Origin of the sequence: Kutzneria sp. 744 (assembly GCF_000568255.1) — a bacterium.
In the GTDB taxonomy this organism is placed as follows: Bacteria; Actinomycetota; Actinomycetes; order Mycobacteriales; family Pseudonocardiaceae; genus Kutzneria.
Genome location: NZ_KK037166.1, coordinates 8723891 through 8779759, shown reverse-complemented (window position 1 = coordinate 8779759; position 55869 = coordinate 8723891). Strand labels below are relative to the sequence as shown.

The following is a 55869-nucleotide window of genomic DNA, read 5'->3' as shown; positions in this document are numbered from 1 at the left end:
ACGAGCTGCGGTTCGGCGACCTGGACGTGCGGGCCAGCCTGACGCTGAGCTACCGGGAGCTGGCCGAGCCGCAGCAGCGGGCGTTCCGGCTGCTGGCCCGGCTGGACACGCCCGACTTCCCGGCCTGGGTGGCCGGGCCGCTGCTCGGCGTCGACCCGGACACCGCCGAGGACCACGTCGAGGCGCTGGTCGACGCCAGGCTGGTGGACACCCTCGGCTGGGACGCCCTCGGGCAGACCCGCTACCGCCTGCACGACCTGCTCCGGGTGTTCGGCCGCGACCTCGGCGACGCCGACGACGCCGCGCTGGTCGCGCTGATGGACCAGTGGGTGGCGCTGGCCGAGTGCGCCGACCACAAGATCGCCCAGCGCGGCCCGCGGCTGGCCGTCAGCGACGCCGGTGTGCTGGGTGAGCGGCTGCTGGCCGACCCGACCGGCTGGTTCGACGCCGAGTGGATGACGCTGGGCGGGGTGATCGCCCAGTGCGCCGCCATGGGCCTGGCCGAGCAGACGGCCCGGCTGGCCATCGCCGGCGCCGCGGCCTGCGACTTGCGCGCCCGGTTCGACGACTGGGAGATGTCGAACGGGCTCGGCCTGGCCGCCGCCGTCGGCGCGACACCGGCCGAGGCGATCCTCGTGCAGCAGCGTGGCCTGCTGAACAGCCGTCAGCACCGTTTCGCCGACGCCCAGCGCGACTTCACCCGGGCCAAGGACGTCTTCGAGTACCTGGCGGACGCCGACGGCGCCGGCTACGCCTGGCACGGCGTCGGCTGGATGCACGAGTGGCTCGGCCGGCAGGCCGAGGCCAGGGCGTGCCACGAGATGGCAATGCGGCGCTTCGAGACCGCCCGCAACCGGCACGGGCAGGTCGACGTGCTGTGCTCGCTGGGCGCGATCGAGCGGCGGGCCGGCCGGAACTCCGCGGCCGAGGCGTACCTGCGCCGGGCCCTCGAGACGGCGACCGAGCTGGACGACCGGATGGGCATGCTGTCGGCGGCGCTGGAGCTGGGCCGGGTGCTGCACGCCCGCGGCGAGCTGGCCGGGGCCGTCGAGCACATCCACGCCAGCCTGACCGACGCGCACCAGCTCGGCGACCCGGACCTGGTGGCCAACCTGCGGCTGACACTGGCCGAGACGTACCTGCGGATGGGCGCGAAGGACACCGCGCGCACCGAGGCGCAGCAGGCGCTGGTGTTCTTCGACGAGCACGACGACATGGCCGGCAAGGCGTGGGCGTGGCGGCTGCTGAGCTGGGTCGGGCTGCTGACCAACTCGCCGGAGTCGGCGCTGGCGCTGGCCGAGCGGGCCGTCGCCACGACCGAGGGCCTGGAGCTGCGGCAGGAACACGCCCGTGCGCTGCGGCAGCTCGGCCACGTGCTGCATGCGGCCGGCAAGCCGGCGGACGCCGGACTGTGTTGGCGGCAGGCGGAAACCCTGTTGGACGACGCCGGTTTCCACGCCGAGGCGGCCGAGATCCGGGCTCACTCCGGGACGGTCGAGACCGGCTCCAACGTGTAGACCCGGTAGGCGGCCTGGATCACCGGCTGGGCCACGTTCCGCACCCGCACCCCGCCGGCGGTGGTGCCGGCCTCGCTGCCGTAGTGGGCATGCCCGTGCACGGCCAGGTCGACGGAGCTGTCGTCGATGGCCTCGGCCAGCAGGTACGAGCCCAGGAACGGGAAGATCTCCGGCGGCTCGCCGCGCAGCGTGTCGGCCGACGGCGAGTAGTGCGTCAAGGCCACCCGAACGTCGGCGCTCAGCCCCAGCAGCGCCGTCCGCAGCTGCTCGGCGACGTCCTCGGTGTGATGGATGAACGCCTTCATCTCGCGCTCCCCGAAGGCATGCCCGCACTTCCCGGCGAACCCGCCGCCGAAGCCCTTGGCGCCGGCGATGCCGATCCGCGTGCCGTCGACGTCGATCACCGTTCCGCTGCCCTCCAGCACGGTGATGCCCCGGTCGGCCAGCAGCGCGGCGATCTTGTCCTCGGCGTCGGACTGGTGGTCGTGATTGCCCAGCACCGCCACGACCGGCACGTCCAGCTCGGCGAACTCGTCGGCGACGACCTCACCTTCGGCCACGGTGCCGAGCCGGGTCAGATCACCGGCCAGCAGCAGCAGATCCGCGTGCTCGGCGATGCTTTCGTAGGACGGGCGCAGGGTTCCCCTCGTGTCGACGCCGAGATGCACGTCGCCGACGGCGGCGACCCGGATCATCGCAGATCCTCCTGTTCGGTCGGCGGCTCCGCCCGCACGATGTGCACCTCGTTGTGCAGCACCATTCCGTCCGTGTGCTCGGTGACGACCTCGGCGATCGCCGCCCGGCGCTGCTCGCACGCCACGTCCCCGGACAGGAACAGCTGGTCGCCGCGGATGCGCACGTGCACCCCCAGCTCCGCGGTCCGCGGGTCCTCGGCGAGCGCACGCCGCAGCGCGGCCACGTCGTACTGGGGCACGTTCACGGCACGACCTCCTCGATGTCCAATCGCTTGAGCAGCAACAGAAACGCCTCCGCGTACGGTGATTCGGCGGTGCGGTCCCACACCTGCTTCCAGTCGACCTGCTCGCGCAGCGCCCGCGCGATCGGCAGCACCTCGGTGAAGTCGCAGCGGTGCGGTCCGAACACCTTCAGCTTGTCCGTCATCAGGTCGGTCGCGGTGGCCACCGGCATCTCCGCCGGCCCCACCCGCATCCACTCCGCCCGCTTGAGGACCTCCTCGGTCACGGGCTCCCGATTGGGATGGTGCAACAGATCCACCAGCCGGTCGCCGTCATACACCTTGGCCAGCCAGTCAAGCGGGGTGTCGGCGGCGCGCATTCCCTGCGCCACCAATGCACTCACCGCTCGCGGCGCGTCCTCTTCCCGTACGAGGACGTCCACATCGTGCGTGGTGGGCGGGCCACCACGCGCATACACGGCGCATCCGCCGGTCAGCGCGAACGGCACGTCGGCGGCGTGCAGCGTGTTCGCGACCTTGGCCAGCGAGCGCAGCAGCTCTTTCTGCTCCACTCTGATCGAATACCCGCTGCGCGCACGGCTAATCCGGCCAGCTGTTCGGGCCGGCGAGTCGGGCAGCTAGTCGGGACAGCGCACCTCCTCCGGCCGGCGGTCCGGCCGCAGTCCGCGCCACGAGGAATGCCTCAGCACGCGATCCGCCGTGAACTTGCGGTATTCCACCTCGCCCACCCGCTCCGGCCGCAGCCAGTGCACCCGTCTGGCCCGTTCCCTCGGCACCGCGTTGACGAACGGAGGATCCTTGCGCGCCAACGGTTCCAGCTCGCGTTGCAGGTCACGTAGCGCCTGATCGGTGAAGCCCGTGCCGACGTCACCGATGTACCGCAGGCCGCTGTCGTCGTACGCGCCGAGCAGCAGCGCCCCGATCGTGCCGTCCCGGCGGCCCTGCCCCGGCCGCCAGCCGCCCAGCACCACCTCCTGGGTATGGACGAACGGGTGCTTCAGCCATTCCGTGCTGCGGCGGCCCGGGTGGTAGCGGGAGTTCGTGACCTTGGCGATCAGCCCCTCCAGCCGCGAGGCCGCCGCGATGCGCAGCAGCTCGTTCGGGTCGACGTCCCGGTGGTCGTAGTACGGCGTGATCGAGATCCTCGGGCTGGTCGCCCCCAGCTCCGCCAGCAGCTCCCGGCGCCGGCCGTAGGGCTCGTCCGTCAGGTCCGTGTCCCCGAGGCGCAGCAGGTCGAAGGCGAAATACCGCACCTTCACCGCCCGGTTCTGCAGCAGGCCGAAGTCCGGCACCCCGTCCCGGTCCAGCGCCACGATCTCCCCGTCCAGCACCGCCTCGGTGGGCAGCCCCGGCTCCGTCAGCTCCGCGTACCTGACGGTTAAATCGTTGAGGTTCCTGCTGTTGAGCCGCGTCGTGCCGTCCTCGGCCACCCGCATGACCGCCCGGTAGCCGTCCCACTTGAACTCGTACGACCACCCGTCGCCGTCCGGCAGCTCTCCCCCGTCGGAGCTCGCCAGCATCGGCTCCACCGGCTCCGGCACCGCCGACCGTCCCGCCACCACCACACCGTAGCCCGGATGGAGTAGTCAGGCCACCGGGCTCAGTGGCGCCTGGACCAGAGTCCTCGTAGCAAGGGCAGCACGAGTACGGATACCGCTCCGCTGAAAAAGAAGATCACGCTGACGTGCCCCTGCCCGCTCGGCACGACGGCCGTGAGGGGAAGGATCAGCCCACCGCCCATGACGAAGATCCAGATCCGCCTGCGCAGGCGGGTCAGGAGTCGACGGCGGGTGAGCAGCGCGAAGACCAGGCCCCACATCGCACCAATCGGCACGAACCACGGAACCAGAAGCAGCCAGGGCAGGCGCGCGGCGAAGACTTGGCCCGTCACCACGTTGAACAGTCCTGGTATCGCGGCGGCGGCCACGCCGCCACTCGCCATGATCTGGAGACCCCAGAGGGCATCGAGCGGACTGCCCTTCCGCTGGCGGTCGACGTACACGGTCTGGTACACGATCCGCGACTGGTCGAAGTGAACCCCGCCGCGAATCGAGCCGGCTTGAACCGCCGTTCCCTTGACACGTCCGCGGATGGTGTTCTCGACGTGCGGATTGTGACCGTCGTCAGCCGCACTCCCCATGATCCTCGCCTCCCCAGGGAGGAACATGATGCCGCATCGACGAGCCCGACGTCAGGTCACCGGGACGATCTCGGCCTTCAGCAGCTGCCCTTCGGCCACGGTGAGCAGGCCGATCGTGCCGTGCGGCTGGCGGCGGCGGTCGGTCGGCGAGCCCGGGTTGAAGATCCGCACGCCGGCCTCGGTGACGTCCATCGGGATGTGCGAGTGGCCGAACACCACGAGGTCGGCGCGTGGAAAGCGGCGTTGCATGCGAGCGGCCCGGCCGTCCTTGTGGCCGCTGTCGTGGATCATCGCCACCCGCAGGCCGTCGATGTCCAGCTCCAGCGTCTCCGGCGCGCCCCAGGCGGCGACGTCGGGACCGTCGTTGTTGCCGAGCACCACCTGTACTGGCGCGTACACCGCGAGCTCGTCCAGCACGGACGGCACGCACACGTCGCCCGCGTGCAGGATGAGGTCGGCGTCCCGCAGATGCTCGGCCACCCTCGGCGGGCAGGCCTTCCACCGGCGCGGCGCGTGAGTGTCGGACAACACCACTACTCGCACCGCACCAGCATGCCCGCTCGGCGGAACGATCGCCGTTCCACCGAGCGGCACACGAGTCACCAGCCGACGGCGACCTCCAGCCACTGGGGGTTGCCGTGGGAGACGAAGGAGGACTGGCCGGCCACGTCGTCGTACGGGAAGCCGTAGGCGAGGTGGTTGATGCTGTGGTCGTGCCAGAACTTGGCGTAGTAGTTGCCGGGCGCGGCCTTGTAGAACTGCGACGGGTCCTGCTGCTGGGAGGAGGGCAGCTGGGCGGTGTGGCGGTTCAGGGCGGCGCACATGGTGGGGTTGCCGGCCATGGAGTTGGCGCAGCCGAAGATGAACTGCGTGGTCTCGTTGACGCCGACGGACTGGGCGTAGGAGGTGAAGTAGTTGGCGTACTGGCCGCCGGGCTGGAAGGCCGCGACGCTGCCGGGAGCGGGGATCCGATACGGGGACTGGACCTGCGCGAGCTGCTTGAACTCGGCGGGCACCTCGTTGACGAACTTCTGGAAGGTCGCGCTGCGATCCTCCTGGAAGGTCTGGTAGTCCTCGCCGACCTGGACGTCGTAGCCGTCGTGCGCGTGCAGGCGCATGGCCAGCTTGAGCCCGAAGGCGTCGACCCGGGTGGTGTTGCCGTTGAACACCGCGGCCCCGACCGTGAACTCGATGAAGTCGAAGTACTGGCTGGTGGGCGAGCCGAGGTAGAAGTACATGCGGCCGGCGGAGTTGGCCGGCATGTCGAGGTAGGGCTGCTCGGCGATGGAGTGAGTCTGGCCGTTGAAGCTCCAGTACACCTGGCTGTCCGGGTACTTGCCGTTGGTGCGGTTGAGGATCTTCACCTCGACCACGTTGTTGGCGGCGGGAATGGTGCTGGTGTCGCCCCAGAAGGAGTCGGGCGGGGCGCCGGTGCCGCCGCCTCCCGGGTTGGAGCCGCCGCCGGTGCCGAAGACCTGGAACTCGAACAGCGAGTAGCCGTACGGAGTGCCGCGCTGCGTGCCGTACATGCGCACGTAGCGTCCGGATCCGGTCACGTTCAGCGTTTGCGTGCCGCCGGCACCGGTGGTGGTGCTGTAGATGTCCTTCCAACTGGCGTTGTCGTCGGAGACCTGGATCTGGAAGGCCTTGCCGTAGGCGGCCTCCCAGTTCAGCACGACCTGGTTGATCGTGGCGGCGCCGCCGAGGTCGATCTCGATCCACTGCGGGTCGCTGAAGGCCGATGACCAGCGGGTGCCGGTGTTGCCGTCGACCGCGTTGGCCGCGCCGAAACTGGCGTTCTCTGTGGACGATGACGTGGCGGCCTTGCCTTGCGAGATCAGCGTTCCCGCGGCGTGCGCGGGAACGGCGCCGAACAGGGTGGCCGTCATGGCGGCGACGGCGAGCAGCAGCGATCCGCGAAGTCGTCGTCGCGGTGCGGTGGTGGACATGGTCTCTCCTGAGCCGACAGGGGGCATGGGGAGAGCGCTCTCAACGGGCAGGTTCATACGATTACGGCCAGATGTCAAGGATGTTGACGCGTCTGGCGGCACACCCCTTGACGTCAACGGAATCGAGGGAGATGCTTCCTCGTGAGAGCGCTCTCGCAATGCTCCCTGTTACCTACGTCGGTGACGCCTCCCGCCAGATGCGGTCGCCCTGCCCGCCCGCAAGGAGTGCCCATGTCGATCAGGGACAAGTGTGCGCGCCTGGTCCGCTCGCCCGGACGGCTCGCCACCGGCCTGCTCGCGTTGACCCTGACAGCCACCAGCGCGGTCGCCATGACCGCGCCGACGATCGTGGAGGCCGCCGTCGCGCAGCCCTCCGCCGTGCCCGCCCCACCGGCGGGCTTCACCACCACCTGGAGCGACGACTTCACCGGCGCCGCGAACACCGGCCTTGACACCGGAACCTGGCGCTACGACGCCGGTCCCGGCTCCAGCTTCGGCACCGGCGAGATCGAGACGACCACCACCAGCACCGACAACGTCTACCACGACGGCAACGGCCACCTGGTGCTCAAGGCCCTGCATTCCGGCGGTGACCCGAATTCCGGCTGGACGTCCGGTCGTGTCGAGACACAGGCCGACGGCTTCGGCGCCCAGCCCGGCGGCGTGGTGCGGATCCAGGCCTCCATCCAGCAGCCCGACCTGTCCACCGCCAACGGCGCCGGCTACTGGCCGGCGTTCTGGATGCTGGGCGCGCCGCTGCGCATCGGCCAGGTGTGGCCCGGTTCCGGCGAGGTCGACATCCTCGAGGACATCAACGGCCGCAGCTCCCTGTTCGGCACGCTGCACTGCGGCGTCAGCCCCGGCGGCCCGTGCAACGAGGGCACCGGCCTCGGCAGCGGTGAACGGGCCTGCGGCGGCTGCCAGACCGGCTACCACACCTACGCCGTCGAGCTCGACCGCTCCACCTCGCCCGAGCAGATCCGCTGGTACCTCGACGGGACGCAGTACTTCTCGTTGAGCTCCAACCAGGTCGACGCCACCACCTGGGCCAACGCCGTCGACCACAGCTACTTCATCATCTTCGACCTGGCCATCGGCGGCGCCTTCCCGGCCGCGTTCGGCGGCGGCCCCAACGCCGCCACCGCGTCCGGCGGGTCGTTGAACGTCGACTACGTGGCCGTGTACAACAAGTCGCCCAACTACGGGACCAACATCGCCCAGGGCAAGCCCACCACCGCGTCGTCGGCCGAGAGCGCGCAGTTCCCGGCGTCCAACGCCACCGACGGCGACATCACCACGCGGTGGTCCTCCGCCTTCAGCGATCCCCAGTGGCTGCAGGTCGACCTCGGGCAGAACTACAACCTCAACCACGCCACCCTGACCTGGGAGGCCGCCACCGCGTCGGCGTACCAGCTACAGACCTCCACCGACGGCGCCAACTGGGCAACGGCCTACACCAACAACAACTCCCCACAGGACATACAGTCCACACCGCTGTCAGCCACCGCCCGCTACGTGCGGGTCCTGGCCACCAGCCGGGCTTCCCAGTGGGGCGATTCCCTCTACGAGCTGGCGTTGTACGGTTCGCCGACCTCCGGTGGCGGCACCGGTTCCCTGCTGTCGCAGGGAAAGACCGCCACCTCCTCGTCGTCCGAGAACGCCAGTTTCACCGCTGCCAACGCCGTTGACGGCAACACCGGCACCCGCTGGTCGTCCGCCTTCAGCGACCCCCAGTGGCTCCAGGTCGACCTCGGCGCCACCCACGCCATCAGCCGCGTCGACCTGAGCTGGGAAGCCGCCTACGCCAAGGCCTTCCAGATCCAGACGTCCAATGACGGCAGCACGTGGTCGAACATCTACAGCACCACCACCGGCACCGGCGGCAACCAGTCGCTGCCCGTGTCCGGCTCCGGCCGCTACGTCCGCGTCAACGGCACGGCCCGGGCCACCCAGTACGGCTACTCGCTGTGGGAGTTCCAGGTCTTCGGCAGCTGAACTGAACGGTTCACGTCAACGGGTGGTGTGCGCGCCCCCGTTGACGTGAACCGTCTGCCCCGTGATGTGCCGTGCCCCCGTCGACGCCAGGAATTCCACCGTTGCCGCGATGTCCTCCGGGTTGCCGGCGCGTCCCGTGTGGGTGGCGGCGATCAGGGCCTCGCGGCGCTGATCGGTGAGCCGGCCGTGGAAGAAGTCGGTTTCCTCGATATAGCCCGGCGACACCAGGTTGGCCGTCAGTCCCTGCGGCCCGATCGCGGCCGACAGCCCGGCCGTCCACGCATGCAACGCCGCCTTCGCTGCGCCGTAGCCGCTGGCGGCGTACTCCGCGCCGATCGAGCCCACGTTGATCACCGTGCCGCCGGGGCGCAGCTTGTCGAGCACCGCCGTGGTGGTGAGGACGGCACTGAGCAGGTTGGCATCCAGGTTCGCCCGCCAGGACGCCGCCACGTCAGCCAGGTCGGTCGCCGACGGCCGACCGATATCCGTGTTGCCTCCGGCCATGTTGACCACCACGTCCAGCTCCGGCCCGATCGCCTCGGCCAGTTCCCGCACCTGGCGCGGATCGGCCGCGTCGCAGGCGATCGGCTCGGCATCGATCTCCTTCGCGGTCGCCGCCAGCCGCGCCCCGTCCCGCCCGGTGATCACCACCGTGTCCCCGGCCCGGCGAAACCGGGCCGCGACCGCTTTGCCGATGCCGCCGCTACCACCCGTGACCAGCACCTTGCGCGTCATGACCAGCCCCCCTCGCTGCTATGTTTAGCACTAAACGTAGCCAGGAGGTGGGGCGTTGTCCAACTATCCGCTCGACGATCCGGTGTCGTCCTGGCCTGTCGCGGACATCGTGGAGGCGTGGGGGCGCGAGCTGCCGGGGGCGGCCACCGAGTCGATCGGGGTGATCACGCCGCTCTGGCGCACGGCCAAGGCATTGGCCGACGATCGGCGGCGGACGCTGGCGGCGCTGGGGGTCGATCCGTCGACGCTGGATCTGCTCAGTGTGATCCGGCGCGCGGGAGAGCCGTACGAGCTGACGACACGGGAGATCACGCGCCGCACGCTGGTCACGGCGGGGGCGATCTCGCAGCGGATCGGCCGCGCCGAGGAAGCCGGTCTGGTGGAACGGGCACCGTCGACGGCGTCGCGGCGGGCCGTGGCAGTGAGGCTCACGGATGCCGGACACCGTCTCATCGAGCAGACCGTGCGGCAGCTGCTGGAACATGAGGCCGGGCTGGTCGAATCGCTCAGCGCGAAGGAGAGGCACGTGCTGGCCGGGTGCCTGGCGAAGATCGATGCGGCCCTGGGGTGACGTGCGCTATACATGGGGCTGTCCGAATTCTGAGGGGAATCCATGGGCGGCCTGTCGACGCGGGACTACGAGCGCATGCTGGACCTGGCGGCCGCGGTGATGGACACGGCGGCGCCGGAGTCCCCGTGGCCGCTGGTGGCGGAGGAGCTGGCGCGGGCGCTGGGCGGCACGATGGTGCTGCTGTCGGACGTGAACGGCCCGGCGGGGACGGCGAGGGTGGAGGCCTGGGCGCCGGAGTGGGTGGGCTCGCTGCCGCTGGATCGGTTGCTGCGCAAGGGACTTGACGGCGGCCATCCGCTGCCGGAGCACTACGCCCGCACGGGGGATCAACGCCCGCTGGCGGTGACCGACGTGGCGGAGATGAGCGTGTGGCGGCGAACGGAGGCGTACGCGACGCTGCACGAGACGGTGGGAGTGGTGCGGCACATCGCGATTCCCTTGCCGGCCAAGGCGAAGGGGCAGTTCCGGACGTTCGTGGTGCATCGCGACGGCGGCGATTTCGACGACCGGGAGCGGAGTTACGTGCGCCGGATGCAGCCGCTGCTGGTGAGTGTCGACCGCTTCGTACGCCAGCTGACAGAGTGGGCCGAGTCCGTGCAACAACAAGAGCAGCCCCTGGAGTCGGCGGCCGAGACGAAGCTGACGCCACGCGAGATCGCCGTGCTCAGCCTCCTGGCCGACGGCATGACGGCCGAGGCCATCGGCCGCCGGTTGGGCATCTCCAACCGGACGGTCCACAAGCACACCGAGAACCTCTACCGGAAGCTCTCCGCCACCGACCGTCTGATGGCCGTCCTCCGCGCCCAGGGCATGGGCCTGTTGCCGACGCGCTGACCTACTTGGCGATCCGGTCCGTCCGGTCGCCGTCCGACGTGAACGCGACGCCACGGGCGCGAGGCACGGTGGGCAGCCCGCCGATGGGGTAGTCCAGCGCCTGCAGGATGTCGTCGGGCAGGGATTCGGCCGGCACGCCCACGCGGAGCAGGAGCTCCCGGACCTGGACGGACTCGGAGCGGGTGAGGATGTCGATGACGCCGGCCCGCAGCAGGCTGAGCCGCCGGGCGAAGCGCTGGATGTCGACGGGCCGGCCGCCACGCAGGTCGAGCCACTCGGCCTGGTGCTTGCGGGCCATCTCGGTCAGCCGCACGTAGTCGAGCAGGCTGGTGCCGGAGCCCGAGCGGGGCACGTCGGTGAACTCGGAGCCGTCGATGACCGGCTGCGGCCACTGGCGGTGGTAGTCGGCGGCGGACGAGGCGCGATAGGCCCACAGGAATACGCCACCGCCCTCCGTTGTTTCCACCAGCAGACACCGGTCCGGCAGGCCGTAGACCGACGCGATCCGAGCGGCGGCAGCCGCCGCGAGCTGCGGAGTCGTCCCGCCGACATGACCGCACCAGCCGTGCGGCGTGGGCATCGGGTCCAGGACGGCGCCGGGCAGCGGACCATCCGAAGACGCGACGTCACGCGTCCACACCGCCACGATCTCGCCACGCTGCATGCGAAAACGATAGCGCCCCGGATGATCATGCTACGGAGCGCGCCGCCGGGAACACACTTGCGCGGCCCGGGCCGAGTGCCCTACGATCCGGATTGTCTACCTCAAGTGGGTGCGGATCACTCCCCCATCAGAGGAACTCACCACCGAGATCCATCACCGCGGCCTTCTGCGGGAGATCTCTGTCCGCGGCCTGTCTGCCGCATCCATCGAAGCAAGGAACACAAACCCATGAACACCAACGACAACACCGAGTTCGAGGATGTCGGCGGCATCCTCGACATCGTCGGCAACCGAGCCTTCCTCAGGGTCGACGGCTACCTGCCCGGCCCCGACGACGTGCAGGTCACCACGACACAGGTCCGCGACAGCGGGCTGCGCCGGGGCGACTCCGTCACCGGAAAGGCCACCGCCGCAGGGAAACTGGTCAGCGTGGACACGGTCAACGGCCAGCGGCCGGGCTATCGCCGTCCGCAGTTCGAGAACCTGACCCCGTTGTACCCCAACGAAAGGCTCCGTCTGGAGACCGAGCCGCACCTGCTCACGACCCGGGTCGCCGACCTGGTGACGCCGGTCGGCAAGGGCCAGCGCGCCCTGGTCGTCGCCCCGCCGAAGGCGGGCAAGACCTCTGTGCTGCAAGCGATCGCGCACGGCATCAGCAAGAACCACCCGGAGTGCCACCTCATGCTGGTGCTCGTGGGCGAACGCCCGGAGGAGGTCACGGACCTGGCCCGATCGGTGCCGGGCGAGGTGATCGCGGCGACGTTCGACCAGCCCTCCAGGGAGCACACGGCCATCGCCGAGCTGGCCATCGAGCGGGCCAAGCGCCTGGTCGAGATGGGCCGGGACGTGGTGGTGCTGCTGGACTCCCTGACCCGCCTGGGTCGCGCCTACAACCTGTCGGCCCCGAACTCGGGCCGCATCCTGTCCGGCGGCATCGACGCCGGCGCGCTGGCCCCGCCGAAGAAGTTCCTGGCGGCGGCCCGCAACATCGAGGACGGCGGCTCGCTGACCATCTTCGCCACGGCGCTGGTCGACACCGGCTCGCTGGGCGACAACCTGATCTTCGAGGAGTTCAAGGCCACCAGCAACGCCGAGCTGCGCCTGGACCGCAAGATCGCGGCCAAGCGGGTGTTCCCGGCCGTGGACGTGACCGGCTCCGGCACCCGCCACGAGGAGCTGCTGATGACGCCGGCCGAGCTCGCCGCCACCCGCCGCATGCGCCGCGCCCTGGAGGGCCGGGACGTGGACGTGCTGCTGGACGGCCTGCGCAAGACCAGCACCAACGCCGACTTCCTGGTGCAGATCACGCAGACCACACCGCCGGCCCGCTGAACGTAAGCTGCCTGTGCTCGTATCCTGGATGGGTGCGGACTCGACCGACCCTGACCTGGACCGATCCCGGTGCGGAGCTGCCGCGCACCACCAGCTTGACCGAGGTTGTCGACGTTGTCGGGCGCGGCCGGGTCGCGGTGCTCAGCGGCGCGGGCATCTCCACCGAGTCGGGCATCCCCGACTACCGCGGCGACGGCGGCAGCCTGCGTCGGCACACCCCGATGACCTACGACGACTTCGTGGCCACCGAGCACGGCCGCCGGCGGTACTGGGCCCGTAGCCACGTCGGCTGGCGCACCATCGCCCGCGCGGCCCCGAACGACGGCCATCGCGCCGTCGCCGAGCTGCAGAAACGCGGCCTGCTGACCGGCGTCATCACGCAGAACGTGGACGGCCTGCACCAGGCCGGCGGGGCCACCGACGTGATCGAGCTGCACGGCAGCCTGGACCGCGTGATCTGCCTCGGCTGCCGCGAGACCTCGGCCCGCGACGAGCTGGACCGGCGCCTGCACGCCGTGAATCCCGACTTCGGTGGCGTCGCCACCCGCATCAACCCGGACGGCGACGTCGAGCTGGACGAGCAGGTGGTGGCCGGGTTCTCCCTGGTCGACTGCGGCGGGTGCGAGCAGGGCGTGCTCAAGCCGGACGTCGTGTTCTTCGGCGAGAACGTGCCGCGCCCACGGGTCGAGCAGTGCTACCAGCTGGTCGACGACTCCGACGCCCTGCTGGTGCTGGGTTCTTCCCTGACCGTCATGTCCGGCCTGCGTTTCGTGCGGCACGCCGCCCGCGCCGGCAAGCCGGTGCTGATCATCAACAAGGGCCGGACCCGAGGCGACAAGGAGGCCACGGTGCGGGTCGACCGCCCGCTCGGCCAGGCCCTGACCGAACTCGTCGGCTCGGTCTGACGACGGGGCGCCCCGGCGACGGATCCCGCCGCCGGAGGCCCGAAGCCCTCAGTGCTCGGTGATGGCCGGCGGTGAGGGCAGCTGGTAGCCGGAGGCGCCGAGATTGGCCTGCGCCGACGTCCGCCACGCCCCGCTGGTGATCATCTTCTGCAGCGCGGCGTCCACTTTGGCCATGCCGTCGGGGTCGCCCTTGCGCAGGCCGATGCCGTAGGCGTCGTTGGTGAAGGGCTTGCCGACAATGCGGAGCAGCTCGGGGTTCTGCGCCGCGTAACCGGCCAGGATCACGTCGCCGGTGGTGACGGCGTCGACGATGCCGGCCAGCAGGGCCGTGATGCAGTCGGTGTACCGCGGGTACTCGACCAGGGCGACCTCGTGCGCGAACTTGTCCTTCACGGCCTGGGCCGACGTCGTGTTGGGCACCGTGCAGAGCTTCTTGCCGTTCAACGACTGCGGCCCGGTGATCGAGGGGTCGTCCAGCCGCACCAACAGGTCCTGCCCGAGCGTGAAGTACGGGCCGGCGAAGTCGACCAGCTTCTTACGCTCGTCACTGATCGTGTACGCGGCGACCACCATGTCGACCTTGGCGCTGGTCAGCAGCGTCTCCCGGTAGGTGGGCTGAGCCTCCTTCCAGGTGATGTTCTCCGGGCTGACGCCCAGCTCATTGGCCACATACTTGGCCACGTCCACGTCGAAGCCCTTGAACTCGCCGTTGAGCGTGCGCTCACCCAGCCCGGGCTGATCGAACCGGATGCCGATGGTCAGGTGGCCCTGACCGGCGTCCGCGCTGAGCGATCCGGCCGGCCCCTTCGATCCGCAGGAAGCGACAAATGTCAGGGCTGCCAGCGCAGCAGTAATCCGCACTAAACCACGGCGGCGCATGGTCATGTCTCCTCAAGTTCGCATTGCACGGCAAAACAAACCTCAGGCAGGCAGACCTGAACTTCATCCACATCTTAACTTATGAACTGGATCACAGACCAGGTCGCAATAGCGGTCACCCCTGTCCGAATCTCCGCATCCATGCACGTGAACCGCCATGTCCGCGGGATATTCGGGCCACGACGACCCCTATACACGAATGGACCACACGATGGTCCCGTCATAGGATGACTACGGTATACAAATCGCCGCCGCGTGACCCTATTGGCACCCACGGTATTCATGACGGCCTTCGTTGACGCGTCGCAACCACCGGCGACGCTCACGATAAATGTGCGAAATACGTCCATACCCACGCTGGACAACGAGTCGCCGTGCCCAAATCGAACCGCATCGACACCGGCCCTAAGTGCGCGGCAGCCGGCCCGGTTCCTTGTGCAGATCGGCCAGCAGGTCGCCGTGCTTGTCCAGGCGGGCCAACACGTCCGGCGCGGTGAAGGTGACGTCGGCCGGCTTGCGGCAGCGCTCGACCTCACGCCACGTGAGCGGCGTGGACACGGTCGGCATGTCCCGAGCCCGCAGCGAGTACGGCGCGATGGTGGTCTTGGCCGGGTTGTTCTGGCTCCAGTCGACAAAAACGCGGCCACCACGGCGGGCCTTGGCCATCACGGCGACGTACCGGTCGGGATGGGCGGACGCGAGGCGCTGGGCCACGGCCTTGGCGTACTCGGAGGTGCGCTCCGGGTCGCGGACCTGAACCGGGACGTACATCTGAAGACCCTTGGAGCCGCTGGTCTTGGGGAAGCCGGTCAAGCCGTCCTCGGCCAGGATCTCCCGGATCAGCAGGGCGGCCTGGCAGCACTCGACGACGGTGGTGTCGGGGCCCGGATCGAGGTCGAAGACCAGCAGATCGGGCGGCCGCACGCCGCCGCGCGGGCCGACGGTCCACTGTGGAACGTGCAGCTCCAGCGCCGCCAGGTTGGCCGCCCACACCAGGCCCGGCAGGTCGTCGATCATGGCGAAGTCGAGGGTCTCGGCCCCGCGCGAGCTGCCCGGCGTCGGCAAGGTCATGGTGCGCAACCACTCCGGCGCGTGACGGGAGACGTTCTTCTCGAAGAAGGACTGCGAGTCCACGCCGTCGGGAAAGCGCTTCAGCGTCACCGGCCGCTCGGCCAGGTGCGCCAGCAGCATCGGCGCGACCTGGCGGTAATAGTCGATGACGTGCGCCTTGGTGAAGCCGTCGGCCGGATAGAGGATCTTCTCCAGGTTGGTCAGCTTCAGCCGCCGCCCCTCGACCTCGACCATGGTCGAGGTGTTGATCCGCTTGCCACGCTTGCGGACCAGCCAGTCCTTGTCCTCCTTGTGGATGAACACATAGCGCCCGTCGAGCTGGGTTCCGTGGAAGGTCACGTCGATCTCGTAGTCGGTCCACTTGTGCGTCTCATACGTGCCACGGTCCCAGATGGACACGTGACCGCCGCCGTACTCCCCCTTGGGAATGTCGCCCTCGAACGAGGCGTACTCCATGGGGTGGTCCTCGGTGTGCACGGCCAGCCGCACCGCGCCGGGATTCATCACCAGGCCCTTGGGCACGGCCCACGACACCAAGACGCCATCTCGTTCGAACCGCACGTCGTAGTGCAGCCGGGTGGCGTGATGCTCCTGCACCACAAAGACGTCGTCGTCGCCGACGGGCAGCGGACCGTCCGCGGGCACCGGCTCGGGAGTGCGCCGGGCATCCCGTTTCCGCCGGTACTCGTGAAGATCGGCCATGAAAGCCAGGCTACCGCCGATCGTGCGCGTGCACCGATCGCTCGACGTCCGGCCCGATGTAGGTGCCGAGCCGCTCGCCGCCGCAGATCGCCGCCATCACGCCCGTGCGCTCGATGTCGAACACGTGCATCGGCAGCTTGTGGTCGCGGGCCAGGATGAACGCGGACTGGTCCATCACGCCCAGCTCGTTGTCCAGCACGTGGGCGTAGGTCAGCCGGGCGAAGCGCAGCGCCTCCGGATGCTTGTTCGGGTCGCTGTCGTAGACGCCGTCGACGCCGTGCTTGGCCACCAGCAACGCGTCGGCGCCGATCTCGATGGCCCGCTGCACGCTGGGATAGTCGGTGGTCAGAAACGGCTGGCCGATCCCGCCGGCCAGGATGACCACGGACCCCTTCTCCAGATGGTGCACCGCCCGCAGCCGGATGTACGGCTCGGCCACGGCGTCGATCGGCACGGCGGTCATCACCCGCACGTCGTGCTCGCCCAGCGCGGTGAGCCGCCCGCGCAGCAGCAGGCTGTTGATGACCGTGCCGAGCATGCCGATGTTGTCCGCTTCGACCCGGTCGATGCCCCACGCGTCGGATCTGTTGCCCCGAAAGACATTGCCACCGCCGACGACCACCGCCACCTGGATGCCCAGCCGCCGCACGGAGACCACTTCGGACGCCAGGTGGTCCAGCGCGGCGGCGCTGAATCCGTACTCGTCGGGCCCGGCGATGGCCCGGCCGCTCAGCTTCACCACGATGCGTCGCACGACACGGAGCCTAGATCCCGGCAACGTCCGCGCGCGATGGAACGATGTACCGGTCATGGAGCAGCCGGTCACCACCACCTGGCGTCGCAAGCTGGCCGTGGTCGTGGTGTTGGTGCTGGTGGTGTTCGGCGTGGCCACGGTGCGCCTGTTCGTGCTGCCGGACCTGAATCCGCTGCCCGCGCACGCCGACGCGATCATCGAGCTGGCCGGTCCGGGCAATCGGGACGCGACGACCATGGCGCTGGTGCGCTCCGGCCGGGCTCCGGTGGTCGCGCAGTCGACGGTGCCGGTCGAGGCCGGCACGCACCGGTGCCTGCCGGCGGTCGAGGGCGTCGAGGTGCTGTGCTTCAACCCCGACCCCGGCACCACCCGCGGCGAGGCCCGCTACATCGGCGAGATGGCGGCGCAGCGGCACTGGCAGTCGGTCATCATCGTCACCACGCCCGATCACGCCCTGCGCGCGCAGCTGCGGATCAGCCGGTGCTTCCCAGGCACGATCTCCGTGGCGACCTCGCCGCTGCCCTGGTGGGACTGGTTCCGGCAGATCCCGTACCAGTGGGCGGCCAGCGCCAAGGCCCTGGTGTTCCAGACCGACTGCTGACCTGCCGGAACCCGTATTTCGGTGTGTTCGAGAGCGTGACTCGCGGGGGTTTTGGAGTTGACACTCCAGAATCGAGGGAGTGAAATGGAGTAAACACTCCACTATGAAGGCTGGGGATCGTGACGATCGCGGAGCAGGTCGAACAGATGCAGGCCGGTATGGCGAGCCAGCTGCCGGCGGAGGTGGCGCGGCCGTTCACCGAGGAGCAGCAGGGACTGGACGCGGCGGGGACGCCGTCGGGGGTGGCCGAGCCGGGCAGCCCGATGCCGGACGGTGAGCTGCTGGACGCCCACGGACAGCCGACCACGCTGGCCGAGGTCACGCGGGGCAAGCCGGCGGTGGTGGTCTTCTACCGCGGCGCCTGGTGCCCGTACTGCAACGTCGCGCTGCGGACGTACGAAGCGGAACTGGTGCCGGAGCTGACCGCGCGTGGCGCAACGCTGGTTGCCCTCAGCCCGCAGAAGCCGGACGGCTCGCTGAGCATGCGGGAGACCAACGCCCTCACATACGCCGTGGTGTCGGACCCGGGCAACCAGATCGCCGGCAAGCTGGGCATCCTCACCGCGCCGACCGACGAGGCCGTCGGTGCCCAGAAGGCGCTGGGAATGGACCTGACCAGCATCAACGCGGACGGCACGGTCGCGCTGCCGATGCCGACGACCGTCGTGCTGGACGCGGACGGCGTGATCCGCTGGATCGACGTGCACCCGAACTACACCACCCGCACCGAGGCGTCGGAGATCCTCGCGGCGCTGGACGAGATCAGGCCGTGAACGACTCGATGTAGTCGATCACCTGCGTCAGCGAGACCTCCAGCATCACGGTGTCGCGCCGCAGCTGGGTCAGCGCCAGGCCGCCCTGCAAGGTGGTCAGCAGGGTGATCGCCAGCCGGTCCGGGTCGGCCTCGCGGCGCAGCTCGCCGCGGTCGCGCATGGCGTGCAGGCCGTCCCGGATCGCCCGCTCCCAGCGGTTGAAGCCCAGCACGACGTCGGCCCGGGCGTCGGCGTCGTGCTCGGCGATCTCCGAGCCGAGCGAGCCGATCGGGCAGCCGCCCCGGCACTCCAGCTCGCGCTGCAGGGCCACGATGGCGTCGGCCCAGGCCCGCAGCGACGCCACCGAGTCCAGCCGGGCCAGCATCTGCTCCTGGTGGCCCACGACGGCCTCGGTCTGGTGCGCGATCACCGCCCGTACCAGGGCCTTCTTGTCGCGGAAGTAGTGGTAGACCTGCGACGTGCTGACCTCGGCCGCGGTCTGCACGTCCTCGGTGCTGGTGCCGGCCACGCCGTGCTCGAACATCAGCAGCGCGGCGGCCGAGACGATCCGCTCACGGGTCGCCCGCCCCTTGGCAGTCAGGCGCTCGGACATGACCCCAGTTTACGGACCGTCCACTCCAGAATTCCTTGGCGCGGCCCGGACGTGCATGCGCTCCCCCTGCGGGCCGAACAGGCTCAGGACCTCCACCGGGCGGTCGTCGCCGTTGCCGAACCAGTGCGGCACGTGCGTGTCGAACTCCGCCACCTCCCCCGCCTTCAGCACGATGTCGTGCTCGCCCAGGACCAGCCGCAGCCGCCCGGTCAGCACGTACAGCCACTCGTAGCCCTCGTGCGTCTTGAGGTCCGGTTCGAGGCGGACGCCGGCCGGGATGATGTGCTTGAACGCCCGCAGGCCGCCCGGCTGGCGGTTGAGCGGGATCATCGTCTCGTCGCCGCGGCGGAACGGCTTCAGGTGCACCCTCGGGTCGCCGGTCGGCGGCGCGCCCACCAGCTCGTCGAGGGGCACCTGATAGGCCTTGGCCAGCGGCAGCAGCAGCTCCAGGCTCGGTCGACGGCCGCCCGACTCCAGGCGGGACAGCGTGCTCCCGAGATGCCGGTCGCCTTGGACAGCGCCGCCAGCGTGATGTTGCACTGCTCCCGCAGGGCCCCAGCCGCGGCCCCACCTCCGTCAGCACCTGCTCCAGCTCGTCACCCACCACCCCATCGCAGTTTCAGCAACCGAGTTTGTCAATTCGGCACCCCTAACGTCAGGAAGGGCCCCTTACTGACGTTGAACGCCAGGATCGGTCCCTTGATCTTGGCCACGGCGTCAGGAAGGGGTCCTTCCTGACGTTCAACGAGAGGATCGGTCCCTTGATCTTGTGCATCAGGCGGAGGCGGCGGTGAGGGCGTCGAGGTGGGGCTGGGTGAGGTGGAGGGAGGGGGCGGCCAGGAGGGCGGGGAGCTGGTCGAGCTTGCGGGCGCTGGCGATGGGGGCGGCGACCTGCTTGCGCGAGCCGAGCCAGGCCAGGGCGATGGTCGCGAGCTCGGCTCCGGTGGCGGCGGCGATGGCGTCCAGGGCGGCGAGCACCTTGCGTCCACGGTCGGAGTCGACGTACTGGGCCACGCCGCCGGCGCGCACGGAGTCGGCGGTCACGCCGGGGCGGTGCTTGCCGGTGAGGAAGCCCATGGCCAGCGAGAAGTACGGGAAGACGGCCAGGTCGAACTTCTCGGCCACGGCGGCCAGCGGCCCCTCGTAGGTGTCGCGGGACATCAGGCTGTAGTGCGGCTGCAGCGCGACGTAGGCGGCCTTGCCGTTGCTGGCGGAGTACTCCAGGGACTCGGTCAGGCGCTCGGGCGACAGGTTGGAGGCGGCGATCTCCCGCACCTTGCCCGCCCGGACCAGCTCGTCGAGGGTGTCGATGATCTCGGGGACGGTCACCGTCTCGTCGTCGTGGTGGGTGTAGAGCAGGTCGATCCGGTCGGTCCCGAGCCGCTGCAGGCAGCCGTCGACGGCGGCCCGCATGGTCGCCGGCTGGAGACCCGGGTGGTTCGCGTCGTCGGGCCAGCCGATCTTGGTCGCGATCACCACGCCGTCCCGCTTGCCCCACTGCCCGATGTAGCTCTCGGACAGGGTGCCGCCGTACAGCGCGGCGGTGTCCACGTGGTCGCCGCCGCCGTCGACGAAGGCGTCGAGGATCCGAGCCGCGCCGGCCGCGTCCACGGAGCGCCCGAAGACGTTGGTGCCCAGGCAGCGCGGGCCGACGGTGAGGGAGCCGATCGTTGTGGTCATACAACCGACCCTAGGCGGTGAAGGTCACCGGCGCTCGGGGGGTGTTGTCCACGGTGAGGTGGAAGATGTCGAAGCGGTTGTAGTGGCCGATGATGTCGTGCATCTGCTTGGGCTGGATGCAGCGGGCGAGGTCGATCTCGGCGTAGACGATGCCCTCCTCGTCGATGAGGGGGTCGACGAGGGGACGGCCGTCGGGGCCGAAGATGCCGGACAGGGCGCTGCGCTTGCGGCGCATGCGTTCGGCGATCACGGCGTTGTCGCCGGCGGCGATCTCGATCATCTCCTCGGTGATGGTCGAGCAGGCGACGAGGGAGAACAGCTTGCCCTCGAAGCAGTGCGCGGCGGTGCGGATGGCGATGGCCTCGGACATGTCGTAGTCGGTCGGCGCGACCGGCAGCGAGATGTAGCCGGCCACGTGCACGAGTTCGCCCTGAGCCAGCAGGGCGAAGCGGGCCAGGGTGTTGGTGTTCTCGCCGCACGCCAACACACCGAGCGGGCCGATGGGCGTCTGGTGCACACGGAGGGAGCTGGCGTCGCCGTTGGTCCAGGTGAGCTTCTCGGCCCAGGTGGGCACCAGTTTCCGGTGCACGCCGAGGAGAGTGCCGTCGTGGCCGATAGTCAGCACGCTGTTGTAGAGCACGCCCAGGCTGTGCGGGCCGCGTTCGTTGACGCCGATGACCACGGTGCATCCAGCGGCCTTGGCGGCGGCGCACAGGGTCTCGGCATGGGGCCCGGGGACATCGATGGCGGAGCGGTAAAGCCGTTCGTACCAAGGGGAACCGTCGACCGGGTTCATGGTCCAGTTCCAGTACGGGTACCCAGGCACGAAAACCTCGGGGAACGCCACGAGGGTGGCGCCGTTGGCGGCGGCCTCGTGGATCAGGGACACGGCCTTGTCGACGGTCGCGGCGGCGTCCAGGTAGACGGGCGCGGCCTGGACGGCGGCGGCGGTGAACCGCGGGAACTCATCCATTGGCCCTCCAGCGTCGGTGCACGAGATCCTCGGTGGGGCGCAGGGAAAGCTGCGGGCGGGGCCGGCCGGCGGACAGGGGTCGTCGGCTACCGGCCCGGTGCATGGCCGGCCAGAACGCGCCCTCGCCGGCATAGCCGAGAGAAGCGGCGGCGTGCAGCGGCCAGGACGGGTCGTGCAGCTGGGCCTGACCGATGGCGACGAGGTCGGCACGGCCGGCCAACACGATGGAATTCGCGTCGTCGTAGGAGGAGATGCCGCCAACGGCGATGGTCGGGGCGCCGACATCGGCGCGGATCCGTTCGGCGAACGGGGTTTGGTAGCTGCGTCCGTACGCCGGCTTCTCGTGGGCCACGACTTCGCCGCTGGAGACGTCGATCGCCACGGCGCCGTGGGCCATGAACGCCGCCGCGGTCTCGACGGCGTCCTCGATGGTGGTTCCACCGGGCGCCCAGTCGACGGCCGAGATCCGCACGATCACCGGCAGCTCGCCGAGGACGGAATCCAGCACCCGCAACGGGAACGACCGGTCAAGCCCCGGGTTGGTCAGCGGGGACAGGTGCACGGACAGCAGATTCCCGTGCCCGGCCTGGAGTTCGATGATGTCGAAGCCGGCCTCGACGGCCCGCCGCGCGGCCTCCGTGAACTGGTCCTCCACTCGCAGCGAGAGATCGCGGGAGGCATGGCTGAGTTGCACGCCGATCAGCGAACCGGTCTGCGAGTGGACGAAGTCGGTGATCCGCCGCCAGGCGCGGACGTGTTCGTCGGTGTAAAGACCGGTGCAGGCCGGAGTTTTCCGCCCTTCCACGCTGACGGCGGTCCGGCCGGTGAGCACGAGCCCGGAGCCGCCGAGCGCCTTGCCGACCAGGTGCGCGAACTCCACGTCCCCGGGCACGCCGTCGACGGCGGCGTCGAGGGTGATCGGCGCGCTGACGATCCGGTTGCGCAGGCTCAGATTTCCCAGCTCGTACGGCTGGAACAGCGGCGGGTTGCCGTCGCCGAACCAACCGTCCAAACGCGACAGATAGGCGGGGTCCCGCTGCCGAAGGTTGTCGTAGGTGACGCGGCGGCTGCGGGTGAGCAGGTTGAACGCGAACTGCTCGGGCGCCTTGCCCACGGCGTGCTCGATCGTCTCGAACCACTCCAGGCTCGCCTGGGCGGCCCGCTGCGTGGACTGCACGACCGGCCGCCGGTCGGCCTCGTACCGTTCCAATGCCGTGGGAATGTCTTGGTGGCGCTGGATGTTCGCGACCAGCGCGAGGGCGTCCTCCATGGCCAGCTTGGTGCCGGAGCCGATGGAGAAGTGGGCCGTGTGCGCGGCGTCGCCTAGCAGCACGATGTTGCCGTGCCGCCAGGTCTTGTTGCGCACGGTGGTGAAGCGCAGCCACTTGGAGTTGTTGGTGATCAGCTTGTGGCCGCCCAGGTGGTCGCCGAGCAGCTCGGCCAGACGCATCGGCCCGCACTCGTCGGTCAGGTCGGCAGCCTGCCAGGTGCGCTCGGTCATCTCCACGATGAAGGTGCTGCGGTCACCGCTGAACGGGTAGGCGTGCACCTGCATCGGCCCGTGCGGCGTCTCGGCGATGATGAACGTGAACGCCTCGAACACCCGATCGGTGCCCAGCCACATGTACCGGCAGTTGCGAACGTCCAGCGAGGGCTGGAAAACCTCGGCGTGGGCGGCGCGGGTGAGCGAGTTGACGCCGTCCGCCGCCACCACCAGGTCGTACTCCCCGGACAGCTCGGCGGCGGTCGGCGCGACCGACTGGAAGCGGACGTCCACGCCGAGGTCGAGGCAGCGCTGCTGCAGGATCTGGAGCAGCCGCATCCGGGATATGGCGGCGAATCCGTGGCCGCCGGAGGTCTCGACCCGGCCCCGGTAGTGGATGTCGATGTCGCTCCAGCGCGCGAACTCCGACTCCATCGCACCGAAGATCTCCGGGTCGGCGGCGGCGATGCCGTCCAGCGTCTCGTCGGAGAACACCACGCCGAAGCCGAAGGTGTCGTCGGGCGCGTTGCGCTCCCACACGGTGATCTCGCGCGTGGGGTCGAGGCTCTTGGCCAGGGCGGCGAAGTACAGCCCGGCCGGGCCGCCGCCGATCACCGCGTATCTGCTCATGACCGGCCTCCGAGCGCTGCCACGACTTCCTCGGGCCACGGGGTGGCCTTCCCCTCGTCGGGTTCGGCGTGCACGACGACGACGGAACCGGTGGCCGCCAGGCCGTGAGATCCGTGCACCTCGAACGCGAAGGTCAGCGAGGTGCGGCCGAGGCTCTCCACCCAGAACCGGGCCTTGCACAGCTCGCCGAACCACAGCCGCGACCGGTAGTTCACCTCGTGACGGACCCGTGGCGTGCGGCCGAACAGCCAGGCCACGCCGTGTTGGCGCAACAGCTCAGCTTCGGCGGCCTCGGCCCACCGCAGGATCACCGAATGGTGCTGATGGCCGGCCGCGTCGGTGTCGTACCACTCGACCACGCGCTCGATCGTCACCTCGGGCGTCACATCCAACAAGGGGAGCACCTCCTTGACACCTCCACGGTATAGCGCGACGATGACGACCGTCAAGATAAGGAGATAACGGCATGACCCTCAGCGATGACGTGCTCGGCCGCGCGCGAGTGGTCGACACGGACGATCTCAAGGCGTACTACTCGAAGCTCGGCCAGTTCCAGGCCGGTGCACTGTGGACTGTCGCGAACGACATCGAACCCTGGTACCCGCAGCCGAAATCGGTGCCCACGCTGTGGTCGTACCAGGAGCTGCGGCCGCTGGTGCTGGAGGCGCTCAGCCTGGTCACCGGCGACGACGCCGGCCGCCGGGTGGTGATGCTGGTCAACCCCGGCCGCAAGGACATCTCCGCCTCGGTCGGCCTGCTCTACAGCGGCCTCCAAGTGATGGGACCCGGCGAATCCATGACCGCGCACCGGCATCAGGCCGCCGCGCTGCGGTTCGTGCTGGAGGGCCAGGGCGCGTGGACCGTGGTCGACGGGCAGAAGCTCAAGGTGGGCCCGCGCGACTTCGCCATCACCCCGAACTGGACGTGGCACGAGCACGGCAACGAAGGCTCGGACGAGCCGGTGATCTGGCAGGACGGCCTGGACATCCCGCTCGTGAACGCGCACGACGCCGGCTTCTACGAGGTGCACCCGGACCTGTACCAGAAGCAGGGCGAGGTGGTGAACTCCTCGCTGCTGACCTACGGCCACGGGCAGCTGCGCCCGTACGGCTACGAGGCCTGGGACAAGCGCTACTCCCCCTTGTTCGCCTACCCGTGGGAGCAGACCTATCAAGCGCTGCTGGACGTTGCCGCGGCGAGCGACGGAAGTCCTTACGACGGCATCATCCTGGAGTACAGCAACCCGCTCACCGGCGGCTCCGTCATGCCGACGATGAGCGCGCACCTGCAGATGCTGCGGCCGGGCGAGGCCACGAAGGCCCACCGGCACACCGGTTCCGTGATGTACACCGTGGCCAAGGGCAGCGGGCACTCGGTGATCGCCGGCACGCGGTACGACTGGAACGAGGGCGACGTGTTCTGCGTGCCGTCGTGGGCGTGGCACGAGCACGCCAACGGAAGCCTGACCGACGACGCCGTGCTGTTCTCGTACAACGACTTCCCGGTGATGCGCTCGCTCGCGTTCTGGCGCGAGGAGGCCTACCCGGACAACAACGGCCACCAGACCGTCGAATAGGGGCGTTCGAAGATGCTGCTTGTCACGTACTCGATCGACGGCCGGCGCCGGGTCGGCATCCTGCGGGACAACGAGGTCTTCGAGACCACCGCGGAGTCGATGCTCCACAGTGGACTTGCGGAGACCGGCGTGCGACACCCGCTGAACGCGGTGACCCTGCACGCCCCGCTGCGGCCTGGCAAGATCGTCGGCATCGGCCTGAACTACACCGAGCACGTCGCCGAGTCGGCCCGAACCCTGGACACCGACAAGGAACTGCCGCAGCGGCCGGTGCTGTTCAGCAAGCCGGCCACCGCCGTGGTCGGGCCGGACGAGCCCATCCAGCACAACGGGAACATGACCCAGCAGCTGGACTGGGAGTGCGAGCTGGCCGTGATCATCGGGCGCACGGCGAAACGCGTGCGGGCCGAGGACGCGTTGGAGCACGTGTTCGGGTACAGCATCATGAACGACATCAGCGCCCGCGACCAGCGCCGCTCCGGGCAGTGGTTCTTCTCCAAGGGCCAGGACTCCTACGCCCCCTTCGGCCCGGCCGTGCTCACCGCCGACGAGCTGGCCGACCCGCACGACCTCGACCTGTCGCTGCGGGTCAACGGCGAGGTGAAGCAGAAGTCCAACACCCGCTACATGTTGTTCCGCATCCCGGACCTGATCGCCGACATCAGCGCCGGCATGACCCTGGAACCGGGCGACGTGATCTCCACCGGCTCCCCCGCCGGCGTCGGCGCGAGCTTCACCCCGCAGCAGTTCCTGCGGCCGGGCGATGTCGTGGAGGCCACGATCGAGCGCATCGGAACCCTGCGCAATCCCGTTGTGGACGCGAGGTGACACCCCCGCTGCTATCTTGCGGGCATGGCGATCACAGCGGCCGGAGAGGCTTTCACGGACGGTGATTCCGGCGCGCGGTCGGCTCAGCCGCGGCAGTTCATCGTCACCGTGTACGGCCTGTACGCGCGCGCCGACGGCGGGTGGCTGTCGGTGGCGTCGCTCATCGCGCTGCTGGCCGATCTCGACATCGACGAGCCGGCGGTGCGGTCGTCCATCTCACGGCTGAAGCGGCGGGGCATCCTGGTGGCCGAGCGGCGCGGCGGCGCGGCCGGCTACGCCCTGTCGGACGAGGGCCTCGCGGTGCTGCGCGAGGGCGATGAGCGGATCTTCCGCCGGGACCGCTCCACGCTGGCCGAGGGCTGGCTGCTGGCCGTGTTCTCGGTGCCGGAGTCGGAGCGCAACAAGCGGCACGTGCTGCGGTCCCAGCTGACCCGGCTGGGCTTCGGCACGGCCGCGCCCGGCGTGTGGATCGCGCCCGCGCACCTGCACGAGGCGACGGCGGCCATGCTGCGCCAACAGGATCTGGACGGCTACGCCGATCTGTTCCGCGCCGACCACCTGGCCTTCGGCGACGTGGCCGGGAAGATGCGGCGGTGGTGGGATCTCGACGAGCTGGAGCGCCAGTACGCGGCGTTCCTGGACGAGCACGAGCCGGTGTGGCAGCGCTGGAAGCGCAAGCGCAGCGGCGAGGGCCGCGAGGCGTTCGTGGACTACGTGCGCGTGCTGACGGCGTGGCGGCGGCTGCCGTACCTGGATCCCGGTTTGCCGGTGGAACTTCTGCCCTCGGACTGGGTCGGAACCCGCGCCGCCGACCTGTTCTTCGCCCTGCGCGAGCGGTTGGCCGAGGGCGCGAGGGACTACGTCTCCTGAGCTTTATCGCGTTCTCTTGACTGTCGTCATCGGCGAGGCATACTGGGGGACAACTCCTCACCGAAGAGGTGCTGCCGATGCCGGTTGTCAGATCAGCGCACGTGGACACCTTCTGCCGGGATCACCTGCCGCCGGCCGACGCCTGGCCGGACCTGGTCTTCGACCGTCCGGAGCTGCACTACCCCGAGTGGCTCAACTGCGCCGACGCCCTGCTCGACGACACCGTCCGGCGGCTCGGCCCGGACCGACCGTGCCTGCGCACGGAGACCGGCACGTGGACCTACGGCGACCTGCTCGGCGCGGCCAACCGGGCCGCGCACGTGCTGACCGACCACTTCGGACTCAAGCCCGGCAACCGCGTTCTGTTGCGAGGACCGAACAATCCGTGGCTGGTGGCGGTGTGGTTCGCCGTGCTCAAGGCCGGCGGTGTCGCCGTCACCACCATGCCGCTGCTGCGGTCCCGGGAGATTGCCGACCTGGTCGAGCTGACCCGGCCGGATCTGGCCGTGTGCGATCACCGCTTCCTGGCTGAGCTCCAACTCGGCGCGCCCGACCTGCCCGCGATCGCTTACGGCGGCCCGGATTCCGAGGATCTGACCGCGCTGGCCGCGTCCGCGAGCGACACCTTCACCAGCGTCGCCACCGCCGCCGACGACGTGGCCATCCTCGCGCCGACCTCGGGCACCACCGGCAAGCCCAAGGCCACCATGCACTTCCACCGGGACCTGCTGATCTGCGCCGACACCTTCTCCCGCCACCTGGTGCGCCCCAGCCAGGACGACGTCTTCGCGGGCTCGCCGCCCATCGGCTTCACCTTCGGGCTCGGCGGCTTGGTGTTGTTTCCCTTGCGCGCCGGCGCTTCCACGCTGCTGTTGGAGCGGGCCACCCCCGTCGAGCTGGCCGACGCCGTGGCCGAGCACGGCGTCACCGTGCTGTTCACCGCCCCGACCGCGTACCGCGCGATGTTGGCCGGCGGCAAGGCATCCGCCCTCAAAGGCCTGCGCCGCTGCATCTCGGCCGGCGAGCACCTGCCGCCGGCCACCTGGCGGGACTTCCTGGCGCAGACCGGGATCCGCATCATCAACGGCATCGGCGGCACCGAGATGCTGCACATCTACATCGCGGCCGCCGACGAGGAGATCCGGCCCGGCGCCACCGGGCTGGTGGTGCCGGGCTTCCAGGCGGTGATCCTCGACGAGGACGGCAATCCCGTGCCCGACGGCGTTTCCGGCCGGCTGGCCGTGAAGGGGCCGACCGGCTGCCGCTACCTGAGCGACGAGCGCCAGCGCACCACCGTCCGCAATGGATGGACGCTGACCGGGGACAGCTACCACCGGGACGCCGACGGCTACTACTGGTTCGAGGCCCGCAACGACGACATGATCGTCTCCTCCGGCTACAACATCGCCGGGCCCGAGGTGGAGGCAGCGCTGCTGGACCACCCGGATGTGCTGGAGGCCGCGGTGATCGGCGCCCCCGACACCGAGCGCGGCGCCGTGGTCAAGGCCTTTGTGGTGCCGCGGGCGGAAAGCGCGGTGACCGCCGCCGAGTTGCAGGACTTCGTGAAGCGCACTCTCGCGCCGTACAAGTACCCCCGCGAGGTGGTGTTCCTGGACAGCCTCCCCCGCACCGCCACCGGCAAGGTGCAGCGCTACCGCCTGCGGTCCATGCCTCCATCCGGTCGACTTTGACCGGCGGCGGCTGACCCGGCGGTAGGGTGCCCCACAGGGCCGAACGGATGCCCGGCGACTTTTCCAATGGGGGGAACTGGTGACCGTCAACCAGGCCGCGTGGGTGCCCAAGGACGTCAACGTCGACCTGCCCAGCGCCGCCCGGGTGTACGACTACCTGCTCGGCGGGGCGCACAACTTCGCCGCCGACCGGGCCGTCGGCGAGCGGGTGCTCCAGGTGCTGCCCCACGGGCGGCAGGTCGCCATCTCCAACCGCTCCTTCCTGCGGCGGGCCGTGCGCTGCCTGGTCGAGCAGGGCATCACCCAGTTCCTGGACCTCGGCTCCGGCATTCCCACCGCCGGCAACGTGCACGAGATCGCCCCGTCGGCCCGCGTGCTGTACGTGGACCACGACGAGGTGGCCGTCGCGCACAGCGACCTGCTGCTGGCCGACGATCCCGACGCGATCATGCTCGCCGCCGACCTGACCAGGCCCGATACGGTGCTGGACGCGCCCGTCACCCGGGAGTTCCTGGACTTCAGCCAACCCATCGGGCTGCTCATGGTGGCAGTGATGCATTTCGTGCCGGACGAATCGGACCCCGCCGGCATCGTCGCCGTCTACCGCGACGCCCTGCCCGCCGGCAGCTTCGTGGCGCTGTCCCACCTGACCGCCGACCATCAGCCCGAGGCCATGGCCGCTGTCGTCGAGGCCATGAAGAACAGCCGGGATCCCATGTACTTCCGCACCTACGACGACGTGGCGCCGATGTTCGCCGGCCTGGACCTGATCGACCCCGGCCTGGTCAGCGCCCCCTCCTGGCGCCCCGACATCGGCGTCCGGGAGCCCGGGCCCGAAGGCGTGTACGCCGGGGTCGGCCGCAAGCCGTAGCCACCACCGCATCCAACCTTGTGGCGGATGTGGAACGCTCGCGTTTCGGTAATCTGATTACGAAAGTAGTCTGGTTACCATTGCCGGAGGTGGCGCGTGATCCCGACCGTCGACCAGGTGGTCTCCGAGGTCGAGAAGCTGGCCGCCGACCTGCCGGAGGTGTGCCGGACCCGCCGCATCGGCACGTCGCGGCTGGGTGAGCCGCTGCGCATGCTGTCGGTGGGACACGGCCGGCGCAACGCGCTGGTGGTCGGCTGCCCGCACCCCAACGAGCCGATCGGCCTGCGCACCGTGCTCGACCTGGCCCGGCGGGTGGCGACCACGCCGGAGTTACGGGAGGGCATGGACTTCAGCTGGCATTTCGTGCCGTGCATCGACCCGGACGGGACCCGGCTCAACGAGGGCTGGTTCGCCGGCCCGCTGACCATCCGCAGCTACCACGAGAACTTCTACCGCCCAGCCTTCGAGGACCAGCCGGAATGGACCTTCCCGGTGTTGGACGAGCGGGCGTTCTTCGACCGCACGCTGCCCGAGACCGAGGCGCTGGCCCGGGTCATCGACGAGCTGCGGCCCAGGTTCCAGTATTCCTTGCACAACGCGAACTTCGGCGGCGTGTTCTTCATCCTCAACGGCGGTTTACCCGGCATGGCCGAAGATCTGGGCCGGGTGGCGGCTGATCAGCGGGTTCCGCTGTCGCTGGGCCCGGTGGACACGCTGGGCTGGGACACCGCGGCGCCGGCCGTCTACCTGATGCCGCCGGCTGAGACGTTGATCGAGGCGGCGGCGCGGGGAACGCGGGATTCGGTGCGGCACGGGGGTTCCAGCGCGCACTACGCGGAGCGCTACGGCACGACGACCCTGATCACCGAGGTGCCGTTCTGGCACGATGCCCGTGCGGACGACCTTTCCGAGTCGGGCCGGTCCTACGGGGACACTCTCCGACACACGGCGGTCGAACTGCGGGACGATAGGGGCGTGCTGTCCGACTTGTACGAGCAGATGCGACCGTGGCTCGTGGTGCCGACGCCGATGCGGAGGTCGATCGCCGACACGCTGGCCACCGCGTTGTCGGCGGCCGCGGCCAACGAAGCGGTGGCCGACGACACGCCGGAGCGCCCGGCCACGGTGGCCGAGACGTTCGCGGCGTCGACCCTGGTGCACATGCTGCGGCTGCGGGCCAGCGGCATGATGCGCCGGCAGTTGGCCGTCGAACACGCCGCCGGCAACCAGCCGCCCGAGTCCCGCCGGATCCGGCGCCAGGTCGACGAGCTGTTCGACACCTGGTGCGCCGCCGGGGAAACCGAGCTGTCGCAGGATCCCTTCCCGGTGCGGCAGCTGGTGTGCGTGCAGTCCGAGGCGGCACTGGCGGTGGTCAGAAGGCTGGCATCATGCGGTTGACCCGTTCCCAGTCGCGGCAGCGCAACCGGGACGCGCTGATCGACGCCGCGCTGGTGGAGATGGCCGAGCGCGGCTACCAGCAGGCCCGCCTCGACGACATCGCCGAGCGGGCCGAGCTCACCACCGGCGCCGTCTACTCCATCTTCGGCAGCAAGCGGAACCTGCTGCTGGCCGTGGTCTCCCGGTACGCCGACGAGCTCGACGGCCACCTGGCCGAGCTGTCGGATCCCCGGCTGTCGCTGTCCGAGGTGCTCACCGGCTGCGCCGACGCCTTCCACCAGGTCGCCACCGCCTCCGACGCGCGCCGCCGCTTCGCCTTCGAGCTCGAACTGGCGGGCCTCATGCTGCGCGACCCCACCGTCCTGTCGTTGACGACGTCCGGCCGCCTGGCCGAGTTGTTCGTCGGCCGTCGGCACAAGGACGGCGAGGTCACGCACGAGCAGGCCGAACAGGTCGCCCCGGCCCTCGCCGCCCTGCTCGGCGGCCTGGTCCGCCGGGCCGTGCTGGAGCCCGGCACGGTGGACCTGGAGTATTTCCGCCGCTCCGCGTTGGCATTGACGTGCCTGCTCAGAACGTGAGGACGAGCTTGCCCTGGATCCCGGCGTCGGCGCGGCGGTGGGCCTCGACGGCGTTCGCGGCGGGCCCGGCGTCGAGGATCGCATCGAACTGGCCGTGGACGTCGCCGCGACCAATGACGGATTTCGCACCGATGTGCTTCCCCTCGTATCGTGGAGACCTTGATCCTCACCCAGACCCTGCGCAAGCTGGAGCGGGACGGCCTGCTGACCCGGACGGTCACCCCCACCGTCCCGGTCCGCGTCGACTACGAGCTGACGGACCTGGGCCGGACCCTGGTCCCGGTGCTGGTGGCCGTGAAGACGTGGTCGGAGACCCATATCGAAGAGGTCATGGCGGCCAGGGACGCGTTCGAGGAAGACGAGTAGGCGCACCGTGGCCGAGGACCACGGTGCGCCGGCGGTGACGTGTCCGATGTAGACGTCGCTCAGACCTCCACACCGATTCGGCGGGACGCGATGTCCCACAGCTTGCGTGCGTTGTCCTCGTCCAGCACGACCGGGTTCTCCTGGGTCCGCTCGTTCTTGAAGTAGTAGCCGGCGTCCAGCTTCTCCGCGGTGGTGCACAGGAAGTACAGTCGCTGCCCGGCGACCTCGGGCGAGTCCAGCAGCTTCTGCATGGGCTTGCCGAGCGGGGTCTTGAGCAGGAACTGCTGGAACTTCTGGTCCCGGGCGAACTCGCTGGCCACGATGCCGGGGTGGTAGTCGGCGGTCTCGATGTCGGGGTTGCGGCGGGCGAACTCGCGCAGCAGCAGCGCGGCCGCGACCTTGCTGCTGGTGTAGACCTCGTGCGACTTGTAGCGGTGGTTGCTGTCCAGGTCGTCCAGGTCGATGTGGCCGTGCTTGTGCACCATCATCGTGGACGTGTTGACCACGCGACCGCCGCTCTCACGCAGCCGGTCGGTCAGCAGCCGGGTCAGCAGGAACGGCGCCAGGCAGTTGACCTGGAACTGGAGCTCGTTGCCGTCCTTGGTCAGCTCGCGCTTGACCCACTGACCGCCGGCGTTGTTGGCCAGCACGTCGATGCGCGGGCAGCGCTCCAGCAGCGCGTCGGCGAGCCGGCGCACATCGGACAGGTCGGCGTAGTTGCAGGTCAGGCCGGGCTGGCCGACCTCTTCGGCGATGGCCGCGGTCTTGTCGGCGTTGCGGCCGACGGGGATGACCGTGTGGCCGTCCCGGTGCAGCTGCCGGGCGGCCGCGGCGCCGATGCCGGCGCTGGCCCCGGTCAGGACGACGATCTTGCCAGCAGCACTCATGATCTTTCTCCTTGCAGGTGGGAACCCGTTTTATACATTCGTCCTATACAAACGTCAGAGACGTATGTATAGTTTCGGCCATGACACACGCCACGCAAACCCCGCGCCTGGCAGGACGCCTTGAGTGGATCGGCCTCGCCGTCCTGGCCCTGCCCCTGCTCCTGGTCTCGATGGACATGACCGTGCTCTACTTCGCGATCCCGTCCATCGCGTCGGCCCTGCAGCCCTCCGGCACGCAGCAGCTGTGGATGATCGACATGTACGGCTTCGTGCTCGCCGGCCTGCTGATCACGATGGGCAACGTCGGCGACCGCATCGGCCGCCGCCGCCTGCTGATGATCGGTTCCGCGATCTTCGGACTGGCCTCCGTGGCCGCCGCCTTCTCCACCGACCCGACCATGCTGATCGTGGCCAGGGCCGTGCAGGGCATCGGCGGCGCGACACTCATGCCGTCCACGCTTGCCCTGGTGCGCAACATGTTCCACGACGAGAAGCAACGCCGTTCCGCGATCGCCGTGTGGTCCACGGCGCTGTCCGCGGGGGCCGGACTCGGCCCGGTCGTCGGCGGCCTGCTGCTGAACAACTTCGCCTGGGGCTCGGTGTTTCTGATCAACGTGCCGGCGATCGTGGTGCTGCTGATCCTGTGCCCGGTGCTGATCCCGGAGTTCCGCCTGCCCAAGGGCGACGCCGGCCGGTTCGACTTCGCCTCGGCCGTGCTGTCGCTCGGCGGCGTGCTGTCGGTCATCTGGGGCCTCAAGGAGATCACCGTCAACGGCTTCGGCGTGCTGCCGGCCGTGGCCATCGCCGCCGGCATCGTGCTCGGCTATGTGTTCGTCCGCCGCCAGAAGACGCTGACCCACCCGATGATCAACCCGGACCTGTTCCGCAACCGCGACTTCGGCGCTTCCCTGTCGGTCAGCCTGGCCTGCTTCTTCTGCATGATCGGCTCGGGCATCTTCACCACGCAGTACCTGATGGAGGTGCTGCACATGAGCCCGCTGGAGGCGGCGCTCTGGACGCTGGTGTCCCCGGTCGTGGTGACCATCGCCGTGCCGTTCGTGTCGGTCGTGGCCCGCACCGTCCGCCCGGCCTACATCATCGCCGCGGGCTTCCTCGTCGGCACCGTCGGCTTCCTGATCATGACGCAGCTCGGCACCGACCGGAACATGTTCGTGGTGGTCGCCGGCACGATCGGCGTGGGCCTCGGGGTCGCCGTGGCGCTGACCTGCATCACCGACATGGTCGTCGGCGCGGCCCCAGCCGAGCACGCCGGCTCCGCCGGCGCCCTGGTCCAGACCGGCCAGGAACTCGGTGGCGCGCTGGGCATCGCGGTCCTCGGCTCCATCGGCGCCGCGGTCTACAGCTCCAACTTCGACTTTCAACGCCCCTCACAACGTGCCCGCCCCGGTGCTGTACGCCGCCCGGCAGACCGTCGCCGGCGCCTCCGAGGTGGCCCACACCCTGCCGGCCGCACAGGGCAACGCGCTGCTGGCCGCGGCCCAGGAAGCCTTCACCGGCGCGGTGCACACCGCCTCGCTGGCCGGCGGCGCGGTCGCGCTGGCCACGGCGATCTTCACCATCGTTTCCTGGGCGGATCAAGCCGACCCCGCCGCAGCCCGCCGTCAAGGACGACAGCACGGTTGAGGAGGTGCGCGAGCGGGCCGCGGTCTGACGCGGTCACGAGACTGGTGTCCATGTGTCGTACGCCGAGAGCAGGCCGGCCGTCCAATGCTCCAGGACGCGCCGGCCTTCTACCGCGTGACGCCCCGCGTGGATCGCCGAGAACACCGTTGGCACTCACGGCCACAACTCCAGAGCGGACCAGCAGCGGCATGATCTCCCGCAGCGGCCGGGTGTCCCCGGCCTCCAGGAGATCGAGGCGAACGGATTCGGGACGCAGCGCCAACATCACCGATGTTTCGGTGCAGCCGGCGTGACTGTCCACAGCGGACCCACTGGGCGACCAGCAGGTGACGCGCCGACCTTCGTGACACAGCCGCCGCACAGCGCGGGACACGGCGCCGGAATTGCCGCCGTGCCCGTTGACAAGCAGCACGCCGGCGAACGCGTCGGCCGAGCGAACCAGTTCCAGCACAAGGGTTCCACCCCGTCCAGACCGATCGACAGCGAGCCCGGGAAGGCAGCATGTTCACCACTGGAGCCGTACGAGAAGGCAGGGGCCACGACCACGCGGTCGCGGGCCTGCGCCAGCCGCTCGCACAGCGCGGCGGCGATCTCGGTGTCCACGGTGAAAGGCAGGTGCGGACCGTGTTGCTCGGTCGAGCCGACCGGAACGACCAGCACGCTGGCGGCGGCGAGGGCCTCGACCTCCGGCCAGGCCATGTCGGTCAGACGGTTCACGTGCGGCCGACCCCGTCCCGGCCGGGCCAGTCGCTCAGGTCCGGCAACAGCGGCTTGACGGTGCGGTGCCGGATCGCGCCCCACCACACGCCGGCCCCGTACGCGAGGTCGTCGAGCACCCGGGCGGCGAGCCAGCCCGGCAGGCCGACGGTCGCGCCGCGGGTGTACCACTCCTCCACGTGCCGGGCGAAGGCCGCCAGCAGAACCCAACGGCCCCAACGGGTCGCCGCCAGCACCGGGATGGCCACCGGCCACCACGACCGGACCACGGCGTCGCCCAGCAGCCGCCCCGCGCCGACATGGCCGCGGACGGCGAGCTGCACGGACTCCGTCGCCGGCACACCGACGTCTTTCAGTTTGCGTGGCAGCAACGACGCCGTAGTTGCCGGCGACGGCCCCTCCCAGCAGCGGGGGCCGGCGGCGACGAGCGCCCAGGACAGGGCGCTCCACATCGAGACCTTGACCGGTGCGACCTTGGCTCCATGGCGAATGGCCAGTGGGGCGGCCGAGGTGCCGTAGCCGAAACGTTGGCGCAGCCAGGCTTTCCACGTCTCGCGGGGACGATGGCGGACCACCGATCGCGGCTCGTAGCGGACCTGGTCGCCGGCTTCGTTCAAGCGCCACACCAGATCCACGTCCTCGCCGAACCGCATGGTCTCGTCGAAGCCGTTGTGGTTGAGCAGCGTGGAAAACCGGATGACCAACGCCGCCGACGGGACGTAGCTGACCCGGCTGCCCGGTCGCACCGGCGCCTCGGCCCCACCCAGGTCCAGCGGCGAGCGGAGCTCCTCATACCGTTCAAGCATCGACGGACCTTCGACACTGCGCACTCGCGGGGCGACCGCGACGACGCTCGGGTCCTCGAAGTGCGGGAGAATCGTTGCCAGCCAGCCGGGTTCGGGCACGACGTCCGCGTCCAGAAAGGCGACGAGCTCGGTGCCGGCGAGCCGCCAGCCGGCGTTGCGCGCGGCGGCCGGGCCCTTGGCCTTGGCGTGCCGCACGGTGGCCTCGGGAATCGGCTTCGCCGAACCGTCGTCGATCACCAGGACCTTCGCGGCGTCGGTCAAAGCCGGCAGCAGCCGGGCCAGGTCATCGGCGTGGTCGCGGACCGGTACGACAACGGTCACATCCTGCGGTGTGAGGCTGGTGATTTCCCGGCGCGGGTGTAGAATTCCCTTACGCACCAGCATGTCGGCCAGCTTCAGGTGATCGCTGTCCACCGCCTGGCCGGCGAGCCAGGCGTCCACACAGGACGATGCTTTGGCCGACAGCCTGAGCACGACATAGGGCGAGCCGCCGAGGATGAGGTTGTCGATGCGGCGTGCGCCGGGATCTAGCCTGACGTGCAAAGGAATCATGCCGTGAACCCCCCGTCGGCGTGCACAACGGTGCCGGTGATGGAGGACGCCCCCTTGCCGCACAGGAAACTCACCACGTCGGCGACCTCTTCCGGCCGCAGCAACTGTTCGGTGAGGTGGTAGCGGCTGAACTCCTCGACGTCGGCCAGGTCGTACAAGGCGGCGCTGGCGTCGAGCAGGCTGGTGCGCGTGCTGCCCGGCGACACGGCGGTCGCGGTGATGCCGGTGCCGCGCAGGTCATGGGCCAGTCCACGGATCAGCCCGACAACGGCGTGCTTGGTGGCGTTGTAGCCGGCGGCGTGCCAGAGGCCGCGATGCGCGGCGGCCGAGGCCAGGGCGACGAAGCGGCCGGACCGGGGTTGGGCCGAGCGAAGCATCACGGGTATGGCCGCGCGGGCCAGGTTGGCCACGCCGCTCACGCCGATGTCCAGCTGTAGCTGCCATTCCTCGTCGTCGGACTCCCACAGCGGATGCCCGCCGGCGATCACCGCCGCCGCGGCGACGGCCGCGTCCAGGCCACCGAACTCCCGCTGCGCGATCTCCGCCGCCTCGACCAGGGCTCCGGCGTCACGAACGTCAGCCACGACCTCGCGGACGGTGTCCGGGAACTCCCGCACCAGCGACAGGAGTTCTTCCTTGGAGGCCAACGAATAGCCGAGCCCGGGAATGTCTTCGCAGATGTCCACGGCGACGACCCGCCAGCCCTCACCGGCCAGCCGGCGCACCACGGCCGCGCCGATGCCACGGGCCGCGCCCGTCACCACCGCGACTCGTGGCGTCATGTCGTGTCCCCCAGATAGCCGTGCCTGGACAGGTAATCGAGCAGGAGGTCAGCCGCGGCCGCCGCGTCGGGCGGCGTCACCACGGTTGCGGAGCCGCCCGCGGACACCGCGTTCGTCAGGGCAACTATGCGGTCTCTGGCCTGATCGGCCGCGGGTATCGGAAGAATTCTGGCGCGCGGCCGGTATGCCCGGATAGTTCCCGCCCGCACTGTCCAGCCGGGAACGACTGGCTTCACGACAGGAATGGTCGTGTTACGGGCGGCCAGCATCGCCGGCAGGCCGGCGCGGCGGGGCCGCAGCACCGGTTCCACCGAGCACACCGCCGGCATCGGGATGGCCAGGCGCTCACGCCGACCCTTGTCCAGCCGTCGGAGTCCATTGAGGACACCCTGTTCGACGGTGAGCTCCAGCAACCCCAACGCTTGCGCGGTATCGGTGATGGCCGCGAGGAAGCCGGGAACGTCGCCGGAGTCGTCGCCGAACACCACGACATCGGGGGTGCCGTGGCGTTCGGCGACGGCGGCCAGCAGCGCCCGCGCCACGGCCTCGTCATCCGTCGGGTCGGCGTCAACGCGGAGCGCACCACCGGCGCCGGCGGCCACCGCCTCGCGCAGCATTTCCTCGGCCGCCGACGGGCCGATGGTCACGGCGACAACCTTGCCGCCGAGCGATTCCCCGATGCGCAGGGCGTGTTCCAGCGCGGCCAGGCCGGCAGCGCTGGCGCCCGGCCGGCCCTCCTCGGTCCGGGTGCTCCCCGTGAGCTGGTCGACCACGGTGCGCGGGCCGGGCCAGGTCAGCGCGGCGACGACCAGCATGACTCACCCCTTCCGGAAGGCGACGCCATGGCCGCCGTCGGGATAGGTCCAGCTCAGGGCATTCTCGCCGGAGCAGACCTGGTAGCAGGTGCCGCACTCGAAGCACTGCTCGTAGTTGAACAGGATGCCGCCGTCCGAGGTCGGCACGAAAAGCTTGGCCGGGCAGGCGTACACGCAGTCCGTCGTCTGGCACGACCGGCACACGTCGTTGTCCACGGTGATGTGCGGCCTCTCGGCGACGTCGAAGTCCACCGTGGACATTCGGTCGTCAAAGGCCTGAAGTCCGTAACTCTGTCCTGGGCTCATCCGAACGACCTCACTCCGGTCAGCGCGTCGGACAGGACGTCCCTGGTCTTGACGCCATGCCACTTCAAGACCCGGCGGATCAGCTTGAGCAGGCCGGGCTTCGGACGTGGATTGTCCACCTGGAACAGTCCCTGGGCGAGATCGCACAGCACCGCCGGGTACTCCTGCTGCATCCGCTGCCCCAGCACCAGCCCGGGCACGCGGCGGAGCTTGCGGTGGTCCCCCAGCACGAACGACTCGTCCACCATCCGCTGGTACGAGGCCAGCCCGGACTTCGAGGTGTCCTTGGCCGCCAACGCGTCGGCGGCGGCCCGTCCCGCGTACATGCCGGCCCCGATGGCGAAGTTCACGCCCTCCAGCCAGATCCCGGCCGCCAGGCACATCGCGGCGGCGTCGCCGGCGACGAGGAAGCCGTCGGTCACCAGCTCGGGCATGGTGTCGTAGCCGCCCTCGGGGATCAGGTGGGCCGAGTACTCCAGCAGCTCGCCGCCCCGCACCAGCGGCTCGATCGCCGGGTGCCGCTTCAGCTCGGCGACCAACTCCTCGGGCCGAACCTTCTTCGCCGCCAACCCGTGCGGGTCGACGACCACACCGACGCTGACCGAGTCGAGGTTGGTGTAGAGGAAGCCGCCACCGGGGATTCCCCTGGTGCAGCCCAGGATCTCGATGTCGACGCCGTGCTGGCCGGTGACGCCGAAGCGCTCGTCGATGACGTTTCGAGGCAGCCGCAGGGTTTCCTTGACGCCGAGCGTGACGTGCCCGGTGGGCTTGCCGACGAACATGCCGGCTTCCTTGGCCAGGAAGGAGTTCACGCCGTCACAGGCGATCACCACCTTGGCCGTGAGGTCTCCGTCCGGGCGGTCGGTCCGGACGCCGACGACCGCGCCGCTGGCGTCGCGGAGCAATCCCGTTGCCACCGTTGACGGAACGAGCGTGGCTCCTGCCTCCGTGGCCAGGCCGGCCAGCCAGCCGTCGAGGTCGCAGCGGTGCGCCGTGGCCCCGTTGTAGGGCGGGCCGCCCCAGGCCTGGGTGCGGAAGTCCACGGTCAGCGCCTGCGTCGGCGTCATGATCATCGTGCTGCGGCGGGTCACCCAGCGCTGCACCGGCATCTGCTCCCACCAGCGCGGCACCAGCTCGTCCAGCACCCGCCCGTAGACCACGCCGCCGTACACGTTCTTGGATCCGGGGAACGGCCCGCGTTCCAGCAGCACCACCGAGTGGCCCGCGCGGGCCACCTCCAGCGCCGCCGCCGAGCCCGCCGGCCCCGCGCCGACCACGACCACGTCCACCTCACGCTGCGGCGGCGTGTCGACAACCGCCGACCTCGTTCCCGGACCCGCGTGCTCAGCCATCGCTGTCCTCCAGCCGCCGCGCCAGTTCCGCCAGCACCGCCGGGGCGTCGGCTACGATGCCCAGGTCCGCCATGGCCGTCATCGGGCAGCACGGATCAGTGTTCACGCTGATCACGTGCTTCGGCGCGCCCAAGCCGCCGACGTGCTGGGCCGCCCCCGAGACGCCGAAGGCGATGTACAGATCCGGGTCGATCACCACCCCGGTCGTGCCGATCTGCCGCTCGTGCCCGGCGAACCCGGCGTCGGTGACCACGCGCGTCGCCCCCGCCGCCGCCCCGAGCCGCTCTCCCACCTCGACCAGCAGATCCATCTGCGCCTGGTCGCTCACCAGCCCCGCCCCCGCCCCGAGCACCCGCCGCGCCTCGGCCAGATCCGCCTCTCGCGCCTTGGGCGTGCTGACTTCCAGCGACCGCGCATCCGGCGCATCGACGCTGGTCAGCTCGATCTCGACGATCCGCGGCGGCCCTGGCTCCGTCGCCGCCCCTCTCACGCCGGGCTGCAGCGTGGCGACAAAGGGTCCGTTCGGGGTGAGCTCTTGCAGCCCTTGGCTCCCCCACCGCAGCACGTCCGCGCTCCTCGGCCCCACCGCATTCGCCCCGCTCAGCAGCGGTCTCCCCAGCGCATAGGCCAGCCTCGGCGCCAGGTCCCGCCCATCCGCCGCCGCCACCAGCACCACCGCGTGCACCTCTCCCAGAACCGGCGCCAGCGCCCCCGCTAACGCCCCAGGCGTTACCGTGCCGCTCTCCGCCACCCAGACCGTCCGGGCGGCGGTCAGCTGGTCGGCGGCCACCTTGGCGTTCGTCCCCACCACCAACACCGCCCCACCCGCCTCCGCCGCGACCTCGTCCGCCCCTAGCGGCAACTCCCCGTCCCGCACCACCACCACACCCAGCACCCCAAGATCAAGGGACCATTCCTCTCGTTGAACGTCAGGAAGGGCCCCTTCCTGACGTTCAACGTCAGGAAGGGGCCCTTCCTGACGTTCGCCGGGCGGGAAGTCGGTGGTGATCACAGTGACACCCCCACTCGGTGGCCTTCGATCACGGCGGCGTTGGCCCGGCGCGGGGTGAGGCAGTCGCCGACCCGGTGCACCTCGAAGGGCCCGTCCTTCAACGCCTTCCACAATCCGTCCTCGGGCTCCTGGTGCACGACACAGACGACCCAGTCGAAGCGCTCGGTGGACATGGCGCCGGTGGTGTGGCGGAGGATCTGCACCTCGATGCCCTCGGCGGCCCCCATGATCACCTCGTCGGTGGTCAGCGCGATGCCCTTGTGGTTGGCCCGCAGCAGGAACATCTCCATGTCCAGGGTGACGCCGAGATCCTGGCCGACGACCATGCCGGGCGTGCTGATCCGGACCCGGCAACCGCGGTCGGCCAGCAACTCGGCGACGGAGGTGGCCTGGTGGAAGCCGAGTTCGTCGAAGACCAGCACATCGCCGGCGGGAGCGGCCCGCCCCTCCAGGACGTCCCGGACGTCGACGATCTGGGCCAGTTCCTCGCCCCACCACGGCAGCTTCGGGCGCGCGCCGGTGGCCAGGACCACGACCTCGGGCTGCGCCGCCGTCACACTGTCCACCGTGGCCTCGACGCCGGTGCGGACATCGACGCCGTGACGCTTGCACTCGGCCAGCAGATTCCTTGGCAGGTCGAGGAATTCGGCCCGGCTGGGGACCGTGGCAGCCAGGGCGGCCTGGCCGCCGGTGGTGGAAGAACGTTCCAACAGGGTGACCTGGTGGCCGCGCTGGGCGGCAGTGGAGGCGGCCTGGAGACCGCCGGGACCGCCGCCGACGACGAGCACGCGACGGCCGCGCAGGCGAGGAGCGGGCAGCGGAACGGATTCGTTGCCGGCGCGGGGATTCTCGATGCAGCCGAGCGTGTGGTTGAGCCCCATCCGCCCCACGCACTCCTGGTTGCACGACAGGCAGGTGCGGATGTCGCTGGCGTGCCCGGACCGGGCCTTGGCCATGAACTCGGGATCGGCGATCTGCCCCCGGACCACGCCGACGAGGTCGCAGTGGCCCTCGGCGAGCGCCCGCTCGGCCTGCACCGGGTCCTTGATCCGCCCGACGCCGACGACCGGCAGCTTCACGGCCTGCCGCATGGCGTTGGCGATGAACAGGGCGTAACCAGGCGGAACGGCCATCGAGGCCTCGATCATGAACAGCGTGGAGGTGGCGACGCCGATCGAGGTGTTGATGTAGTCGACCTGGCCGGTGGCCTCGACCAGCCGCGCGACCTCGACGGCCTCGTCAAGCTTGATGCCGCCCTCGATCAGCTCGTCGCCACACAGCCGCACGCCGAGGGCCAGGCCGGGGCCGATGGCGTCCCGGACGGCGGCGACGATGTCCAGCAGGATACGGGCACGGTTGGCCAGGGATCCGCCGTAGCGGTCGGTGCGCTTGTTGGTGGCCGGGGAGAGAAAGCCCCGCACGATCGAGGAATGCGAGCACTGGAGCTCGACGCCGTCGAACCCGCCCTCGGCGCAGTGCCTTGCCACCAGGGCGTATCCCGCGATGATGTCGGCGATGTCCTTGTCGTCGACGGCCTTGGGCACCTCGCGGAACAGCGGATCCGGCACGGCCGACGGGGCCAGCACCGGCAGCCGCGAGTACAGGCTCGACGCCTGGCCGCCGTTGTGGTTGAGCTGCGCGAAGATCGGTACCCGGTGGGCGTGCACGGCATCGGTGATCCGCCGGTAGCCCTCGACGACGTCCGGATTGAAGCCGTGGATCAGCTTCTCGTACGGCCAGTCCGACGGGTGGGTGGAATGCTCCTCGGTGATGATCAGCCCGACGCCGCCGGCCGCCCGGGCCGCGTAGTAGGCGGCGTGCTGCTCGCTGGGCCGCCCGTCCTCGGCATAGTTGGTGAGATGCGCGGAGAACACGACCCGGTTGGCGAGCATCACCGGTCCGACCCGGAACGGCGAGAACAGGAACCGGAAAGCCATCAGGAAACCCCCTGGGCGGCCCGCCGGCCCTCCAACACGGCCTCGTACAACGTCCTGGGGGCCACGCAGTCGCCGGCCCGCACCTCGCCCGGCGTCACATCGGGCAACCGGTGTCCACAATGGACGACCAGCCCGCAGGCCAGCTCCTGTTTCTCGCCGGTGAGCACGTGTTCCACGACCACGCTCGCGTCGCGAACGGCCAGCAGGGTCGACCGCTTGACCAGTTGGACGCCGGCGCGGTGCAGCCGGGCGTTGGCATCGGCCAGATCGCCGGTGACGGCCAACTGGGTGCCGACGACGGCGTCCCGCGTCACGACGGTCGTGTCCCGGCCGGCGCTGGCCAGCAGCTCGGCGATCCGGGCGCCGACCGAGTCCCCGACCGGGTCGAACACCACCACCGGGCCCGCCGGCAGGGCATCGAGCCCGGCCCGCAGCACGTCGGCGACGTCGAGGACCTGGCCGCCGTCGATGTCGTAGTCACGCGGCCCGGGAACCGAGCCGGTGGCCAGCACGACCGTCCGCCCGCCGAAGTCGGCGCTGGTCACGGCCTCGCCGGTGCGGATCTTCACGCCCAGCCGGCTCACCTCCGACGCCAGCCAGTCGGCGAAGCCCTCCAGCGGCGACAACCTGAGCGAGCCGCCGAGTTGCTCGCTCCGCTCGACCAGCTCCACCTGATGCCCTCGATCGGCCAACGCCCGCGCGGCCTCCAGGCCGGCGGGACCGCCGCCAACGACGAGCACCTCGCGCGGGGCGGCGGGCGGCGCCAGCGGACGGTCCGTCGTCTCGTAGCCGCTGGACGGCTCGACAACGCAGCTCACGACGGCATTCCGGCCGTCACGGACGCGGCACCGCTGGTTGCACAACACACACGGCCGGACGCGCTCGGTCTCTTCCTTGACGCACAAGGCAACCAGGTTCGGCTCGGCGATCTGGGCCCGGGTCATCTCCACCAGGTCGGCCACGCCGGAGGACAGCGCCCACTCGGCCTGGTCGGGCCCGACGATCGAACCCTGAAGGATCACGTCGGCCACACCGCCGACCGCGGACCGAATGTCCCGGCACAGGTCGATGTTGAAGCCGGAAGGCGTGTGGAAGTCGGGGCGGGTGGCCGAAGTGGACATGGCCGAACCCCGCACGACGGTGATGTAGTCGACGGCCTTGGCCAGCTCGGCGGCGAGACCGGCCGCGTGCTCGGGCGTGATGCCCGCCCACGGGGCGAGCTCGTCGCAGGACAGCCGCAGCCCGAGGATCCGGTCGCGGCCGAGGATATCCCGTACCGCGCAGAGCACTTCGCGCAGCAGCAACGCCCGGTCGGCACCGTACTCGTCCTCGCGCTGGTTGGTCAGACCGGACAGGAACTGCCGCAGCAGGCTGTGCTGGCCGGCGTCGATCTCCACGCCGTCCACATCGGACTCCATGGCAATCGCCGTGGCGAAGGAGAAGCCCTGGAGCAACCGGTCCAGCTCGGGTTCTTCCATCTCCATCGGCAGTTCCCGGCTGGCCACGTCCGCCACCCGCGACGGAGCCCACAGCGCCGTGCGGGAGTAGGCGGCCGAGCCCTGTGAACCGGCATGGCCGAGCGAGGCCACCACCAGCGTCCCATGTGGACGGCAGGCGGACACGGTCGCGGCCCAGCCCGGCTGGCACTCGGCCGCCAACGGGGCCCGCTCGTACGGCCAGTCGCTGGTGTCCACGCTGGCCGTCTCGGTGACGATAACTCCGGCCCCGCCGGCCGCGCGGCGCTCGTAGTAGGCCACGTGCCGCAGCGAGATCGCCCGCCCACGGCCCAGATTCGTCTCGTGCGGCCCGAACATCACGCGACTGGGCGCGGTTCGGCCGGCCAGCACGACCGGAGTCGTCAGTATCACCGCATACCCGCCAGGGGACTCGTGTCGCAGGCCCGGTCGGCCGGCTGTCCGAAGCCGATCGACAGCGGCACCGGCTTCTTGCGCCGCGAGTGGTCGCCGGACGGCTTCGGCGGCGCGCCGGCGGTGGCCAGCGCCAGTTCCCCGTAGCCCTGCACGCATTCGGGGTCCGGGCCGTCCATCGGCAGGCCGGTGAAGAACTTGGCGGCCATGCAGCCGCCGCGGCAGCTGTCGTAGGAGGGACAGGACGAGCAGCTCCCCGCCGACGTCGGGCGGCGGAGGTCCTGGAACAGAGGGGAGTTCCGCCAGACCTCGCTGAAGCCGCCCGGAGCGCGTACGTTGCCGGCGAGGAACTGCTCGTGGATCGCGAAGGGGCACGCGTACACGTCCCCGATGGGGTCGATCAGGCACACCACCCGGCCCGCGCCGCACAGGTTCAGCCCCGGCAGCGGGGTCGAACCGAACGCGTTGAGGTGGAAGAAGGAGTCGCCGGTCAGGACGCCTTCCCCGTGGGCCACCAACCAGTTGTAGAGCTGCCGCTGCTGCGCGGCCGTCGGGTGCAGCTCGTCCCACACGTCGGCGCCGCGGCCGGACGGGCGCAGCCGGGTGATGCGCAGCTGCCCGCCGTAGGAGTCGGCGATGGCCGCGAAGTCGTCGAGCTGGTCGACGTTCTGACGGGTCATCACCACGCTGATCTTGAAGTCGCGGAAGCCCGCGTCGGCGAGGTTTCCCATGGCGCGCATGGCCGTGTCGAAGGAACCGGGCCCGCGGACGGCGTCGTTGACCGCCGCCGTCGCCCCGTCCAGCGAAATCTGCACGTCCACGTAGTCGCTGCCGGCCAACCACTTCGCGCGCTTCTCGTTCAGGCGCACGCCGTTGGTGGAGAACTTCACGCCGACCTGGTGGTCGGTGGAGTACTCCACCAGCTCCCAGAAGTCCGACCGGACCGTGGGCTCGCCGCCGCCGATGTTGACGTAGAACACCTGCATGCGCTGCAACTCGTCGATCACCGCACGGCACTGGGCGGTGTCCAGCTCGCGGGGGTCGCGGCGGCCGGACGACGAAAGGCAGTGCACGCAGGCGAGATTGCAGGCGTAGGTGAGCTCCCAGGTCAGGCAGATCGGCGCGTCGAGACCGGTCGCGAAGTGGTCGACCAGCTTCATCTACGGCTCCCGCTGTTGGATCGTGCCCGCGTCGGCCAGTCCGGCGAGGGCGTGCAGGTAGGCGGCGCGCTGTCCCGGCGCCACCTCCACAGCGTCCAAAGTGGAGTCGACGTCGGCGTGCTTCTCCAGCGTGGCAACGACCTGCGCGAGCTGCTTGGTCTTGAGGAAGGACAGCCGGCGGGTGGTGAAGTCGTAGACCAGCGCGCCGAACGGCTCGGGCCGCAACGCCACCTGGGGCGAGCAGCGGTACGGTCGCTTGGGATCGAACATCGGCTAGTAGACGCCGCACATGCCGTCGATGGAGACTTCCTCGACGAGCAGCTCGTCCACATCATCGGAAGTAGTGGGCGTTTCCGTGTCGTTCGCCATGACACACTCCTGAACGGGGCGGGCTTGCCTTCGAACAAACACGAAGCTAATGACACCCGGTGCCGATTGGAAGACAGCATGGCGAAGGTCGGGGGAAACACCCAGTCTTGCGGCCGCGGCGGCCGGCAGCGCGTCAGCACCCACCTCGACCTGGAGCATGTCGCGCTGGAGCTGTTCACCGAGCGGGGCTACGAGGCGACCACGGTCGACGAGCTGGCCCGCGCCGCCGGCGTGAGCCGTCGCACGTTCTTCCGCTACTTCCCGTCGAAGAACGACATCGCGTGGGGCGCCTTCGACCGTGAGCTGGAACGCCTGCGGTGCTGGCTGCGGGAATGCGGGCCGGGGCTGGCGGCGATGGACGCCGTGCGGCAGGCCGTGGTGGCGTGCAACCGGCTCGATGCCGACGAGATTCCCTGGCACCGCAAGCGAATGGCACTGATCCTGCGCGTGCCGGCGTTGCAGGCCCACTCCACGCTCCGGTACGTCCAGTGGCGGCAGGTGATCGCCGACTTCGTGGCGCCGCGCCTGGGCCACCCGGCCGATTCCCTTGTCCCGCAGTCGATCGCCTATGCCACACTGGGCGTGGCCGTCGCCGCGCACGAGCAGTGGCTGGCCGCCGAGCACGCCGATCTGCCGCAGCTGCTGGACTTCGCGTTGCGAGAACTGGCGTCAGGCTTCACTTTGCCGTCCCTGACCGGGGTTAGGGGTGCGTAGGGGCTGACACTGCACGAGCCCCCTGACGGAACCTACCCGCGAGGCGTCCCTATCGAGAGGCAGCACCCATGACCGCCGAAGTCACCACCGCGCCTATCACGGCTCCCGCCTTTCCGCTGAGCCGCAGCCGCTGTCCGCTGAACCCGCCACAGGAGTACGAGCGGCTGCGTGAGGAGCAGTCCGTCAGCAAGGTGACGTTGCGGGTGTCGGGCAAGCAGGTCTGGATCGTCACGCGGCACGACCAGGTCCGGCAGGTGCTGGGCAGCCCGGACATGAGCTCCAACTGGAAGCTGCCCGGCTACCCGCTCCAGGTGCCTCTGCCGCCCGATGTGCTGGAGACGCTGGAGCTGCCGCTGGTCGCGATGGACCCGCCCGACCACACCGTGCGCCGGCGCGCCCTGATCCCCGAGCTGACCGCCAAGCGCATGCAGGCCCTGCGGCCGCGCATCCAGGAGGTCACCAACCAGCACATCGACGCCATGCTGGCCAAGGGCGGCCCGGTCGACCTGATCCAGGAGCTGGCCGTGCCGGTGCCGTCGCTGGTGTTCTGCGAGCTCATCGGCGTCGGCGGGGAGAACGTGGACTTCTTCCGCCGCTACGCCGAGCAGATGGTCAACCGGGACATCACCCCGGAGGAGTTCGGCGCCGCGCAGTACGAGATGGAGATGCACCTACAGGGCCTGGTCACGGCCAAGACCGAGAACCCGGGCGACGACGTGCTGAGCCGGGTGATCGCCAAGAACAACGAGACCGGCGAGCTTCAGCACAACGACCTGGTGGCGCTGGCCCGGATGCTGCTGTTCGGCGGCTTCGACACCACCGCCAACATCATCGGCCTCGGCACCGTGGCGCTGCTGGAGAACCCGGCGCAGCTGGCCGAGGTGAAGGCCGACCCGTCGCTGATGCCCAAGGCGGTGGAAGAGCTCTTCCGCTACCTGAGCATCTCCGACTCGGCGACCGCCCGCGTGGCCACCAAGGACATCGAGATCGACGGCGTGCTGATCAGGGCCGGCGAGGGCATCATCGCCCTGAACGGCTCGGCCAACCGCGACGACCGCTTCTTCGCCGATCCCGATGCCCTCGACATCCACCGGGAGGCCAAGGGGCACTTGGCTTTCGGCCACGGCAACCACCAGTGCCCGGGCGCCAACCTGGTCCGGGTGGAGCTCGACGTCGTCTTCACCACCCTGTTCTCCCGCATCCCCACGCTGCGCCTGGCCGCGCCCGTGGAGGAGCTGGAGTTCAAGCACGACCAGCTGATCTACGGCCTGTACTCGCTGCCCGTGACCTGGTGACGCAATGAGGATCCGCTACGACCGGGAGCGCTGCGTCGGCTCCGGCGCCTGCGCCTTCACGCTGCCCGAGATCTTCGACCAGGACGAGGACGACGGTCGTGTGCTCGTGCTGGTGGAAAGGCCCGGCGCCGAACACCGAAAAGCGATCGAGGACGTCGCCGCCAGCTGCCCCGTGTTGGCGTTGAGCGTCGAGGACGACTAGTAGGGAAATCACCAGAACCGCCCCGGGCCAATTAGCCCGGGGCGGTTCCGCAATATGCGAATCCCCCGACCCGCATGCGGGTCGGGGGATTCTTCGCGGGAGGCGAGTCGGGCGACTAGTCCGGGGAGGACTGGAGTTCGACGAGGTTGCCGTCGGGGTCGCGGAGAAGGGCGATACGCGTGTCCTCGCCCCAGTCCGGGACGTCCACCGCCGGCTCCACAATGGTCGCTCCCGCGGCCACACAGACCGCCTGGGCGGCGTCCACGTCGGCCACGCGGAAGCAGAGCAGGCAGGCGTCGCCGCCGCTGCGGGACAGCTCGGCGCTACCGGCGTGCGGGGTCATGACCTGGCGGTTCATCAGGGCCAGGTAGGGCTTCTGGAACTCGACGTCGAACCGGGCGTACGGCCACTGCTCGTCGCCCTTGGCCAGCTTCGCGCCGGTCAGCTCGGGCAGCACCGCGTTGTAGAAGCGGAAGCATTCGACGTATTTGTTGACCAGCAGCCGGGTGTGCAGGGTCTCGACGAGAATCGGTGGCCGGGTGCCCATGTGCGCTCCTCACGAATGGCACGGCAGAGATAGGTCTCACCGATGACGATAACCGCGGTGGGAACCCTTTCACACCCCTAGTTGACTAGGAAACAGCTGAATCCGAATACCACGCAACGTAGGCACCGAACACCCCGGTGTGGCTACCCCCTAGAGGTACTGGGGGCTTCACTAAGGGGGGTTGGGGTCCGTACGGGTCACGGCCGACAATCGATTCCGGCTGTCGACAACAAACAGTGGGAGGGCCTGATGGGCCGGGTAGCAGACAAGGTCGTGGCGATCACCGGCGCCGCGCGCGGACAGGGCCGTAGCCACGCCGTTCGGCTCGCCGAGGAGGGCGCCGACATCATCGCGATCGACCTGTGCGAGGACGTCGAGATCGCCGAGTACGCGATGGCCACCGCTGAGGACCTCGAGGAGACCGCGCGCCTGGTGGAGAAGACCGGCCGCCGCATCGTCACCCGCAAGGCCGACGTGCGCGACTACGCGGCCATGAAGGCGGCGATCGCCGAGGGCGTCGCCGAGCTGGGCCGGCTGGACTCCGTGATCGCCAACGCCGGCATCAGCCCGATCGGCCAGGGCCGTCCCGTGCAGGCCTTCACCGACACCCTGGACATCAACCTGGTCGGCGCGATCAACACCGTGCACGCCGCCCTGCCGCACCTGGCCGAGGGTGCGTCCATTGTGGTCATCGGCTCCGCCGCCGGCCTGATCCCCGGCCGCGGCGGCAACGGCCCCGAGGGGCCGGGCGGCGCCGGCTACAGCTTCTCCAAGCAGACGCTGGCCGAGTACGTGAACACGCTGGCCCTGCAGCTGGCCAAGTCCGGCACCCGCGTCAACGCCGTGCACCCCAGCAACTGCAACACCGACATGCTGCACAGCGCCCCGATGTACAAGACCTTCCGCCCCGACCTGGAGAACCCCACCCGCGAGGACGCCGAGCTGGGCTTCGTGGCGTTCCAGGCCATGCCGATCCCCTACGTCGAGCCCTCGGACGTCTCGCACGCCGTGACGTACCTGGTGTCCGACGAGTCCCGCTACGTGACCGGCCTGCAGCTCAAGGTCGACGGCGGCGCCCTGGTGAAGCTGGGCTTCTGACGGCTCCGACCGGGCACTGTGGACAGTGCCCGGTCGGAGTTCGTGGCCTTTACGGTGTCGCGCCGACGAGACCTGCGTCGCACAGCTCGTCGACCCAGACGTCCAGATCGGCCCTGATGTTCACGGGATCGCTCTCCCACGCTCCGGCCAGGGTTCTGGCCGCCGTCTCCACGTCGCCACCGTGCTGGCGCAGGGCGATCCACATCGCCGCACCCACGGTGTCGCAACGGAATCTGGTTCCCGTCGTGGACGAGACCAGCTCCAGCCGCCCGTCGTCGAGCAGCGCGGCAGTCACGCCGGCAGTCGGTTTCACAGGCATGTTCGCACCCCACTAGGGATCTTTGCGGTGACCTCGCTGTCCTGCCGGGGTGCGTGGCGAGTCCCGGCTTTCTCCAAGCAGGTGGCCGATTTGTCGGTTGTTCGGTCGGATAACGCTGAGCCGGCCCGGGTCTCCGGGCCGGCTTTTCGTGTTTTCTGTTGTGTTCCAGCACCGCCGGTCCGGGACTGACGGGTCCCGGGCCGGCGGTGTGGTCTCAGGCGGCCAGCGCCGTCCGGGTACCGGCGGTCTCCCGGATCAGCCGCATCGCCGCGGTCGCGTGGTCGTTGATGAAGAAGTGGCCGCCCGGGTACACCTTCAGGTCGAAGCGGCCGTTGGTGTGGTTGGCCCAGGCCTGCGCCTCCTGCGCGGTGACCATCGGGTCGTTGTCGCCCGTCAGCACGGTGATCGGGCAGTTCAGCAGCGGGCCCTCCTGGTACCGGTAGGTCTCGACCGCCTTGTAGTCGCTGCGCACCGACGGCAGGATCATGCGGATGATCTCGTCGTCGCCCAGCACCGCGGAATCCGTTCCGCTCAACGACTTCAGCTCCTCGACCAGCGCGTCGTCGCTGGCCAGGTGCATCCGGTCGTCCCGGTAGCACGTCGGCGCGCGCCGGCCCGAGGCGAACAGCTTCAGCGGCTGCGTGCCGCCCTTCTCCATCCGCCGGGCCACCTCGAATGCGATCATCGCGCCCATGCTGTGCCCGAACAGTGAGATCGGCTTGTCGGCCAAGGGCTCCAGGTGGGCCGCGATGATGTCCGCCAGCTCCCCGATCGAGTCCACACAGGACTCCGCCCGGCGGTCCTGCCGCCCCGGGTACTGGATCGCGATCACGTCGATCTCCGGCGACAGCACGCGGGAGACCGGGAAGTAGAAGGTCGCCGAGCCACCTGCGTGCGGGAAGCACACCAGCCGCGTCGGGGCGTCCGACACCGGGTGGAAGCGGCGGATCCAGGCATCGCCTGACATGACGGGTACATCCTCTCGGTGGTTCCCCGTGCTGTGGGGAAGGACGCCTTACCCTCGTTCAACGCGGGTAAGGCGTCCTTCCCTGCATCACCCGGGGCGCGTGAGCTAAGCGATGGAGTCGAGCTCGTTGTCCAGGATGTCGAACAGGTCGCTGGCGCTGACCTCGGTGAGGTCCCCGGCGGGGGTGTCCTCCTGCTGGTCGTCGACCCACTTGGAGGTCAGGGCGCGCAGGCGGGAGGCGATGCGGGAGCGGTCGGTGGCGTCGGGGTTGGTGGTCAGGGCGGCGGCGATGGCGGCCTCGAGCTTGGCCAGTTCGCCGTCGAGGGCGGACAGGTCGGGCTCGCCGGAGGCGCCGCCGAGTTCGGCGACGAGGAAAGAGGCAATCGCCGACGGGGTCGGGTAGTCGAAGACGAGGGTGGCGGGCAGGCGGAGGCCGGTCTCGGTGCTGAGCAGGTTCCGGAAGTCGACGGCGGACAGGGAGTCGAAGCCGAGTTCACGGAAGTCGCGGTCGGGACCGATGTTGTCGATGGAGGAGTGACCGAGGACGGAGGCGACGCGGGCGCGGACGAGGTCGAGGACGACGCGGGTCTGCTCCACTTCGGACAGACCGGAGATGCGCTCGGCGAGGCCAACTGCCACCGAAGGCTTGGCGGCGGCGCGAACGGGGGTACGGACGAGGCCCCGGAGCAGGGCCGGGATCTCGTCGGTGCGGTTGCGGAGGGCGGAGCCGTCGATGCGCATGGGGACGACGACGGCCCGGTCAGCGGAAACGCCGGCGTCGAACAGGGCGAGGCCCTGGTCGACGGGCAGCGCGGGCAGGCCCTGGCGGGCCATACGGGACAGGTCGGCCTCGGACAGCTCGGCGCCGAGGCCGATGCCGCCCCAGAGCCCGAACGCCAGCGAGGTGGCGGGAAGGCCCTGGGACCGGCGGTGCTGGGCCAAGGCGTCGACGAAGACGTTGCCGGCGGCGTAGCTGCCCTGACCGGCGGCGAGAACCAGGCCACCGGCGGACGAGAAGAGCACGAAAGCCTTGAGGTCGCTGGTCAACTCGTGCAGATGCCAGGCGGCGTCGGCCTTGGGACGGATGGTCGCCTCGAAGTCCTCGGGGGTGACCGCGCCGATCAAAGCGTTCTCCCCGGCCGCGGCGGCGTGTATCACGACGGTAAGCCCCGGAATGCCGGCCAGCAGCGCAGCGACCTGGGAGCGATCGGTGACGTCGCAGGCGGCGATGGTGACGGTGGTGGCGCCGCTGTCCATCAGCGCCGCCTGCAAGTCGGCGGCACCGGGGGCGTTGAGGCCGCGACGGCTGGTCAACACCAGGTTCTGCACGCCGTGCTTGGTGACGAGATGCTTGGCCACCAGGGCACCCAGGCCGCCGGTGCCGCCGGTGATCAGGACCGTGTCGTCGGCAGACCACGGAGTCGACGACACGGTGGCGACGGAGGTGAGCCTGGGCACCAACAGAGAACCTTCGCGCACGGCGATTTCCGGCTCGCCGGCGGCGAGGGCGTGCGGCAAAGCGTTGTCGGAGGCGGAAGTTCCGTCGACGTCGACGAGGGCGAACCGGCCGGGGTTCTCGGCCTGGCCGGCGCGGATCAAACCCCACACGGGGGCCTGCCGGAGGTCGACGTCCTCACCGGTCGCCCGCACGGTGACGACGGCCAGCTTGGAGTCGGCAAAGCGGGCATCGGCCAGCCACTCGCGGGCGATGTCCAGCACGAAGTTGGCGGCCGTACGGACTCCGTCCAGGGAGAAAGAGCCCGGCGGCACAACAACAACCACCAGCTCCGGCACGACGTCGATGGCCGCGAGCGACGGGAAGGCCTTGCCCAGTCCCAGATCGGGCCCGACCACGGCGACGGAGCCCAGCGGCGCGTTCGGCGTTGGCACGGAGACCCAGTCGATGCCGTACAGGGACTCGGTGCCGGCGCTGAGCTGCTCGGCGGAGACCGGCCGCGACACCAGTTCCGCGACTGTGAGCACCGGCTGCCCGGCCTGGTCGGCGATCCGCATGGACGACACCTCGTCGCCGCGGACCTGCCGGATCCACACCCGCAGCGCGGAAGCGCCGGTGGCGTGCAGCGTGACTCCGTTCCAGGAGAACGGAAGCAGCGTGGCCCCCTCGCCGCTGTCGTCGACCAGGTCGGCATGCATGGCGGCGTCTAGCAGGGCAGGGTGCAGGCCGTAGCGGTCGCCCTCGGCCCCCTCAGGCAGCTGAACCTCGGCGTACACATCGTCGCCGCGCCGCCAGGCGGCCTTGAGACCCTGGAACACGGGGCCGTAGCCGTAGCCACGGTCATGCAGCAGCTCGTACGCCCGGCCCAGGTCAAGGGCCGTGGCATCGGCCGGCGGCCACGTGGTCAGGTCGAAGTCCGGGGCGGCGAGCTCGGAGGACAGGATGCCGGTGGCGTGCCGGGTCCACTCGCCCTCGCTCCCCTCGGCCCGCGAGTAGGCGCCGACGGAACGGCGGCCGCTCTCGTCGGCGGCGCCGACCGTGACCTGCACGGTGACGCCGCCGCGCTCGGGCAGGATCAGCGGCGCGGCCAGGGTCAGCTCCTCGATCACGTCGCTGCCGACGTGCCGGCCGGCGTGGCCGACCAGCTCGACGAAACCCGTGCCGGGGAACAGAATGCTGCCGAGGATGTCATGGTCGGCCAGCCACGGCTGAGCGTCCACGGCCAGCCGGCCGGTCAGCACGAGGCCACCGGTGTCGGGCAGCTCGACGGTGGCGTCGATCAGCGGGTGGTCGGAGTTGCCGAAGCCCTTCACGGTGCGGGTGCCGGCCTGGAGGTCGGACCAGTAGCGCTGGCGCTGGAACACGTAGGTGGGCAGGTCGACCGGCTGGACGTCGAGGCCGGCGAAGAACTCCGTCCAGTTCACGGCGACGCCGTTGGCGAAGGCCTTGGCCAGGCCGGAGACCAGCTCGTGCTCCTGCGGCTTGTCCTTACGCTGCAGGGCGACGAACACCGCGTCGTCGCCGTCCACGCAGCCGGCGCCCATGCCGGCGAGCACGCCGTCGGGGCCGATCTCCACGAACTTGGTCACGCCCTTGGCGGTCAGGCCGGTCACCGCGTCCGCGAACCGAACGGCCTGCCGGACGTGGTTGACCCAGTACTCCGGCTGCGACCACGTGCCGCCGCCGGCCGACGTGACCGCCACCGGGATCCTGGGTTCGGCGAAGGTCAGACCCTCGACCACGCCGCGGAACTCGTCGAGCATCGGCTCCATCAACGGCGAGTGGAACGCGTGCGAGACCTTCAGGCGGGTGGTCTTGCGGCCCAGCGCCTCGAACTCCGCCTGGATGGCCAGGACGGCCTTCTCGTCACCGGAGATGACCACCGACCGCGGGCCGTTCACAGCGGCGATGCCGACGTCGTCGACCAGGGTGATCTCGTCCTCGGTGGCCTGGATCGCCACCATCGCGCCGCCGGCCGGCAGGGCCTGCATCAGGCGGCCACGGGCGCTGACCAGCTTGGCCGCGTCATCGAGGGAGAGGACACCGGCGATGTGGGCGGCGGCGATCTCACCGACCGAGTGACCGGCCAGGAAGTCCGGGCGCACACCCCAAGACTGAACTAAACGGTACAGTGCAACTTCGAAGGCGAACAGCGCGGGCTGCGTCGTGCCGGTCTGGTTGAGGGCCTCTTGATCAGCGCCCCAGATGACGTCCCGGAGCGAGGGGACAGAGGAGGAACGGGCGGTGTCGGCCTGATCCAGTTGTGCGACGACCTCGTCCCAGGCCGTGGCGAAGGCCGGGAAGGCGTCGTACAGCTCGCGACCCATGCCGATGCGCTGGGATCCCTGGCCGGTGAACAGGAAGGCCACCAGGCCCTGAGCCCGGGCGACGGCGTGGTTGGCGCCCTCGGCGATCGAGGCCAGGCCGGCCACCGCTGTCTCGCGGTCGGATGCCACCACAACACCCCGGTGCTCGAACGGGGTCCGGGTGGCGGCCAGCGAGTAGGCGATGTCGGCGAAGGAACCCTGAACAGTCGACAGGGCGGAAGCGTTGGCCGCCAAGGCTTCCGGGGTCTTGCCGCTCACGATCCACGGCAGCACACGGGACACCGGAGCCCGCTCCGCCGGCTCCTCGGCCGACGCCTGCTCGATGATCACGTGGGCGTTGGTGCCGCCCAGGCCGAAGGACGAGATGCCGGCCCGGCGCGGGCGGTCCACCTCGGGCCAGGGACGGGCGTCCGCAAGCAACTCGACGTTGCCTGCGCTCCAGTCGACCTGTGGGGTGGGCTCGTCGGCGTACAGGGACCTGGGCAGCTGGCCGTGCTCGATGGCCTTGACCATCTTGATCACACCGGCCACGCCGGCCGCGGCCTGGGTGTGGCCCATGTTGGACTTGATGGACCCCAGGTACAGCGGCTCGTCGCGGTCCTGGCCGTAGGTGGCCAGCACCGCCTGGGCCTCGATCGGGTCGCCGAGCTTGGTGCCGGTGCCGTGCGCCTCGACCACGTCCACATCGGACGTCCGGAGGTCGGCGGCGGCCAGCGCCTGCCGGATCAACCGCTGCTGCGACGGGCCGTTGGGCGCCGTCAGGCCGCTGGACGCACCGTCCTGGTTGACGGCGCTGGAGCGGATGACCGCCAGCACCGGGTGCCCGTTGCGGCGGGCGTCGG

General features: G+C 70.0%; 54 protein-coding genes and 4 pseudogenes (1 of these 58 running past the window's edge). 21 read left to right on the top strand and 37 right to left on the bottom strand.

The features are described from left to right. On the top strand, nt 1–1517 hold the 3' portion of the coding sequence (locus KUTG_RS64475) for a tetratricopeptide repeat protein (RefSeq protein ID WP_043724566.1). The gene continues 172 nt to the left of window position 1, outside the view; 1517 of the gene's 1689 nt are visible here — the last part of the coding sequence; the start codon falls outside the window, past its left edge; the stop codon is at nt 1515–1517. Here the strand turns inward: KUTG_RS64475 and KUTG_RS40300 are convergent. The 7 genes from KUTG_RS40300 to KUTG_RS66655 all read right to left on the bottom strand — a co-directional run bounded on the left by KUTG_RS40300 (nt 1481) and on the right by KUTG_RS66655 (nt 6543). Further along, nucleotides 1481–2212: a metallophosphoesterase family protein gene (locus tag KUTG_RS40300; RefSeq protein WP_043724564.1), complete on the bottom strand. Its 732-nt coding sequence runs from the start codon at nt 2210–2212 to the stop codon at nt 1481–1483. The two genes, KUTG_RS64475 and KUTG_RS40300, sit on opposite strands and share 37 nt — an antisense overlap. Then, the gene (locus KUTG_RS40295) at nt 2209–2457 is read right to left on the bottom strand and encodes a hypothetical protein (RefSeq protein ID WP_043724562.1); all 249 of its coding nucleotides are present in this window, start codon (nt 2455–2457) and stop codon (nt 2209–2211) included. Before KUTG_RS40295 ends, KUTG_RS40300 begins: the two co-directional genes overlap by 4 nt. Next, the gene (locus tag KUTG_RS40290; RefSeq protein WP_043724560.1) at nt 2454–3005 is read right to left on the bottom strand and encodes a nucleotidyltransferase family protein; all 552 of its coding nucleotides are present in this window, start codon (nt 3003–3005) and stop codon (nt 2454–2456) included. Before KUTG_RS40290 ends, KUTG_RS40295 begins: the two co-directional genes overlap by 4 nt. Nucleotides 3006–3071: 66 nt before the next feature. Then, nucleotides 3072–4013: a non-homologous end-joining DNA ligase gene (gene ligD / locus KUTG_RS40285; RefSeq protein ID WP_369794569.1), complete on the bottom strand. Its 942-nt coding sequence runs from the start codon at nt 4011–4013 to the stop codon at nt 3072–3074. A 41-nt stretch (nt 4014–4054) separates the two neighbouring features. After that, nucleotides 4055–4594, bottom strand: a complete 540-nt coding sequence (locus KUTG_RS40280) for a hypothetical protein (protein WP_157495118.1) — start codon at nt 4592–4594, stop codon at nt 4055–4057. A gap of 51 nt (nt 4595–4645) precedes the next feature. After that, complete coding sequence (locus KUTG_RS40275) at nt 4646–5137, bottom strand: metallophosphoesterase family protein (RefSeq protein ID WP_043724550.1); 492 nt, start codon at nt 5135–5137, stop codon at nt 4646–4648. A 56-nt stretch (nt 5138–5193) separates the two neighbouring features. Next, complete coding sequence (locus tag KUTG_RS66655; protein WP_043724547.1) at nt 5194–6543, bottom strand: beta-1,3-glucanase family protein; 1350 nt, start codon at nt 6541–6543, stop codon at nt 5194–5196. A gap of 231 nt (nt 6544–6774) precedes the next feature. Between KUTG_RS66655 and KUTG_RS64460 the strand changes: the two genes are divergently transcribed. After that, nucleotides 6775–8538, top strand: coding sequence for a discoidin domain-containing protein (locus KUTG_RS64460; RefSeq protein ID WP_084580357.1), 1764 nt, complete (start codon nt 6775–6777; stop codon nt 8536–8538). 15 nt (nt 8539–8553) lie between these two features. On the opposite strand, the gene KUTG_RS40260 is transcribed toward KUTG_RS64460, so the two are convergent. After that, nucleotides 8554–9273 (bottom strand): SDR family NAD(P)-dependent oxidoreductase, encoded by a 720-nt coding sequence (locus KUTG_RS40260; RefSeq protein ID WP_043724545.1) that lies wholly within the window; start codon nt 9271–9273, stop codon nt 8554–8556. 55 nt (nt 9274–9328) lie between these two features. Between KUTG_RS40260 and KUTG_RS40255 the strand changes: the two genes are divergently transcribed. Continuing rightward, nucleotides 9329–9844, top strand: a complete 516-nt coding sequence (locus tag KUTG_RS40255) for a MarR family winged helix-turn-helix transcriptional regulator (RefSeq protein ID WP_043724542.1) — start codon at nt 9329–9331, stop codon at nt 9842–9844. A 42-nt stretch (nt 9845–9886) separates the two neighbouring features. Further along, nucleotides 9887–10678: a helix-turn-helix transcriptional regulator gene (locus KUTG_RS40250; protein WP_043724540.1), complete on the top strand. Its 792-nt coding sequence runs from the start codon at nt 9887–9889 to the stop codon at nt 10676–10678. A gap of 1 nt (nt 10679) precedes the next feature. Here KUTG_RS40250 and KUTG_RS40245 read toward each other — a convergent pair whose 3' ends face one another. Beyond that, entirely contained in the window at nt 10680–11342 is a 663-nt protein-coding gene (locus tag KUTG_RS40245; protein ID WP_043724534.1) for a hypothetical protein, read from the bottom strand. Nucleotides 11343–11603: 261 nt separating this feature from the next. Here KUTG_RS40245 and KUTG_RS40240 point away from each other — a divergent pair. Next, nucleotides 11604–12674: pseudogene (locus KUTG_RS40240) on the top strand (transcription termination factor Rho, short form); the annotation flags it as partial. A gap of 32 nt (nt 12675–12706) precedes the next feature. Further along, a complete protein-coding gene (locus KUTG_RS40235) occupies nt 12707–13579 on the top strand; it encodes an NAD-dependent protein deacetylase (protein WP_043724531.1) in 873 nt (290 codons plus the stop codon). Between the two features lie 48 nt (nt 13580–13627). Here the strand turns inward: KUTG_RS40235 and KUTG_RS40230 are convergent, their stop codons facing one another. The 4 genes and pseudogenes from KUTG_RS40230 to pyrH form a co-directional block, all read right to left on the bottom strand. After that, complete coding sequence (locus KUTG_RS40230) at nt 13628–14458, bottom strand: glutamate ABC transporter substrate-binding protein (protein WP_043732288.1); 831 nt, start codon at nt 14456–14458, stop codon at nt 13628–13630. Nucleotides 14459–14863: 405 nt separating this feature from the next. Continuing rightward, a complete protein-coding gene (ligD, locus tag KUTG_RS40225; RefSeq protein WP_043732286.1) occupies nt 14864–15763 on the bottom strand; it encodes a non-homologous end-joining DNA ligase in 900 nt (299 codons plus the stop codon). A gap of 36 nt (nt 15764–15799) precedes the next feature. Further along, nucleotides 15800–16231, bottom strand: a pseudogene (locus tag KUTG_RS62210) (DNA polymerase ligase N-terminal domain-containing protein); the annotation flags it as partial. A gap of 10 nt (nt 16232–16241) precedes the next feature. Further along, on the bottom strand, nt 16242–16985 hold the full coding sequence (gene pyrH / locus KUTG_RS40220) for a UMP kinase (protein WP_043724529.1): 744 nt from the start codon (nt 16983–16985) through the stop codon (nt 16242–16244). A 55-nt stretch (nt 16986–17040) separates the two neighbouring features. Here pyrH and KUTG_RS40215 point away from each other — a divergent pair, with 55 nt between their 5' ends. Both KUTG_RS40215 and KUTG_RS40210 read left to right on the top strand, forming a co-directional pair. Continuing rightward, entirely contained in the window at nt 17041–17586 is a 546-nt protein-coding gene (locus tag KUTG_RS40215) for a YdcF family protein (protein ID WP_043724526.1), read from the top strand. A 119-nt stretch (nt 17587–17705) separates the two neighbouring features. Beyond that, nucleotides 17706–18359, top strand: coding sequence for a peroxiredoxin-like family protein (locus tag KUTG_RS40210; RefSeq protein WP_232241214.1), 654 nt, complete (start codon nt 17706–17708; stop codon nt 18357–18359). Here the strand turns inward: KUTG_RS40210 and KUTG_RS40205 are convergent. The 6 genes and pseudogenes from KUTG_RS40205 to KUTG_RS40180 all read right to left on the bottom strand — a co-directional run bounded on the left by KUTG_RS40205 (nt 18349) and on the right by KUTG_RS40180 (nt 24166). Next, nucleotides 18349–18951: a TetR/AcrR family transcriptional regulator gene (locus tag KUTG_RS40205; RefSeq protein WP_043724506.1), complete on the bottom strand. Its 603-nt coding sequence runs from the start codon at nt 18949–18951 to the stop codon at nt 18349–18351. The genes KUTG_RS40210 and KUTG_RS40205 overlap by 11 nt on opposite strands. A 9-nt stretch (nt 18952–18960) precedes the next feature. Further along, nucleotides 18961–19543 (bottom strand): annotated as a pseudogene (locus tag KUTG_RS40200) (helix-turn-helix domain-containing protein). 182 nt (nt 19544–19725) lie between these two features. Beyond that, nucleotides 19726–20631, bottom strand: a complete 906-nt coding sequence (locus tag KUTG_RS40195; RefSeq protein WP_043724501.1) for an aldo/keto reductase — start codon at nt 20629–20631, stop codon at nt 19726–19728. A 10-nt stretch (nt 20632–20641) separates the two neighbouring features. After that, nucleotides 20642–21604 carry a carbon-nitrogen hydrolase family protein gene (locus KUTG_RS40190; RefSeq protein WP_052395962.1) on the bottom strand — a complete coding sequence of 321 codons (963 nt, stop codon included), beginning with the start codon at nt 21602–21604 and terminating at the stop codon, nt 20642–20644. Further along, nucleotides 21597–23717: an oxidoreductase gene (locus tag KUTG_RS40185; RefSeq protein WP_043724499.1), complete on the bottom strand. Its 2121-nt coding sequence runs from the start codon at nt 23715–23717 to the stop codon at nt 21597–21599. Before KUTG_RS40185 ends, KUTG_RS40190 begins: the two co-directional genes overlap by 8 nt. Further along, nucleotides 23714–24166: an acyl-CoA thioesterase gene (locus tag KUTG_RS40180; RefSeq protein ID WP_232241213.1), complete on the bottom strand. Its 453-nt coding sequence runs from the start codon at nt 24164–24166 to the stop codon at nt 23714–23716. The genes KUTG_RS40185 and KUTG_RS40180 overlap by 4 nt, the downstream gene beginning before the upstream one ends. A 17-nt stretch (nt 24167–24183) precedes the next feature. Here KUTG_RS40180 and KUTG_RS40175 point away from each other — a divergent pair, with 17 nt between their 5' ends. The 8 genes from KUTG_RS40175 (at nt 24184) to KUTG_RS40140 (ending at nt 31895) form a co-directional block, all read left to right on the top strand. Continuing rightward, complete coding sequence (locus tag KUTG_RS40175; RefSeq protein ID WP_043724496.1) at nt 24184–25293, top strand: cupin domain-containing protein; 1110 nt, start codon at nt 24184–24186, stop codon at nt 25291–25293. 12 nt (nt 25294–25305) lie between these two features. Further along, a complete protein-coding gene (locus KUTG_RS40170; protein WP_043724493.1) occupies nt 25306–26121 on the top strand; it encodes a fumarylacetoacetate hydrolase family protein in 816 nt (271 codons plus the stop codon). A 30-nt stretch (nt 26122–26151) separates the two neighbouring features. After that, nucleotides 26152–26991 (top strand): PaaX family transcriptional regulator, encoded by an 840-nt coding sequence (locus tag KUTG_RS40165; RefSeq protein WP_198047859.1) that lies wholly within the window; start codon nt 26152–26154, stop codon nt 26989–26991. A gap of 77 nt (nt 26992–27068) precedes the next feature. Beyond that, nucleotides 27069–28682 carry an AMP-binding protein gene (locus KUTG_RS40160; protein ID WP_043732279.1) on the top strand — a complete coding sequence of 538 codons (1614 nt, stop codon included), beginning with the start codon at nt 27069–27071 and terminating at the stop codon, nt 28680–28682. Between the two features lie 79 nt (nt 28683–28761). Beyond that, nucleotides 28762–29553: an SAM-dependent methyltransferase gene (locus KUTG_RS40155; RefSeq protein ID WP_043724487.1), complete on the top strand. Its 792-nt coding sequence runs from the start codon at nt 28762–28764 to the stop codon at nt 29551–29553. A 96-nt stretch (nt 29554–29649) separates the two neighbouring features. Further along, on the top strand, nt 29650–30951 hold the full coding sequence (locus KUTG_RS40150) for a M14 family zinc carboxypeptidase (RefSeq protein WP_052395961.1): 1302 nt from the start codon (nt 29650–29652) through the stop codon (nt 30949–30951). Beyond that, nucleotides 30942–31529: a TetR/AcrR family transcriptional regulator gene (locus KUTG_RS40145; protein WP_043724485.1), complete on the top strand. Its 588-nt coding sequence runs from the start codon at nt 30942–30944 to the stop codon at nt 31527–31529. The genes KUTG_RS40150 and KUTG_RS40145 overlap by 10 nt, the downstream gene beginning before the upstream one ends. A gap of 150 nt (nt 31530–31679) precedes the next feature. Continuing rightward, the gene (locus KUTG_RS40140; protein ID WP_232241212.1) at nt 31680–31895 is read left to right on the top strand and encodes a winged helix-turn-helix transcriptional regulator; all 216 of its coding nucleotides are present in this window, start codon (nt 31680–31682) and stop codon (nt 31893–31895) included. 59 nt (nt 31896–31954) lie between these two features. Here the strand turns inward: KUTG_RS40140 and KUTG_RS40135 are convergent, their stop codons facing one another. Continuing rightward, nucleotides 31955–32782 carry an SDR family NAD(P)-dependent oxidoreductase gene (locus tag KUTG_RS40135; protein WP_043724484.1) on the bottom strand — a complete coding sequence of 276 codons (828 nt, stop codon included), beginning with the start codon at nt 32780–32782 and terminating at the stop codon, nt 31955–31957. 80 nt (nt 32783–32862) lie between these two features. On the opposite strand from KUTG_RS40135, the pseudogene KUTG_RS57145 reads away from it, so the two are divergent. Then, nucleotides 32863–34047: pseudogene (locus KUTG_RS57145) on the top strand (MFS transporter); the annotation flags it as partial. Nucleotides 34048–34355: 308 nt separating this feature from the next. Here KUTG_RS57145 and KUTG_RS65460 read toward each other — a convergent pair. The 13 genes from KUTG_RS65460 to mftA are packed head-to-tail and all read right to left on the bottom strand — an operon-like array spanning nt 34356 to nt 46102. Further along, nucleotides 34356–34787 carry a creatininase family protein gene (locus KUTG_RS65460; protein ID WP_255361049.1) on the bottom strand — a complete coding sequence of 144 codons (432 nt, stop codon included), beginning with the start codon at nt 34785–34787 and terminating at the stop codon, nt 34356–34358. Then, nucleotides 34691–35143, bottom strand: coding sequence for a creatininase family protein (locus tag KUTG_RS65455; protein WP_255360970.1), 453 nt, complete (start codon nt 35141–35143; stop codon nt 34691–34693). The genes KUTG_RS65460 and KUTG_RS65455 overlap by 97 nt, the downstream gene beginning before the upstream one ends. Beyond that, on the bottom strand, nt 35140–36501 hold the full coding sequence (gene mftF / locus KUTG_RS40120; RefSeq protein WP_043724481.1) for a mycofactocin biosynthesis glycosyltransferase MftF: 1362 nt from the start codon (nt 36499–36501) through the stop codon (nt 35140–35142). The genes KUTG_RS65455 and mftF overlap by 4 nt, the downstream gene beginning before the upstream one ends. Then, the gene (locus KUTG_RS40115) at nt 36498–37283 is read right to left on the bottom strand and encodes a mycofactocin-coupled SDR family oxidoreductase (RefSeq protein WP_043724480.1); all 786 of its coding nucleotides are present in this window, start codon (nt 37281–37283) and stop codon (nt 36498–36500) included. The genes mftF and KUTG_RS40115 overlap by 4 nt, the downstream gene beginning before the upstream one ends. Further along, entirely contained in the window at nt 37280–38098 is an 819-nt protein-coding gene (locus KUTG_RS40110; protein ID WP_052395956.1) for a mycofactocin-associated electron transfer flavoprotein beta subunit, read from the bottom strand. The genes KUTG_RS40115 and KUTG_RS40110 overlap by 4 nt, the downstream gene beginning before the upstream one ends. Before the next feature lie 3 nt (nt 38099–38101). Continuing rightward, a complete protein-coding gene (locus KUTG_RS40105) occupies nt 38102–38404 on the bottom strand; it encodes a ferredoxin family protein (RefSeq protein WP_043724478.1) in 303 nt (100 codons plus the stop codon). Beyond that, nucleotides 38401–39756 carry an FAD-dependent oxidoreductase gene (locus KUTG_RS40100; protein ID WP_043724476.1) on the bottom strand — a complete coding sequence of 452 codons (1356 nt, stop codon included), beginning with the start codon at nt 39754–39756 and terminating at the stop codon, nt 38401–38403. The genes KUTG_RS40105 and KUTG_RS40100 overlap by 4 nt, the downstream gene beginning before the upstream one ends. Continuing rightward, a complete protein-coding gene (locus KUTG_RS40095) occupies nt 39749–40768 on the bottom strand; it encodes a mycofactocin-associated electron transfer flavoprotein alpha subunit (protein WP_232241211.1) in 1020 nt (339 codons plus the stop codon). Before KUTG_RS40095 ends, KUTG_RS40100 begins: the two co-directional genes overlap by 8 nt. Then, nucleotides 40765–42705 carry a mycofactocin system FadH/OYE family oxidoreductase 2 gene (locus KUTG_RS40090; RefSeq protein WP_043724472.1) on the bottom strand — a complete coding sequence of 647 codons (1941 nt, stop codon included), beginning with the start codon at nt 42703–42705 and terminating at the stop codon, nt 40765–40767. Before KUTG_RS40090 ends, KUTG_RS40095 begins: the two co-directional genes overlap by 4 nt. After that, nucleotides 42705–44573: a mycofactocin system FadH/OYE family oxidoreductase 1 gene (locus tag KUTG_RS40085; RefSeq protein ID WP_043724471.1), complete on the bottom strand. Its 1869-nt coding sequence runs from the start codon at nt 44571–44573 to the stop codon at nt 42705–42707. The genes KUTG_RS40090 and KUTG_RS40085 overlap by 1 nt, the downstream gene beginning before the upstream one ends. After that, nucleotides 44570–45733 (bottom strand): mycofactocin radical SAM maturase, encoded by a 1164-nt coding sequence (gene mftC, locus KUTG_RS40080; protein WP_043724469.1) that lies wholly within the window; start codon nt 45731–45733, stop codon nt 44570–44572. Before mftC ends, KUTG_RS40085 begins: the two co-directional genes overlap by 4 nt. After that, nucleotides 45734–46003: a mycofactocin biosynthesis chaperone MftB gene (gene mftB / locus KUTG_RS40075; RefSeq protein ID WP_043724463.1), complete on the bottom strand. Its 270-nt coding sequence runs from the start codon at nt 46001–46003 to the stop codon at nt 45734–45736. Between the two features lie 3 nt (nt 46004–46006). Then, nucleotides 46007–46102 (bottom strand): mycofactocin precursor MftA, encoded by a 96-nt coding sequence (mftA, locus tag KUTG_RS59545; RefSeq protein ID WP_063753630.1) that lies wholly within the window; start codon nt 46100–46102, stop codon nt 46007–46009. Nucleotides 46103–46180: 78 nt separating this feature from the next. Between mftA and mftR the strand changes: the two genes are divergently transcribed. From mftR to KUTG_RS40060, 3 genes are all read left to right on the top strand, one after another. Beyond that, nucleotides 46181–46816, top strand: coding sequence for a mycofactocin system transcriptional regulator (mftR, locus tag KUTG_RS40070; protein ID WP_043732273.1), 636 nt, complete (start codon nt 46181–46183; stop codon nt 46814–46816). Nucleotides 46817–46884: 68 nt separating this feature from the next. Next, entirely contained in the window at nt 46885–48111 is a 1227-nt protein-coding gene (locus tag KUTG_RS40065; RefSeq protein ID WP_043724460.1) for a cytochrome P450, read from the top strand. A 4-nt stretch (nt 48112–48115) separates the two neighbouring features. Beyond that, nucleotides 48116–48313 (top strand): ferredoxin, encoded by a 198-nt coding sequence (locus KUTG_RS40060; RefSeq protein ID WP_043724458.1) that lies wholly within the window; start codon nt 48116–48118, stop codon nt 48311–48313. A 115-nt stretch (nt 48314–48428) separates the two neighbouring features. On the opposite strand, the gene KUTG_RS40055 is transcribed toward KUTG_RS40060, so the two are convergent. After that, nucleotides 48429–48860, bottom strand: a complete 432-nt coding sequence (locus tag KUTG_RS40055; protein WP_043724455.1) for a VOC family protein — start codon at nt 48858–48860, stop codon at nt 48429–48431. Between the two features lie 249 nt (nt 48861–49109). On the opposite strand from KUTG_RS40055, the gene KUTG_RS40050 reads away from it, so the two are divergent. Then, a complete protein-coding gene (locus KUTG_RS40050) occupies nt 49110–49958 on the top strand; it encodes a mycofactocin-coupled SDR family oxidoreductase (RefSeq protein WP_043724452.1) in 849 nt (282 codons plus the stop codon). A gap of 49 nt (nt 49959–50007) precedes the next feature. Here the strand turns inward: KUTG_RS40050 and KUTG_RS40045 are convergent, their stop codons facing one another. The 3 genes from KUTG_RS40045 to KUTG_RS40035 all read right to left on the bottom strand — a co-directional run. Then, nucleotides 50008–50277 (bottom strand): PqqD family protein, encoded by a 270-nt coding sequence (locus KUTG_RS40045; protein ID WP_043724450.1) that lies wholly within the window; start codon nt 50275–50277, stop codon nt 50008–50010. Nucleotides 50278–50491: 214 nt separating this feature from the next. Then, nucleotides 50492–51244 carry a thioesterase II family protein gene (locus KUTG_RS40040; protein WP_043724448.1) on the bottom strand — a complete coding sequence of 251 codons (753 nt, stop codon included), beginning with the start codon at nt 51242–51244 and terminating at the stop codon, nt 50492–50494. A 105-nt stretch (nt 51245–51349) separates the two neighbouring features. After that, nucleotides 51350–55869, bottom strand: a 4520-nt coding sequence (locus tag KUTG_RS40035; RefSeq protein ID WP_043724446.1) for a type I polyketide synthase, incomplete at its 5' end; no start/stop codon positions are given.

What these genes read in the sequence shown, in the direction of transcription:
- KUTG_RS40190 (WP_052395962.1), bottom strand. Translation starts at nt 21,604, where the DNA reads ATGGATGAGTTCCCGCGGTTCACCGCCGCCGCCGTCCAGGCCGCGCCC.
- ligD (WP_043732286.1), bottom strand. Translation starts at nt 15,763, where the DNA reads ATGGTCGAGGTCGAGGGGCGGCGGCTGAAGCTGACCAACCTGGAGAAG.
- KUTG_RS40215 (WP_043724526.1), top strand. Translation starts at nt 17,041, where the DNA reads ATGGAGCAGCCGGTCACCACCACCTGGCGTCGCAAGCTGGCCGTGGTC.
- mftC (WP_043724469.1), bottom strand. Translation starts at nt 45,733, where the DNA reads ATGAAGCTGGTCGACCACTTCGCGACCGGTCTCGACGCGCCGATCTGC.
- mftR (WP_043732273.1), top strand. Translation starts at nt 46,181, where the DNA reads ATGGCGAAGGTCGGGGGAAACACCCAGTCTTGCGGCCGCGGCGGCCGG.
- KUTG_RS40185 (WP_043724499.1), bottom strand. Translation starts at nt 23,717, where the DNA reads ATGAGCAGATACGCGGTGATCGGCGGCGGCCCGGCCGGGCTGTACTTC.
- mftA (WP_063753630.1), bottom strand. Translation starts at nt 46,102, where the DNA reads ATGGCGAACGACACGGAAACGCCCACTACTTCCGATGATGTGGACGAG.
- KUTG_RS40050 (WP_043724452.1), top strand. Translation starts at nt 49,110, where the DNA reads ATGGGCCGGGTAGCAGACAAGGTCGTGGCGATCACCGGCGCCGCGCGC.
- KUTG_RS40060 (WP_043724458.1), top strand. Translation starts at nt 48,116, where the DNA reads ATGAGGATCCGCTACGACCGGGAGCGCTGCGTCGGCTCCGGCGCCTGC.
- KUTG_RS40100 (WP_043724476.1), bottom strand. Translation starts at nt 39,756, where the DNA reads ATGGCTGAGCACGCGGGTCCGGGAACGAGGTCGGCGGTTGTCGACACG.
- KUTG_RS66655 (WP_043724547.1), bottom strand. Translation starts at nt 6,543, where the DNA reads ATGTCCACCACCGCACCGCGACGACGACTTCGCGGATCGCTGCTGCTC.
- KUTG_RS40135 (WP_043724484.1), bottom strand. Translation starts at nt 32,782, where the DNA reads ATGAGTGCTGCTGGCAAGATCGTCGTCCTGACCGGGGCCAGCGCCGGC.
- KUTG_RS40160 (WP_043732279.1), top strand. Translation starts at nt 27,069, where the DNA reads ATGCCGGTTGTCAGATCAGCGCACGTGGACACCTTCTGCCGGGATCAC.
- KUTG_RS40040 (WP_043724448.1), bottom strand. Translation starts at nt 51,244, where the DNA reads ATGTCAGGCGATGCCTGGATCCGCCGCTTCCACCCGGTGTCGGACGCC.
- KUTG_RS40195 (WP_043724501.1), bottom strand. Translation starts at nt 20,631, where the DNA reads ATGACCACAACGATCGGCTCCCTCACCGTCGGCCCGCGCTGCCTGGGC.
- KUTG_RS40170 (WP_043724493.1), top strand. Translation starts at nt 25,306, where the DNA reads ATGCTGCTTGTCACGTACTCGATCGACGGCCGGCGCCGGGTCGGCATC.
- KUTG_RS40115 (WP_043724480.1), bottom strand. Translation starts at nt 37,283, where the DNA reads ATGACGCCACGAGTCGCGGTGGTGACGGGCGCGGCCCGTGGCATCGGC.
- mftB (WP_043724463.1), bottom strand. Translation starts at nt 46,003, where the DNA reads ATGTTCGATCCCAAGCGACCGTACCGCTGCTCGCCCCAGGTGGCGTTG.
- KUTG_RS40090 (WP_043724472.1), bottom strand. Translation starts at nt 42,705, where the DNA reads ATGGCTTTCCGGTTCCTGTTCTCGCCGTTCCGGGTCGGACCGGTGATG.
- KUTG_RS40105 (WP_043724478.1), bottom strand. Translation starts at nt 38,404, where the DNA reads ATGAGCCCAGGACAGAGTTACGGACTTCAGGCCTTTGACGACCGAATG.
- KUTG_RS40280 (WP_157495118.1), bottom strand. Translation starts at nt 4,594, where the DNA reads ATGGGGAGTGCGGCTGACGACGGTCACAATCCGCACGTCGAGAACACC.
- KUTG_RS40205 (WP_043724506.1), bottom strand. Translation starts at nt 18,951, where the DNA reads ATGTCCGAGCGCCTGACTGCCAAGGGGCGGGCGACCCGTGAGCGGATC.
- KUTG_RS40230 (WP_043732288.1), bottom strand. Translation starts at nt 14,458, where the DNA reads ATGCGCCGCCGTGGTTTAGTGCGGATTACTGCTGCGCTGGCAGCCCTG.
- KUTG_RS40045 (WP_043724450.1), bottom strand. Translation starts at nt 50,277, where the DNA reads ATGCCTGTGAAACCGACTGCCGGCGTGACTGCCGCGCTGCTCGACGAC.
- KUTG_RS40250 (WP_043724540.1), top strand. Translation starts at nt 9,887, where the DNA reads ATGGGCGGCCTGTCGACGCGGGACTACGAGCGCATGCTGGACCTGGCG.
- KUTG_RS40260 (WP_043724545.1), bottom strand. Translation starts at nt 9,273, where the DNA reads ATGACGCGCAAGGTGCTGGTCACGGGTGGTAGCGGCGGCATCGGCAAA.
- KUTG_RS40110 (WP_052395956.1), bottom strand. Translation starts at nt 38,098, where the DNA reads ATGCTGGTCGTCGCCGCGCTGACCTGGCCCGGCCCGCGCACCGTGGTC.
- KUTG_RS40065 (WP_043724460.1), top strand. Translation starts at nt 46,885, where the DNA reads ATGACCGCCGAAGTCACCACCGCGCCTATCACGGCTCCCGCCTTTCCG.
- KUTG_RS40145 (WP_043724485.1), top strand. Translation starts at nt 30,942, where the DNA reads ATGCGGTTGACCCGTTCCCAGTCGCGGCAGCGCAACCGGGACGCGCTG.
- mftF (WP_043724481.1), bottom strand. Translation starts at nt 36,501, where the DNA reads ATGATTCCTTTGCACGTCAGGCTAGATCCCGGCGCACGCCGCATCGAC.
- KUTG_RS40300 (WP_043724564.1), bottom strand. Translation starts at nt 2,212, where the DNA reads ATGATCCGGGTCGCCGCCGTCGGCGACGTGCATCTCGGCGTCGACACG.
- KUTG_RS64460 (WP_084580357.1), top strand. Translation starts at nt 6,775, where the DNA reads ATGTCGATCAGGGACAAGTGTGCGCGCCTGGTCCGCTCGCCCGGACGG.
- KUTG_RS40245 (WP_043724534.1), bottom strand. Translation starts at nt 11,342, where the DNA reads ATGCAGCGTGGCGAGATCGTGGCGGTGTGGACGCGTGACGTCGCGTCT.
- KUTG_RS40055 (WP_043724455.1), bottom strand. Translation starts at nt 48,860, where the DNA reads ATGGGCACCCGGCCACCGATTCTCGTCGAGACCCTGCACACCCGGCTG.
- KUTG_RS40175 (WP_043724496.1), top strand. Translation starts at nt 24,184, where the DNA reads ATGACCCTCAGCGATGACGTGCTCGGCCGCGCGCGAGTGGTCGACACG.